The following is a 57,671-nucleotide window of genomic DNA, read 5'->3' as shown; positions in this document are numbered from 1 at the left end:
GAAAGAACTCCGAGCGCCGCAGCCAGTGGCTTTATAATAAGCCCTGAAACATCAAGACCGGCCTTGTCGACACAGTTCAGCACATTCTGAATGGTAGCAGTAGGGACTATAACGGACTGTAGCTGTATATCAAGTCTCATCGCCGTCATGCCGAGAGGATCATCTATCCCGACATTACCATCAAGTGAATATTCGACCGGTATCGTATGCAGAATGCTTTGATTAGCAGGGACAGCCACATCTGCCTGAGCAGCTTCAATCACACGTTCAATGTCAAGCTGCATTACCGGCCGCGGGCTGCGCCCAAGAGAAACCATGCCCTTAGAGCGTATACTTGTCACTTCTCCCCCCCCGAAAGCGACAGTTACCTCCGTTATGTCCTGACCAACCATGTTTTGTGCATCGTTGACGGCCTGCTTAACCGAACGAACGGCCTGATCAAGGTTCACAATGAGACCTTTTCTTATCCCGTTTGAGGGAGCCTGACCGACTCCGATAATCTGAGCTTCGTCGCTGCCCTGCTCACGCTCTGCAACCACAACTGTGACTTTGCTCGTACCAAGATCGAGGCCCGCAAGCAGTTCTGGTTCTTTTTCTGCCAAATAACCTGAGGCTTTCTTAAACAAGCAAATAGCCCCCTCTTCTAATAAGATTTAATAATATGGTGTCTATTCTACCTTATTTTTGACTAAAATCTTATCCTTGTATGTCGTATCTATGGATATTCCTGGCGGGATCTTCTTTGGATCCTGATATATTTTTTTTACGGCAAGGGCTGACGCATGCCATTCCGCAGGGTCATCAGTAAAAAGCATGTCTACGCCGCTTTCTCCGACCTGATTATAAAATATAAGCCGCACAACGGGCTGGCCCTCCTTGACTCCTGCCTGGATAAATTTAACACTGTGACTCCATCCGATGGAGTTGAGATTTTCATACCATTTCAATATTCGCGGGATCGGAAGGCTCGAAGACAATACGTTGCCATGATCCGCAGTCAGATCGATCGGAGTTATTCTGTCACTGCCCCAGGAAAGGATCGGGAGTGAGCGCACTGCTTCTTCGGGGACAAACTTATTTTCTACAAGAGAAGCCTGCCACACCTTGCCTCCTGTCGAGACATACCAGAATCTGCCGCCCCAGTACATCATAAAAGCAGGTTTCAGGGGAAAAACTTTCATTGTGACCCTGCCCCAGCCGGACAGAAATAATTTGATATCCACAGGATAATATTTTTCAATGAGTCCTTCATAGCTGCCTCTTAAAACCCAGAAAAAAGGCCAGCATCGTTCCTGTGCAGAAGAAAGAGTGCCCCAGATGGCATGCTGCGGCAGTATACCCTGCGGGGAGACTTCAATGTCCCGGAGCCTGAAGACGGCATACCTTGACTCTACAGCAATCAGAGACCCGGCCACAAGTGCAGCCAGGATCAGGCAGATTTTGATTTTATTCTTAGCTTTTCTCGAAATCCCCGAAAAAATGAATTTCATAATCAAGCCCTACCCCATATTGTGAATAAACACGTTCCCTGCATCGCTCACTGAGCGTAAAAATATCCCGGGCAGTTGCATCGCCCTTATTTACTATAAAATTAGCATGAATTTCAGATACAACTGCGCCGCCAATACTGATCCCTTTACATCCGGCGCCATCCAGCAACCGGCCGGCGCTGTCCCCTGGGGGGTTTTTAAAGACACAGCCGGCGGTTTTTTTGCCAAGCGGCTGCCCCTTTTTCATCTCGGCAAAATATTTCATACGTTCGAATATGACATTTTGCGATGCCTTGCTAAGTTTAAGAGTACATTTTGTAATGAAGAGCGTCTTTTCTCTGTCACATGGACATTCGCGATAATTCCAGTTCAAATCTTTTTCGGTCAGTATGCTTATGTTGCCGTCATAATCAACGGTGTCAAGTATTTTAACCAGAGGGGAAAACCCTTCGCCTTGGGCTCCTGCATTACCCCAAAGCGCCCCCCCGACGCTCCCCGGAATACCGGTCAGGAATTCCAGGCCTCCCCATCCATTCTTGATGGCAAGCTCCTGCAGTTTTCTGACAGAAAATCCGGACTCAACTTCAATCTGAACGATGCCATCTGAAGTTACTTCTTTTATATATATCCCATTGAGATATCCGGTATACAGAACCACTGCCTGTAAATGTCCGTCATTTACAAGAATATTAGAGCCTCCTCCAAGTATATAAAGCCTCTCTCCTCCGCGCAGAGCAGATAGGAGGATGTCATGTGCATCCTTAATTGAGCGGGGTGATGCAAAAAAAGAACAGCATCCCCCGACATTCCATGTATTGAGCTCGCGCAGCGGATAATTTTTAAGCAAGTTGATCTTTTTCTGCCGATGATCTCATTTCGGCCAGCGTCCTGCATATCTTCCTGCCAAGGGTCCCGACACTGCCGGCCCCTATCGTCAGGATAATATCGCCATCCCTTGCATTTATACAAACAGATTTCACCAGATCATCAAAATTTCCTGAGAGTTCATAATTGGCTCTGTTATTCTCGGAGACTGCGTCAAATATCATTTGTGAGGAGACTCCATCTATAGGGACCTCGTCAGATCCGTATATGGGCAAAATAAACGCACTGTCCGCAAGCGAGAGTACGTCGGCGAACTCCTTGTAGAGTGCCGCGGTCCGGCTGAAACGGTGAGGCTGGAATATGGTAACTAACCGCCTATCCGGAAATATCTTACGTATAGTGCTTAGAGTCGCGCATATCTCGTTGGGGTGATGACCATAGTCATCATATACTAAAATATCACCGACTTCACCCATCTTCTGCAGCCTGCGTTTCGCGCCCTTGAACGTGGCAAGTGCTTTTTTTACCTCTGATAAAAGAATACCCATCTCAGAAGAAGCTGCGCAGGCTGCAAGAGAGTTGAGCACATTATGCTCTCCAGAAACCACCAAGGATATCCTGTCCAGTTTTTTCCCGTTATAGTTAATGGCGTAAGAAACCCCCCCGCCAACGCTGTGCTGGACTTCAGTTGCACCCCAGTTCCAGCCTGAACCCCAGCCATAAGTGACGATGCCTTCCTTTAAGCGATATTCCCTGCATAGCTTGTTGACTCCCGCATCCTCCATGCAGAGTATGCTCTTTCCTCCGTCTTTTCTGTTGGATAGAAACTCGGCAAAAGCGTCAGTGACAGATTTAAATGTTATATAGTGATCCCTGTGATCCCAATCGATATTAGTGATTACCGCTATTTCCGGATGAAAACATACAAAAGAACGATCGCTCTCGTCAAGCTCCGCTACCATAAATTCACCGGTGCCAATTTTTGCGTTCGTCCCTATATCTGAAAGTTCTCCGCCGATAGCGACAGTTGGATCCATTCCAGCCATTTCCCCAATAAGAGATATCATCGAAGAAGTGGTAGTTTTGCCATGTGTTCCGGCTATGCCTACTCCGCGTCTTGCGTTGAAGATAAGGCTAAGGACTTCCGCCCTGCGGGCAACTGTAATGCCATGCTGCCACGCATTCAATATCTCTGGGTGGTCATTAGGGATGGCGCTCGAATAGACCAGTATGTCAGGCATAAAATCCTCAATATGCTTTGCCTCGTGTCCCATAGCTATAGGAATATTATGAAGATTCAAATTTTTAAAATAAGAGGTCTGTATCATATCACAACCCGAGACCTCCGCCCCGATCTGGTCAAGCAGGATAGCCAGACCGCTCATCCCCGCGCCGCCGATACCCATAAGGTGGATTTTTTTAGTTCTAAGATCAATATCTGCTTCCAGTGGCAAAACAAGCGCCCCTTTCAAAAATGGGAAGAAAGTGCCAGCCATAAATCCTCGCAAATTCGCCCCGCGTTATTATACCGTTTAAATGTCGAACTTTCCTGCTGTCCTTTAAAAATAGAATACAGCGACAGCAGTTTCTTGGAAAAATCTTCAGCAGAGCCATTTCCATCCCACATTATGGCTCTGTTTTCGGCAATAAATGCAACTGCATTGTGGTATTGGTGATCGTCAGCGGCACCGCGCCAAGGTATGACAACAGACGGGATATCCATAACACCGACTTCAGTCAGAGTTGAACCCCCTGCCCTTATTACAGCCATATCTGCGATGCTGTATAGGAGCCCTGCATTCCATGTCTTTGGCAGCAAATAGACATTGTCTGCCGCCATTTCATTTTTCTCCGCAACGGCAGGTATAACGAAGCTCCAATCCTTGAACATCTCCATACCTGCGACATCGCAAATCATCTTTTTTACCGGCTGGCTTCCAAGGGATCCGGTCAATACCATAACCTTCGGCCCATCCGGCATTTTTTCCGAAAGCATAAGCGTGCGCCAGGCAGTATCCTGATCAAGTCTCTCAAACTCTCTAACAGGCACACCGATTCTTGTGTATTCCCCGGTGCGCAAAGGAGGACACTCGCTCCAACCGGTAAATATATCGACATTCAGTTTTGACGCGATCCGGGTAACCTTCCCGGCATATGCATTCTGTTCGTGCATGACAACCGGTATTTTCAGCATACGGCAGACGAACAGCAACGGGAGTGAAACATACCCGCCAAATAACATACAGCAGTCCGGCGAAGAATTTTTTATTATTTTGCTTGCGTTGTACAGAGCCGGAAACAGAGAACCTGCACGTTTGGTTCTTTTCAGCAACCCGCTTCCAGAGAAAGGGGAGCCGTCCACAGGCAGCCTGTTTGGGATAATATTGGCAGATTTGTATATCTCGAGTTCCAGTGGGCGCATCCCGCAGACGTAATCAACATGGACATCCGGCTTGTGTTTGCCAAGCCACTGTCCGAATGAAATTGCCGGCCATATATGCCCCCCTGTGCCGCCTGCCGCAAGAAGAAGTTTCTTAACCATCTTCTTATATTTCCCCCAGATAACTTTCTTTTTCAAGCCTTAAAAGTATACCCAACCTTGACCACATAGTCAGCAGCGATGTACCGCCATAGCTTATAAACGGCAGAGGCATACCGGTCAGGGGCATGAGCTTCGTAACTCCTGCAACGTTTATAACAAGCGGGATAACCACGGTAAGCGTTATCCCCCATGTCAGAGATGATTTGAATCCATCTGAGGTCCTGTAATAGATACTACGAGCCTGTGAGATCCAGAACGCAAACAGAGCCAAGACTCCCAGTGTGCCGACAAGACCAAGTTCCTCCCCTATTGCGGCATAGATAAAATCTGTATACGCGGCAGGCAGATAATTAAGCTTCTGAAATCCATGACCAAGGCCTGCACCCCAGAAACCTCCGTTAGAAAATGCTATCAGCCCCTGTATGGCCTGAAACCCCTTATCAAGAGGGTCTGTCCACGGATCAAGAAATGCGGTTACCCTGCGCATACGATAAGGTTCAAAAAAAATAAGCACAGGAAAAACGATCCCTCCGAGAAGACCTCCTGCCATTATAGGCCACTTCCAGCCTATCCTCTCCACATACATACCCATTGACACAAGAAATATCAGTATAGTAGTACCCAGGTCCGGTTGGATCAACAGCGGGATCGATGCGGAAACAACCAGAACAATGGTCGATATGAACGTGTTTGCCGGATCCTTTTCTCCCCGGGATAAAATTTTTGCAAGATGAAACGCCATAGCCAGGCATAAAAGCTCCCCGGGCTGTATTGAAACAGAGACGCTCGGGATGTGTATCCACCTTCTTGCACCGCCAACCTCCACACCGATACCCGGAACAAGAGGGAGCCATGTAATTATCCACGTCATAATCAGTATTGGGCCGCTCAGTTTTTCCCAGATCCGAAGCGGTATGGTATACATCACCAACATTCCGCATATTGCAATCAGAAGCCACTGCATCTGTTTTATGCCCATCTGGAATGGAGTGCCTGTATAGATGAAAGAATTTGGGCTGGTAGTGGATGTGATCATGAGAATGCCTATTCCGCTCAATATGAGCGGAATAACCCAAAGCAGCGGATTTATGCGGAACAATTTAGCCCCGATCCGTGGTTCCTCCGTTTTTTGCATTGTATTAGGTTTCTCTTTCAATTATTGTTTTCACAATTCTACAGAAATGATCGCCGCGGTCACCGTAGTTCGGATACATATCCCAGCTGGTACACGCCGGAGAAAGAAGGACCATATCCCCGTCGGATGCATTTAGGTATGCAGATTCAACTGCTTCCTCCATAGTTGAAACGGTCGTATATGATATGTATCCTACGCTTTCAAGCGCAGAGGCGATCTTTTCTTTCTCCTCTCCCAGCAGCACGGCAAATCCAGCGTACTTTGTCACCGCTTCCGCAAGCGGCGAATAATCTTCGCCCTTGCCCTGACCGCCAAGGATAATTATTTTATTGCCGGGCAGAGAGTTCATTGCGGTTACAGTTGCCGCAACATTGGTACCTTTGGAATCATCTACGAATGTGACGCCCCTTACCTCGCCTACAAATGCGCACCTGTGCCTTGGCGGTTCATATGCGGAAAGTATTTCTGCCGATACGTTCCCTATATTGAACAAAGACAGCACTGCAGTGGCCATAGCCGTATTTTCAAGGTTATGGATACCAAGCAACTTTACATCAGAAAAATCAAACAATCTGCGCATAAGCGCATGACCGCCTCCGCTTAAAAATGCGCTGCGGGTATTGCTATCCATATATATTCCCGGCCTGTGTTCTATTGGCATCTCCCAGCTCAGTGGAAATGACAGGACAGGCCCCACATTGAGGACATCTGCATCCCTTTTCTGGAAAATAGCAGATCCTCCTTCATAAAGACTCTTTATAATTTTTGCCTTTGCTTCCACATATTTCTCATATGAACCATGCCAATTTATGTGATCGGGAGCGAGGTTTGTCACAACAGCAACATCACAGCGGAATTTTTCCGCCCAATAAAGCTGAAAGCTGCTCAGTTCAAGCACAATGAAATCATATTCTCCCTCTGCCGCTTTAGCTACAGGATTACCGATATTTCCCGCTGTGATAGCATTATAGCCCATCTTACCCAGCAGATAACCTATCATAGAGGTGGTAGTTGTCTTCCCGTTGCTTCCTGTGACGGCGATTATCATTCCTGAAAGATAAGGGTGAACAAAATCAAGCTCACCTACAAGCGGGATCCCCCGCAGGACAGCCTCTTTAAGTATTGGGATCTCAGGCGATATTCCGGAACTTATAACTATTTCGTCCGCATCAAGGAGCTTTTCTGTGTTGCCGCAAGCCTCCCATATTATGCCGGCCGCTTTAAAATCATTTTCTGTCTCCGCTGGGAGTTCCTTGGAATCAGACACAAAAACAGAGGCACCAAGTTTTTGGGCAAGTTCTGCGAGTGCTTTGCCGCTCACTCCGGCGCCTATTACCGATATTTTTTTATTATCAAGCTCATTTCCAACCATCATGCGGTTAAGCCCCCAAATAACGATCCGTCAAATGCAAACAGATATTTTATACCCAAAACACCAATAAAAAAAGGAGGACCATGCAGAGACACATGCCTGCAATATGTACTATCCAGAAACGTGTCACAATTTGTGTCTCTTTCCATCCAAGCATCTCAAAATGATGATGCACCGGACTCATTAAAAAAATTTTTTTCTTAAATTTGCGGATAGCTATTATCTGTATAGCAACAGAAATTATTTCGACCCCGAATATAAAGCCGAGAGGAATTATAAGAAGCAGAAATCCTGAATACACACAGAGTGAAAGCAAAAGCCCTGCAAAAAAATGCGCGCCCACATCGCCCATGAAGACACTTGCAGGATTTGCGTTATGCCATAGAAACCCCAGACAGATACCGCAGGCTGATGCTATTGTCATAGTTACGGCAGGCTCTCCTCCAAGGAAAACAAGGGCCCCTGCAAAGGATATGAAAGAGCAGCCTGCAGCAAGACCGTCCAGGCCATCTGTTACATTTACAGCGTTCTGAAGACCGATACCGGCAAAAGCAACAAGAACTACAGCAGCTATACGGTTAATTACAAACCCCGGCAACAGTTCAAGAGATCCTGGAACTGCCCAGACAGCCCATGGTATTGTGACAGCGGCCTGCAGCAGGAGTTTTTCCATGCTCTTCAAGCCATCACTTGAATGCCTGCTGTATTTGAGCCAATCGTCAAGAAATCCTACCGCAGCAGCAAGAACAGGATACGTGACGATCCTCACGGCAGCTTCAAAAGATATACTTTTATCAATATAGCCTGCGGCACAGAGAGACAGCACCAATACCGGGATAAAGACTATGCCGCCCATAGTAGGTGTGCCCATCTTTGTTTTCTCATGCCAGCTCGGACCATAAAGTTTGGTCACCTGTTCTATCTTTAAACCGTGCATCTTTGCCATCCAGATACTCTGAAGAAATATCTCGGTCAGCATAGACATGAGAAAGATCAAAACAAATTCAATAAACATCGGGTCCCTCCGTGAGCAGGGCAACCAACCTCTTGAGCCCATAAGAATTTGAGCCCTTTATAAGAATCACGCCATCTGAAATTCTGCATGCCGCGACCTTTTCCATTATCTCCTCAAACGTTCTGGATCGTTCGGTATTTGCAGGCAGCAGAAGCGATCCCGCATACCATTCATCCCCGAGGAGAAACACTTTTTCAAACCCGATAAGTTTGTCGAGCATCTTCTGATGCCAGAATGCTGAGTCCTCCCCCAGTTCCTTCATTCCGCCCAGCACTGCGTACATTTTGTATTTCTGCGCTCCCGCAATACCAAGCGCATTATCTATCGCGGCGCCCATGGAACTTGGATTGGCATTATACGATTCATCGATGACCCATGAATTATTTTTCAGCTTTTTACATATGCCTCTGCCGGCGATAGGCTTTGATCCGGCAAGCGATGCTCTTATATCTTCCTCCGAGATACCGAAATATTTCCCTGCCGCATAAGCGTAACCCATATTATAAGCATGATGCATGCCGAAAAGAGGCGCTTCTGCAGTGAAAAATCCGTCCTTGCTTGAAAAATCAGCGACAGTCCTTCCTCCGCTACTCCCCAGTGATACATTGACACCTATAATTCTAATATCCGCATTTTTCCTTTTTCCAACAGTGATTTTTAAAATATTATTAAAATTATAAGACATATATTCATTCAAGATGAAATTATCAGCATTATAAATAATACCTGTCAGTTTTGCGGAACTGCATATCTCAAGCTTTGCCCGCAATACTCCCTCTAAATTCCCAAAACCTTCAAGATGTGCGGGTGCGACCTCTGTGATTATTACAAAATCAGGCGGGAACAACGAAACCATCTCACTTATCTCCCCGAAATGGTTAGTGCCAAGTTCAAGTACCAGAATATCAGTATCCTCAGACATTGCCAGTATTGTCAGGCTGCACCCTATGACAGTATTGAAGCTTCTTATTGCGCTGTGGACCTTATACCTGCGTTTCAGCACAGATACTACCAGCTCTCTGGTTGTAGTCTTTCCCACACTGCCGGTGATGCCTATGACTTTTGGATCCTGCACCTCAAGATACATCTGTGCTATCCTTACAAGAGCAGAAGATGTGTCGGGAACCGCAACAACAGATACCCCACTGAAACCGGGACACTCATGGCTCAGCCTCTCCATCTCAGAGAGGTTCACAAGGAGAAGTCTTGCTCCTCTGTCTATGGCCTGACGGACAAACATATGCCCGTCAACATTGGCACCTTTCAAAGCAACGAAAGCGTCCCCCGGAGCGATATCCCTGCTGTCGCTCTTCCATACGCGGCATATCTGTGTATCAGGGCCATAGAGACTGCTCCCGCACCATCCGGCAGCCTCAGATGCCATTACCGCATGCTTCATTGCATCACCTCCCTGCTGTTCAAACGGCACCACTCAAGCATTATATTCTTATCCTGGAACGTAATGGGACCATCTTTTAATATCTGATAGCATTCAGGCCCCTTGCCCGCAAGAAGTAAAATATCGTCAGGCGTGATACAGTTCAACCCTTCATATATAGCAGATTCACGGTCCAATATCACTTTATAGTCAGTTGAATGTTTCTTGGCTCCTGCCTCTACCTCGGATGCGATAACAAATGGGTCTTCGCTTCTCGGGTTGTCAGAGGTTATTATTACTCCATCGGCAAGTCTCGCCGCTACTTCACCCATTAAAGGACGTTTTGACTTGTCGCTCTCACCGCTTGCCCCAAAAGCGACATAAAGTTTTCCCCTGCAAACAGAACGCAGTGCGGTAAGAATTTTTTCAAGCCCATCCGGGTTGTGCGCGAAATCTATCACGCATGTCCCCACTCCATTTATCATATAGTGTTCAAGTCTCCCTGGCACCCGCTTTATCTTAACTAAGCCATTAAGAGCCTCCTCTTCGCCGATGCCAAGGGTCCAGGCAAGGGAGATGGCCTGCAGCGCATTCATCACGTTATGCTCGCCCAGAAGCGGCAATCTGAATGTTTCGGCGATACCAGAATACGGCGTTTTGATTTCCACATCCATTCCTTCCGTAGAAGCCCCTTTTACAGCCGCAAAAAACATGGCATCCCTGTTCTTCATGCTATAGCCGACAGCTCTGCTGCCAAGCTCTTTAAAGAGCCTGGCCCCGTATATGTCGTCAATATTTACAGTAACGCGCCAGTTGCCACGCATATAGCTGTCAAGCAGTGTCTTCTTCGCCTTAAAATAGGATTCCATGTCACCGTGATAATTAAGATGATCCACTGTCAAGTTAGTAAAGCCTGCCATGTCGTAAAGCACCCCCTCCAGTCGCCCTTGCACTATCGAATGGGAGGATGCCTCCATAACACAAGCCCTGCAGTCATTGCGAACCATCCTGTAAAGCCAGTGCTGCAGGTCCGAGCCTTCCGGGGTCGTGTGCTCGGCATCTTCGGATAAATTACCGTCATTGCAACATACAGTGCCAAGCATTCCTGTCTTTATGCCTGCATTCTCGAGTATGGATCTGGTCATAAAGACAGACGTCGTCTTCCCGTTAGTGCCGGTGACTGCAATCATAATAAGTTTCGAAAGGGGGCTCTCATATAGCAGGGACGCGACCTTCCCCATGTTACGGCGTACATCGCGACAAATTATCTGTGGCACATCTATACCGAGAGGACGTTCGCAAAGAAGTGCCGATGCGCCGGAGACAACGGCACCTGCCGCGTAATCGTGGCCATCGCTGTGTTCTCCTGTTACGCATGCAAATAACGTACCCGGCTCCGACATCTTGCTGTCGGAAACTAATTTTACAATCTCAATTTTCTCTAATTCGATATCAGAGACCGTTGTGTAAATCTTCACATCCAGAGCGTTTTTTTCCAGTAGAGCCAGCAACTTGTTCAACTTCATGCGAAACACCCCTCTGGCGATACATCGGCCTTGTTTTTAGCTTCAAAATTAAACAACATTACACATAAAACCTGCTGTATATATAAATGGTTTTCTTCCCCGCACTTTCGGCCTTTTATGGCCTGGTGACAACCATTAGATGACCTGTTTATTATTAAGGCGGCACCAGTCCAGCATTATATTTTTATCAAGAAACGGTATAGGACCGTCTTTTAATATCTGATAGCGTTCCGGTCCTTTCCCTGCAATGAGCAGTACATCATCCGGCTTCAGGCTGTTCAGACCTTCATATATTGCAGTCCTGCGGTCCACTATGACCTTATATTCCGTCGAATGTCTTTTCGCGCCAGATTCTATCTCAGACGCAATAATATCAGGATCTTCGCTTCTAGGATTGTCAGAAGTTATTATTACGCTGTCGGCAAGCCTTGTCGCTATCTCTCCCATCAGCGGACGTTTCGTTTTATCCCTGTCGCCGCCCGCACCAAATACGACATACAGTTTCCCCCTGCATACGGGACGCAGGGCTGTCAGGACTTTCTCGAGCCCGTCAGGGCTGTGTGCGAAATCTATCACACATGAGCCTGATCCATTTATAAGGTAACGCTCCAATCTACCTGGTATCTGCCCCATTTTAAGCAACCCATCAAGCGCCGTCTCTTTGCTTACACCGAGGGTCCACGCAAGGGAAAGAGCCTGAAGCGCGTTCAGGATATTGTACTCACCAAGAAGCGGCAGCCTGATAAATTCCATGGCATCAGAATCAGGTATCTTGATTTTTACATCCATACCTTCTATTGATGTACCTGTTACTGCTGCAAAAAAATGTGCACTGCTGTCTTTTATGCTGAACCCAACAGCACGGTTGCCAAGCTCTTTGAAAAGCCTCGCTCCATACGCGTCGTCTATATTCACTGCGGCACGCCAGTTATTGCGCATATAACAGTCGAACAGGGTTTTTTTGGCAAGAAAATAGGACTCCATATCTCCGTGATAATCAAGATGGTCGACACTCAGATTAGTGAAACCCGCCCTGTCATATAAAGCCCCTTCAATGCGCCCCTGTACGATCGCATGCGAGGAGGTCTCCATAACGCAGGCATCGCAGCCATTGTTGACCATCCTGTAAAGCCAGTACTGGAGATCTGAACCCTCAGGCGTTGTATGCTCCGCATCCTCAAGGACATCTCCGTCGTCGTAGTATACGGTGCCAAGCAACCCTGTTTTTATTCCTGCATTTTCAAGTATTGATTTTGTCATAAAGGTTGAGGTCGTTTTCCCGTTGGTGCCGGTTATCGCGATCATAGTCAGCTTCGAAAGCGGGGCCCCATATAAAATGGACGCTACGACCCCCATGCTGCGCCGCACGTCGGCGCAGATTATCTGGGGCACAGGAATGTCAAGCTGACGCTGGCATAGAAGCGCAGATGCCCCATCCTCTACGGCTTTTGCAGCGTAATGATGCCCATCTATGTGTTCTCCCTCCACACACGCAAAAAGTGAATCATTTACAATCTTTCTGCTATCGGAAACAACCTTTGTTATCTCAGGATCAAAGGCACACATTCCCTCCGGGGTATATACCCTGATGTCCAGCGAACTGTTCTGAAGTAAGGCTATTAATCTGTTGAACTTCACCTGCGGGCACCTCCAAGCTAATTTTGTATTTCTCCGGGAGCGATGTCGATTATATCTTCAACTATGGATTTGAACAAAGGTGCGGACAGCTGCCCCCCATAATATTTTGCTCCTTTTGGTTCTCCTATGCTTATCAGCATTACATATCTTGGCTTTTCTGCCGGCCAGAATCCGACAAAGGAGGCAACATAATGTCCTTTGGAATATTCGCCGCCTGAGGATATCTGTGCGGTGCCGGTCTTTCCTGCGATAGATGTCTTCTGCGAAAAAGCGCCCTTACCACCGCCATCGCTTACAACCATCTTCATTGCGCTTCTGATAAAGCTCGCTGTCTGTTTTGAAATTGGCTGATATCTGACCCTCCTGCAGCCTTTGTGTATCAACTTACCATTACTGTCCCGCACTTCGTCGATAATATATGGTTTAAGCAGAAATCCGCCGTTGGCGATGCTGGCAATCGCCATTACCTCCTGCAGCGGAGTGACCGCTATCCCCTGCCCGATAAAGACATTCGCTGGAACTATGCCCAACCATTCTTCCGGGGATTTTATCAGGCCCAATTCCTCACCGGATATCTCCACTTCTGTTTTTTCACCGAAACCAAACTGCTTCAGCATTCCATATGCCTGATGTTTCGGAACACCCATAGACATCATCGACATCGCGATGTTGCATGAATTCATAAGGACATGTGTCAGGTCCTGTATTCCATGTGCTTTCCTATTTACGTCGCTTATAGTTTTATCCGCAATATGTATAGTCCCTGTACAATTGAAGCGGCTGCTGCCCGATACGGATCCCGTCTCCATGGCAATGGCCATCGTTACAGGTTTGAATATCGACCCTGGCTCAAATACCCGCCCCACTACATTATTTCTTAACGCTTCCTTGTTTCTTAAATTTTTTCTGTTGTTAGGGTCAACAGCTGGATAACTTGCAAGGGCAACGATGGCCCCCGTCGAAGGATCTACGCATACACCGGCAGCCCATCCTGCTCCGGCTGCCTTGGCTCCTTCTATAAGCCGCCACTCTATGATCTGCTGAATCCGCGAATCTAATGTAAGCTTTATAGAACCGGAGGTATTCTTAACTATGCCGGATCTGCCTCCCATAATATCCAAAGTGGCCCCCTTTGAATCCCTGGTAAGGAACCTTGTCCTGGGAGGGGAAAAAAGTATGTGATTCCAAGCCAGCTCCACTCCTGCCAGCCCATAGTCATCTATGTCACAGAAGCCGAGAATATGAAACGCTAACTGCCCGTGCGGATAAACCCTTATTTTCTCACTTAAAGTATATAGACCTGGAATCTTTTTAGCCGCCAGTAAATCCGCCTTCTCTTTTGTGATATTTCTCGCTACCCAATAGAAGCGGCCGGGAAGTTGTTTAGAGAACCTCTTGGCAACTTTATCCCCAAAAAATGGTCTGAGGTCATCGGCGTTATTTGGATCCCAATACTTAGGGTCTATAAAAAAACTAGTGGCAGGGACAGAAACTGCGAGGGGTATCCCATTCCGGTCTTCTATATCTCCCCTTGAAGCACTGACTGCCACATTTGCCCAATACTGTTTCTGAGATTGCCTTACGATCCTGCCGTCCGGCTTTAGCTGTATATATGCCGTACCAAATGCAAGGACCGCGAGGATCAGATATACGGCATACCATACTGACTTGGAACGCCGGCATTCTTCCGGCTCATATTTTCTAATTCTTGGCATGTGCCACCCTTACAAAAGGATTAAAGTAATCCAGAAAGCCAGTCTTTTCTTCAACTCCGGCAGGCGTCATCAACGCCTTGGCTGTTAAGACTGCCTTGCCGTCCAGATAAATTGTCTGCACATTTTGCGCATTGACCATGCCGAGTTTTTCACGTGCATAGCTGTATATTCTTGCCGGGGATAGCAGTTCGGAATAATGCCGGGACATAACAAGGTTCTTTTCCCTGCAGATCTCAATACGACCGGTAGTCTCCGAGATCCTATGTTCAAGATAAAGGCCATAAAGTCTGAGAGAACCAAGGGCGGCCGCACAAAGAAACACACACAAAAAACTGATCACAAAAATAGAAGAATAAGTTTTTTCCGATTCGTGTCTGCATTCTTTATATCGCATTTGCTGCTGCCTCCTTTGTTGTATTAGCCTTAAAAATCCTTAGTTTGGCGCTCCTTGATTTATAATTTGCTTCCACTTCTCCATCAGAGGGGATAATCGCCTTTCTTGGCTTCGGCTCGCCCATCCCGGACTCCTGCCACTTGCGAAAACGCTGTTTTACCATTCTGTCCTCAAGGGAGTGGTAAGATATGACAATCACCCTTCCGCCCGGTGCAAGTATTTTTGCCGACCCGTCAAGAGCCTCGTTTAGCGCATTAATTTCGTCATTTACTGCTATTCTGAGTGCCTGAAAAATTTTCCTCGCAGGATGACCGCCCATCTTTCTCTGCACAGGAGCCGGTAATATCTTCCTTATAAGTTCAACAAGCTCTCCTGTTGTATGTACGCTTCCTCCCTGTTCCCTGTTTCTGACTATCCCTCTGGCTATCTGATAGGCAAAGGGATCTTCTCCAAAATCCCTGAATATCCGAGTCAGGTCTCTGATGGACCATTGAGCCAGCATGTCTTCTGCCGTAAGTTCACTGTTACAGTGTTCAGCCCCATCCATTCTCATATCAAGAGGACCGTCTTCTTGAAATGAGAAACCCCGTTCTGAATCCGTAAGCTGGAGATTGGAGACGCCAAGGTCAAAAAAGACTGCAGATGCACCCTGCCATTCATCGCGTTCCGCCAGTTTTTCAATATGCCTGAAATTATCTGCCACTATCTCAATGCGCCCATTAAATTCTGCAAGATTCTCCGCTGCAATTGTCCTGGCATATGGATCCTGATCAAAACCGATAACATTTGCATTCACGCAGTTTTTAAGGATGTGCCCAGCGTGTCCGCCAAGCCCAAGTGTTGCATCTACGACTGTTATGACCGAATCCCACGGCTGCAGTGCCTCAAGGACCTCATTTACCATTACCGAAACATGTTCTTTCATATATCCTCCAGATCCTCTGCGAGGTCGCTGAAGTCAGAGAGAACTTCGTTACGGTGTTCTTCCCACTTCTTCGTATCCCAGATCTCGATATGATCCTCTGCTCCAATCAGGGTGATCTCCTGCTCTACACACGCATATTCCCTGAGTATACCGGGAAGAAGGATACGTCCGGCCCCGTCTATTTCCTGTTCTGTTGCCATAGATAGAAGGACCCTGCGGAAATCACGCGTCTTTTTCTTGAATGAAGAAAGATCCTTAAGCTTTAAAAGCAGCTCTTCCCAGCGTGAGATCGGATAAAGGGCTATACAGCGGTCGATGCCGATGGTCGCAACGACAGAGTCTCCCAGTTCACCCCTGAAGCGTGCGGGTAAAACAGTTCTGCCTTTACCATCCAGCTTATGGTTGTAACTTCCCACCAGCATCAATAATTCACCCACTTTCATACACTTTCTACCACTTTGCCCCACCTTATACGCAAGAACCATTTGTTGCAATACTTTCAAATATATTGCAATGAACATAATTGATTATTTAGGCTCATTATTCTGTTTTTTATTGATTGTGACTGGTTTTTGTAGGCGAAATAGAGACTGGAAATTATAAGGCAGACTTCATGTATGCATACAATGAAATTAACAATAACAACAAAAATTAAAGTAATAACCGTCAAAAGATAAAAAAATAGTGGCGACAGGTTTTTATTGAAACCTGTCGCCACTATTTAAGCGGGAGCACTCGATAAGCCGGGTTTTGTAAGAGATATTGATCTCTTCCAGCCATTTATCTAACCCCGCCCTTACGGACGGGAATGAGCGGTCGTACCCGGGAGTCAGCGGGCAGCCTCATCCTCCCCTATTCGACCTTGCTCCGGATGGGGTTTGCCAGGCCCGAAGGTCGCCCTTGCGGCCGGTGGGCTCTTACCCCGCCTTTTCACCCTTGCCCGCCGAAACGGGCGGTATACTTTCTGCGGCACTTTCCCTGAGTTTGCACTCGCAGGAATTTCTCCTGCACCCTGCCCTGTGAAGCCCGGACTTTCCTCCCGCGCTTACGCGCCGGCGGCTGGACTAAGTACTCCCGAATAAAGTATAGCAGATAAGAAATAAAAAAGGATCTCCTTTTCGAGGCTGCCTTTATATAAAACAACAGCCATATAACTGTTACTCATGGATGGTCAAAGGTTAAACCCCTGCCTGGCCAACTGTCTTTTTATTGGTTACCCACCCAATGACAGCAATTACAATAAATAGCAATATTGATGCAATTATTCCGCGCTCTTTAGTGAGCACATATATGCCTCCTGCTGTCAGTAACATCAATGAACCGTATATCATAATCGCGGATAAGCGCCCCTCAGACAGCTTCTCCCCGCTTTTAGAGATGTTATAGAGGACGTAAGATAAAACATAAAATACAACCCCAACCGCAAGCCATGTAAATAATGTTTCAATAATTTTTTCCATTTATTTTCCCTCCCTTAAAAATCTATAACCTATTTAACGTTGTTACATTATAACACTTTAACTTGATAAATCTTTAAAATTATAAAAATTAAGCAAATTTACCGAAAAAAATACAAAGAAGAAATGTCGCCGCAAAAGTCTGGTATATAATACATATCAGTATATATCAGTAAAAATTGGGAGGGATCCTTCATGGATGCAATTCAAGCAATGATCTCAAGAAGAAGCGTGCGCAGCTACTCAATAAAGCCTGTTGAACAGGAGAAGATCGATGTGCTTCTCAAAGCAGCCAATAATGCCCCTAAAACAGGGGATCTCCACATCACAGTTATAGAAAATCGCGATCTGCTCAGCGATATCAACAATAAGACGCTGATTGCAATGAAAAACTCAGGCAATGACTTTCTCGTAGGCAGAGCGAACCTGCCGGGATACCAGCCCCTCTACGGGGCCCCGTTGCTTCTGCTTTTCTCTGTCAGGGACAAGAATCCCTTTGGTCAGGCAGCAACAGCATCCTGTGCGGCAACAAACGCTGCAAACGCAGCCACAGCCCTTGGTCTGGGGTCATGCTACGTAGTGTCTCCTATATCCACAATATGCAATGACAAGACGATCAAAGACCGCCTTAATATACCCGAGGCCTTTATTCCTACCTGCGGCCTTATCACAGGGTATAAGGAAGGCGATGATAATAAATTCTCACAACCCAGACAGCAGCAAGTCGATAATATCAACTACTGCAGATAATCAAACCATGCAGTAATATATCCCGGACAAAACCGCATCAAATAAGCCCGGTCGGAAGACGCTTTGATATTGCGTCTGCGATCGGGCTTCAAATGTTAATTAGAAAAATGTTAGTTTTACTTCTTCCAATCAGTGGGAGCGGACAATTTCCTTTATAACCATCAGACGGGAGAGAGTCGAACGTTCCATCTCCTCAAGCTTCATAGAAATAGAGCGTATTGCCTCGGTAAATGACGGAACCATAACATGCTCAAGCGCGTTGACACGACGTCTTGTCCTTTCGATTTCAAGGGCCATTGACTTCAGTGCCTTTTCTTCGGCTGCAAGCCTCACCAGCCTTGGCATAAGCTTAAGGAACTGTTCCAGCGCTACATCAAGACTTCCGGGAGAGGTAGCGAGCCCGTAGCTAAGCTCTGCCGGCTGCTCCGGAAGTGTAAAAGACGGAACATTGACACTCATTATATTGATGAATTTCACATTTACTCTCATGTTTCCGCCTGCGTTCATAAGCGACTGCTCGAGCATCTGAGGCAGTGTCTGAGCGCGGGCAAGTGAAAATCCGGCATAACATGCACTTATTTCACTTTCTATTTCCTTCCGGAGATCCCATACCGCCCTGGCCCTCGCAAGAAATTCCTTGACAAGCGCATCCTGCTTATCTTTGAGAAGCTTGTGCCCCCTCTTGGCAACGACAAGCTGTCTTTTGAGCTTCGAAAGCTCCATGCGGTTAGGGTTGACATTTAGCGCCTTCGCCATGCGAGGTCACCCCTTCCTATACGTCAAGCATCTCTAAAGTCTGATCCTCATGCGCTTCTAAGAGCGGTTTCAGATACTTCTCGATGTATTCATCCCTGACACGTTTAAGCTCCCTTACCGGAACAATGGTAAGGAGCTCCCACCCCAGCAGGAGCGTATCTTCTATTGCCCTGTTTTCGTATTCACCCTGGCGAACATACCTATCTTCAAAGAGGTCGGCAAACTTTGCGAAAGCCTTATCTTCTTCTGAAAGTGCGCTCTCGCCAAGAATGACGGCAAGTTCTTTAGCTTCCTTCCCGCGCGAGTAGGCCGCAAAGAGCTGGTTCATGAGGTCGGCGTGGTCTTCTCTTGTCTTGCCTTTGCCTATTCCCTTGTCCTTGAGTCTCGAAAGTGATGGCATTACGTCCACAGGAGGATAGATCCCTTTACGGTGAAGACCGCGCGCAAGGATGATCTGCCCTTCAGTTATATAACCGGTAAGGTCAGGGATAGGGTGAGTTTTATCATCCTCAGGCATGGTAAGGATAGGCAGCTGAGTGATCGATCCCTTTTTGCCGCGTAATCTCCCTGCCCTCTCATACATAGTCGCAAGGTCCGTGTAAAGATAACCCGGATATCCGCGGCGCCCAGGGACTTCCTTGCGTGCTGCGGATATTTCACGAAGAGCTTCGCAATAGTTAGTCAGGTCGGTCAGGATGACAAGTACGTGCATGTCTTTTTCAAATGCGAGGTATTCAGCACATGTAAGTGCAAGACGCGGAGTTGAAATACGCTCAATTGCAGGGTCGTCCGCAAGGTTGACAAACATTACCGTCCGTTCGAGTGCGCCTGTCTTTCGGAAGTCCTCCATGAAGAATGACGCTTCCTCAAATGTAATTCCCATGGCTGCGAAGACAACGGCAAAGTCGGCATGTCCGCTTATGACAGCTGCCTGGCGTGCAATCTGTGCTGCCATCTGGTTATGCGGCATACCGCTTCCGGAGAATATAGGGAGTTTTTGACCGCGGACAAGAGGATTCATACCATCGATGGTTGATATTCCAGTCTGGATAAATTCCGACGGGAAGTCCCTTGAGTACGGGTTGATCGGGTTTCCGTTCACATCAAGGTATGCATCCGCGATTATCTGTGCTCCGCCGTCAATAGGATCGCCGCGCCCGTTGAATATGCGACCCAGCATATCTTTTGAGACGGGAAGTTTAAGAACATCTCCGAGAAAACGGACCTGTGTCGTCTCAACATCAATACCGGTGCTTCCTTCGTAAACCTGCACCAGCGCTTTGTCCTCAGCAATTTCAAGAACTCTGCCGCGCCTGCGTTCGCCATTTGCAAGGCGGATCTCAGCAAGCTCGTCATAACTTACATCTTCAACTTTTTCAACCATCATGAGCGGGCCGGCAAGGTTGGAGATGGTTCTATATTCCTTAGGCAACATCATCGATCTCACCTCCGGCTGCACTAAGTTTACCAAGATCAGATTTTATAGTATCTTCAAGCTTGTCGAGGCTTTCAATTTCTTCCTCTTCCACATAACGCATACGCGCTATCTCATCACGTACAGGAAGATCCAGCACTGAGCGGAGCATCCCTCCGTGCGTGAGCACCTGCATACCAAGGTGGTGGAAGGTCAGGATATTCCTCAGCATCTTAAACTGTTTATCCATAGACGCATAAGTATCTACTTCGTGGAAGGAATTCTGATGCAGAAAGTCTTCACGTATGGATTTAGAAGTCTCAAGCACCATGCGCTCCTCCTTGGAAAGAGCATCCACACCGACAAGACGGACGATCTCCTTGAGCTTATCTTCGTCTTCAAGAAGTCCCATAGCTTCTGTCCTGTAGACACTCCACTCTCCATCATAGAAACCGTCCCAGTATTCTCCGAGGATCTGTGTATAGAGAGAATAACTTGACAGCCAGTTGATAGCAGGGAAGTGACGCTGGTATGCCAGCTGTGAGTCCAAACCCCAGAAAACCTTCGTAACACGCAGGGTATTCTGTGTTACAGGCTCTGAAAGATCTCCTCCAGGAGGCGAAACTGCCCCGATGACTGAAATAGCTCCTTCTCTGCCGTCCTTGCCAAAACAGATCGCACGTCCGGCTCTTTCATAGAAGGACGCAAGCCGTGTTCCGAGGTATGCTGGATAACCTTCTTCACCTGGCATTTCTTCAAGCCTGCCTGACATCTCCCGCAGTGCTTCCGCCCAGCGTGAAGTCGAGTCGGCCATAAGCGCCACGGAATACCCCATGTCGCGGAAGTATTCGGCAATAGTGATACCGGTATATACTGAGGCCTCACGCGCAGCAACAGGCATGTTGGAGGTGTTCGCTATAAGCAGAGTCCTCTTCATAAGCGGCTGGCCGGAACGCGGGTCTTCAAGTTCTGGGAATTCCAGGAGAACGTCCGTCATCTCATTTCCACGTTCACCGCAGCCGATGTAAACGACTATTTCGGCATCAGCCCACTTGGCCAGCTGGTGCTGGATAACCGTCTTACCGGAACCGAAAGGCCCGGGTACACACGCAGTACCACCGCGTGCTATAGGAAAGAAAGTGTCAATAACACGTTGTCCTGTAGTAAGCGGAACTTCCGGTGCAAGGCGCTTGACGACTGGGCGCGGCTTACGCACCGGCCACCTCTGGAGCAGTTTGATCTCATGGTCTGTATCCTTCGCATCCGTTATAACTGCAATAGTTTCTTCAACAGTGAACTTCCCGCTTTTGATATCTTTAATTTTACCTTTTACTCCATGCGGGACCATAACTTTATGGTCGACCAGTACCGTCTCCTGTACAGACCCCAGAAAGTCGCCCGTTCCCACTTCCATACCTGCTTCGACACATGGGATAAACTCCCATTTCTTTGTCCGGCTGACTGCCGGAACGTTTATACCGCGAAGGATATATGGACTCTCCGCCATCTCTTCGATACTTTTGAGCGGACGCTGGATCCCGTCAAAAAATTCCTCAATAAGTCCGGGAGCGAGCTCAACGCTTAAAGGCTCCCCTGTGCTTATCACAGGTTCACCCGGAGCTAGACCGGACGTTTCCTCATAAACCTGAACAGAAGCAGTATCATTCTTAAGTTCTATTATTTCACCGACAAGACCTGCATTGCCGACCCTGACAACATCGAACATACAGGCTCCAGCCATGCCTTTTGCGATAACAAGCGGGCCGGAAATTTTTGCGATGAATCCTGCTATGGCATTGGGATTAGCCACTCACATCGCCTCCATTTTCATCATTTGACACCAAAGATATCCATACCTACGGCACGCTCAACGTTGTGTCTTATTGAGCTGAGACCGACACCCATGGAACCGCTCTGGTTTGGTACGGGGATTATACTCATATCAGTGGATTCGCCTATTTCATCAACGTCTTTCTGATATTCGGCGAACAGCGATTCTTCTAAAAAAAGCGCTGCATATCCTGAGCGTGCAAATTTATTCATTATTTGCGCGAGTGAATCATGGTTCTCTTCTGTGATAACAACAACGTCAAGACCTATAGCCTTAAACGGCAGTATGCTGTCATAGCTTCCTACCGCAGCCATAGGAGAGTCATGATCATACATAGCCATGACGCAGAAGCCCCCTCAGTATGTCCCTGTCGCCTTTATTTGCCTTAGAGACTAAGATTACACGGATGTTCTTTACTTCCATTTCTTTCGCCCACAGATACACCGGTATGTTTTCCGGTGCAGACGAGCTGTATCTGCTTATAGCAATCTTTTCAAGATAAAAATCATCCAGAGCTTTTTCCAGAGATAATATCAGCTCTGAGAATCCTCCCGTTGCATCTATAGAACCGAGGACCTTCCCGAATTCTGAGAATTCAAGTGTTCTTCCCCAGCCCTCAAATGGCTCTGCTATAAGTGATGACAGCAGGTCAAGATCGAGCTCTCCCCCTGCGTGAAGGAAGGGACGCGCTCCGGCACAGTCAAAGTTGAACCGTTTAAGTCTTACAAGAGTGCGGATGTTCTCTCCGTCTATTCTTGTACAAACCCAACTTTTCATCCCCGGCATATCAAGCTCTGATGCCTCTTGGAGCATGACCTCATAAAGCCTGTCGTCAATCATGCGTTCAACTTCAAGGACATCCTTCGTCTGGTCCCAAACTGATATGCACCTAGGAATAAGGGAATCCAGACCAAAAGGAAGTAGCCGGTAGTCCTCAGACTCTATGTTTTCGATCATGTTATCTAAGGAATAGGAGCCAAGTGATGTAAGGAGATCCCACCTTTTCTTGCCGCCGCTCCGCACGTTGAAGATGCTCTTCAGCAAAACTTTCACATTGTGGAAGTCATAATGCAGACACATAATATCAACAAGAACCTTATCGGGCACAAAGGACCGAACTTCATCGTAAGTCACTTGAAGATCAGACTCAAGGATTTTGTCAAAGTTCAACGGTCCTGTCTGGGACGTCAGCGCTGAAGCATAAGATGTCTCCCCAAGTATCTTGAGTACTGATGCGGGATCTTCAGCATCAATCATTCTCTGCAGAGCACCGGCATCAAGAAGGCGATGCTCCATCGCACGGATCCGTGCAACAGCGTAACCATATGCCTCCTGACGGGACATCAGACCACCCCTCTCATTCCGCTGCGGATGGGAACAAACGCTTTACAACGTCAGATTCCTGTTTTTCCTGAGTTACCTGAATAAGCATATCCCATGAGCAGTTTGTACGGATCCTTCCCCTTGCAAGAATGCCCCCCCCTGCGATGTCTGCATTGAGCTCATGAAAGACAAGCTTTGCGCCGTGCTTTGCATTGTAAGCATCAAGCCATTCCTGATCCAGATATTTCTCATCAGGGCCGACCTGTATTTCTTCTTCTCCTGTTGAGACTGCACAGTCAATAAGAGCTTCACAGAGGCCGACATAATCGGCCTTGTCCATGTTTTTCATCATTTCGAGGGTCATTCCGTATACATCCTGAATAAGGTCCCGCCTTGACTGCAGCATCATCTTCCGGACATCCAGGTTTGCTACTATCTCGCGGCGGTGGAATATCTCAGGACGCTCAACTTCAAAGCGATGAGCAAAACCGGATTTGATGGTATCTATTTCCTCTGCCGCTCTCTGCGCTATAAGCTCACACTGAGCTTTAGCCTTCGAAAGAATCTCATCGGCATCGTGCCGTGCGTCGCTTTTGATTTTTTCTGTAATTTGGGCCAAAGACATTGTCTTCTCCCCGTTTCTATATTAAAGTTTGATTCCGTTGAGCATCAGAATACTTACCAGAAGCCCAAAAACTGCGTATGTCTCACACATGGCCGGAAGGATGACGGCCTTACCGATCTGTTCCGGACGTTTGGCAATCATAAGTATGGATGCCGCCGATGACTTCCCCTGCCATATTGCTGAATAGAAACCTGATATCGCAATGGGAAGACATGCAAAACATATACCAAGACCCTGCCATACCGAAAGAGCAGCACCGCCTGCTCCGAGAAGACCTGCCTTCTGCAGTGCAAGTACGGCGACAAGAAGGCCGTATATGCCCTGTGTTCCCGGCAGTGCAAGAAGAACCAGCGCGTATCCGAATTTCTTTGGATCCTCAGTCATGATTCCTGCCGCCGCTTCATTGGCAATTCCAATACCCCATGCAGAACCTGAACCTGCAAATCCAACTGCCAGTGCTGCGCCAAGTATGACAAGCATGGGACCAAGTTGTTCGGAAATTGTTGCGAGCATTGTTTCCATAGTAAACTAAAACCTCCTCAGTTAATGTATATCTTGAAATCTATATTTACTGAAAATTCCTTACAGATACTAATGTACTGCCGGATCTTCGGTAAGCCGTGCGAACTGTGTGGCATTGCACAGCGGGGTAAAATCTTTGCCATTAGCGTCATAGAATTTCCCAAAGAACTCCACATACTGAAGCCTCAATGAGTGGATAAACGCCCCAAGCAGGTTAACAGCTATGCTGAATGTATGCCCTGCAACAAAAATCAGCACTGCAAGAAGTATACCAATATAAGGAGTGCCGACAACAAGTTTTGCGAGCAGATTGATGACCATCCCAATGGCAGCAGAGCTTAGCCCGAGGGCCAAAAGCCTGCTGTAGCTTAGCACATCTCCGAGATATCCGGTAACGTTGTAAAGGCTCAAGACTCCAGAGAATAATTTCCCGACAATACCTGTCTTTCCCCTCCCCTGAGTCATTACCAGGATCAGTGCTCCCAGTATCGCTATATACTTGGATATTCCGGCAAGGACACCGTTTATTACTCCAGACATGCCGAGCCCGGTAAGAAGCAGACCAAAGAGAAACACGATCCACCCTCCCTGATCAGCAAGTGCTGCAAAGCGTTCCCCCTGACTCCAATTACTTTTAAATGCAATAAGCAGCCCGAATATTACCTGTGTGAATCCCAGCCCCAATGAAATCATAAGCATAGTCATAGGATCATTCATTGGATCAAGCAGCTGCACCGCATCCTTAAGTGGGACCAGAGAGCTTAAAAACGGATATGCCGTAATGCTGTCTCCAAACCAGGAACCGGTAAGAGCCCCTATTATTACAGAGCAGCCCATTCCTATCGCGAGCATTATAAAAAACTTGCGGAGCGTAGGAGAGAGCCGATGCTTAACAAGGAAATATCCAAATATGCCGCTGAGCAACAGACCATAGCCGGCATCACCGAAGCACATGCCCAAAAACAGGAAGAAAAACGGTGCCATGAGAGATGTGGGGTCAACTCCGCCGTATGTTGGAGTTCCATACATAAGCGTAAGCGGCTCTATAGACGATGACCACGCTGGGTTTTTCAGTAAAGTTGGTATGCTTTCGCCTTCATCCGCCTCTGTCAATGTAAACTCTATCAGTGATTCATATTGCCGGATCGTATATTCGACTAATTTTAAGTATTCTTTCGGCATCCAGAACGACCAGATAAAAACCTCTTCCGTAGGCATTCCTGAGATCATAGAACTAAGCCGATCGTGAATTATGGTCCAATAATCACCATAGTATCGGGCCATATCAAGCCCTTCATCGGCATATGAAGCGATCTCAGTGCAAAGAGCAGTTTCTTCTTTCTCCGCCATTTCCAGCGAAACAGTCAGCCTTATCTTCTCTTCCTCTGCCGTAAGCTCAAAATCCTTTGGTATATCAACCCTGCTTGCAGAAAGACCAGAGAATATATTCTGGACCTTATCCTGGTCCTCTTTGCGGAACAGTATTGCGAATATCACGCTCATATCCCGCTCTCCTCCTGGGAGCTCCTGATACTCGATAAAATCGCCAAGCTCCTCGGCTAGATGCAACGGGACTTCGGAAGCTGTATTATTCGGCACACTGTATACTGCCCCACCGATGACATCAGTCCCTGTAGTGAAAAATTCCAGCGGATATTTTATGGATTCGAGAAGGGTTATCTGGGCAAGCAAAGCCTTGATGCGCGAGATATCAGCGCGCCGCTCGGTCATTTTTCGCTCTTTTTCCCTCAGTTTGACCACAAAAGCTTTGAATTTTTCTTCATCTACTTTAGCTGCAAGCTCAGAAAAAGTGATAACAGGGATATCTCCCAACATTCTGGACAGAGAGTTTTCCTTATTTTTTTCAAATGGTTCCAAAAGACGAAGCAAAAATCTTGTATCTGTAAGCAGTTCTTCAATGTGACGCTGCTTCGAGCGCAACGAATTTAAAGCTCCGCTGTCCAGAGGAGTTCCCGGCTGCTCTATAAATTCACAGCAACCAAGCGCCTGCAGTTTTCCGACAAGCTCATCTGCAACAGATTTATGGACAGCAATCCTTCCCTTACACATCTCGGCAAGAGCCATAAGTCTTCATCACCTCTTTTAACAGCCAATCTGCAACTTCCTTCACAGATTCTTTTCTGCTCTCATAAAATTTTTTAGCTTCGTCTTCACCTTTAAGCAGTATATCTTTAGCTTTAACTTCGGCTTCTTTCTCAGCATTGGCTATTGACTCACGCCACTGCCTGTGGCACTGCTGTTTTGTAGTCTTTACAGCCTGTTCTGCCTCAGCCTGTGCAGCTGATATCATCTTCGCGGCCTCTGCCTTGGCATCAGCGATCATACTCTTCGCCATGGCTTCCTGTTCCCGTATTTCCTGAGCCAGATTCTCTGCCAATAAGCACACCTCCCCCCGTAACTCCGTAAAAATTTTTCCGTTGATACAAACACCAAATGATTTTACTCTTTTCTTTAAATTGCGTCAATTTTCACACATTCGCATAAATTGGGCACACATAAGCACTGAACTTAATGAAATCCATTTTTGATACTTTCATAATTTAATTATGCTATGTCAAAATATACTATTTTCCGCAATACGCCCTCCATGGGCAAGTACCGCAGTGTTCGTTATTTTTTATAAACTTCCCGGACAGCGCGGCCTCTGCAGCTTTATGTATTCTGGAACCCTCCTCGTTAAACCTGTCTGTAGTTAGAAAAATCGGCTCCTTTTTTGAACCGGACGGACGTAGGTAGTTTATTGCAGCCTCAATTGAAGCAGTTTCAATTTTACCTTTCTGTCTGAATTTCCATATCGCATAACAATAAAATAGAAGCTGCCGCACATAATATTCGCTTGGGGCAATCTCTTCCGATGTCGTCTTCCAGTCTCTCACGTGGATACCATTTATATCTTCCCAAAATATGTCTGTAGCGCCTACAAGTAGCAGATCGCCATCCTGAACACGGAAGGGAGTCTCCCTCATTATCAGTTTTGATCCCGGACCAACCATGAGCCCTGCAAGACTTGTCCCCTCTGTGCTTAAAGCATATTCGCCAAGTATCGCTCCGAGTTCTCTTCTTGTTTTGTTCGACTTAAATTCATGTCTCAGATCAAAAGGGACCTTTCTTAGTGCCGATTCAAAATATGGACTGTCTGATTGCGGAAGCCAAAGAGGGATAGTTTCTTCCTTAAAATCCCAGCGCGAGAGTATCCAGTGGGCAAGACTGCCAAATTCTGCACCACTGCTGCCCTCGCCTCCCTTGAGCGTCCATTGCATATCTCTTCCCTGCCTGTAGGCAATCCTATATGCTGTAGGGCACCATGAGAGCATCGCATAGGCAGAGGCTGATATGCGCGCAAGTTTTGCGGGCGAGACTGTTTTTAGCTTAAGGAGTATATTCCCCTCCTCTCTAACTTTTGCTTTTTTATAGGGAAAAGTGCTTTCCTCTCCTCGCTCAAAATACACAATATCACACATTTTTCGCTCTGATCCGTTGGCAGCAGTGACCTGTCCAAGGAAGCTTGTCTCATCAGGAGGTAAAATATCACAGGTCCTGCCGTCTCTGTATGCTGTCCCGCAAAGCAACAGACGATCCCTTGCCCTTGTAACCGCCACATACCATAGCCGTTCCTTCTCTGCAAGTGCGGACTTTTTCTCTTTTTCCGCGTACCATGTACCCGAAACCGTCCTCACTTCTTTTTCTTCCGCTTCCATCATAAAATCGGGCAGTTTTGAAGTAACAACTCCATACCTCACAGAAATATTAATTCCCGCGGACAGACGGACTGCATCCTCAATTCCGGCGACTGCTACAATAGGGTATTCGAGCCCCTTTGAGGAATGTATGGTAAGAATGTTAACTGCATCCTGATCCTCGTCGGTGACATCGGGCTCCTCTTTCTGCCGGGCCTCGCTGACTGCGAACTGTAAATATTCGGCACAGCCCAAAAGAGTGCTTCCCTGCGACATCTCATACTCTGCGGCAAGATCGGCGAGACTTGACAGATTGGCGTTGACACGCCTGCGCTGTTCGGGATCAAAAGCCTTCAGATAGGCCGGTGTTTTTTGTATTTCAAGTATCGCATCTCCGACACCGCGAAGTTCCGCGAACTTCTTAAGCCGCATGATCCCTTCCCACACGGCAGGAGCTTCGGCTCTCAGCACATCCGCAAGAGAAATTGGTTCCATCGTTCTTCTGATCCGGTCTGCCGAAAGGATATATTTCTGCACGTCATCAGGTTCTACGCCACTGAACGGTGACGCGAGCCAACCCGCAAGGTACAAAGGGTTTTCCGGCTCGGCCAGCAGCGAGATAAGATTGATAATGTCCGCCACTTCTCCACGGGAAAAATAATCCTTGCTCGTGCAAAGAACGTACGGGACCCCTGAAGACTCAAATGCACGCTCCAGAACGGGGTAAAGCGTCCTGGTCGGCACAAGGACGGCTATGTCTTTCCAACGCACCGATCTGAACTTATATTCCTCTTTGATCGTCTTATCCCATACCTTTACGCCGTTTTCGTGCATTTCTGTAATTTTAGCAGCCAGTTCCTTAAACAGCCTGATTCTGATGTCCGCTTTTTTCTCAACTGACGCCCATTTATTATTCTTACGGGACGGATCAAATTCCCTTGTCTCGATAGATAAAAGGACCTCCATCACAGGCTCGATGACCTCTTCGTTTCTGCGCTCCCACCAGGGGACGGAGACTGGTCCGGCAAGAGGCTCATATATCATTGAAGTGCCTTCTTCAAGACCTCTCTTCCATATCTCACCAAATATCGAGTTGAACCTTTCAATAAGCGCATTTCTTGTCCTGAAGCTTTTGTCAAGGGTTATATATTTGTAATATTTGTCTTCAGACTGCTTTGCCATGTCGATATATCTCTGGAATATACTTAAATCAGCATGTCTGAATCGATATATGGACTGCTTGAGATCGCCTACGACAAAGAGTGTATTTACACCTTCCCTCCACAGAGCGCGTATCAGGTTGTCCTGAAGTCCGTCCGTATCCTGGAATTCGTCTATTAGTATGTGCCTGAATTTTGTTCCGTACTCAGGAGTTTTTAAAAGCACATCTCCGGCATATCGTATAAGGTCATTATGCGAGAGTATCCCATCCCTGTGCCGCAGCGATTCCCAGCACTGCCAGCCTATTGAGCATGTGCGGTTCAGCAGGGAGAGAAGGACATTCTCCCTCTCTGAAGGTATGGTAGCCATAAGTACATCCTTCGCGGTATCGTCGCGCCAGGACTTCAGCTTGGACTGCAGTGCATCCTCGATCGCAGCCTTTTGTTTCGAATTGCCGGGCAGTTTTGCAAGACCCTCAAAGAGCAAAAGCCTCGCAAATTCCTCTATATTTTCATTGGTAGGCTCTTTGCCGCTGAATTCTATGGCAATATCCCTGAGCTTCTCGAAGCTCTTGTCCGGTTTACTGTACAAAAATTCTCTCACGGCGGGAAAGACATTTTCCTGCCACAAATCCCATATTCCTCTGAATATTCCCTGTTTTTCTGCAACGTCCTGAAGTAGGAGCTCCATAGACTGATCCCACAGGTCTTCAGGATTTCTACCGCAGCTCCCCAGTGTTTCCGCAGCATCCTTTGCGGCCTCGGCAAGTTTTGCCGGGCTATATGAGTTCACAAAATCACTGAAATTCTCATCGGCAAACAACTCTTCCGCCCTGGCTTTCCATTCGTCGGAAAGCAGGCTTAAAAGCTGAACTTCTGAGACAGAACCAAGAGCTGATGAAAAATCGTTCCACCAGACTTCCTCCTTCGGAGCCGGTACAATTACCGCCTCCGGGTCAAGATTAAGCACAAGGCCCGATTCACGGATTATCTTCATCGCAAAGGAATGAATAGTCGAAATATAGGCGTCCTCAATGAAACGGATACTCACGCTGAGGTGGGAAAGTTCCTCGGGATAACACCTGTGCCAGTCTATTATCGTTTCCCTTATACGTGACTGCATCTCCCTTGCCGCCTTCTCGGTAAACGTTAGGACAAGTATCTGATCCACCCTGCACTCAGGATCATTGGCAAGAAGCCACGCGAAACGCTGAGAGAGAGTCTGAGTCTTGCCAGTCCCCGCCCCCGCGCTGACAACGGTCAGAGAAGCAGTACTTGTTATAGCGTCCATCTGCTCCGGCAGGCCTGTTATCGCATCACACCAGCTTGATCCGCGGACTTTATCATCAGTCATCCATGTCGCCTCCCTGCTCTGCAGAATCATAATCCGATCCATAGTAAGGATCTTCCCGCTTCCTGCAGAGAGGATAAAATTCACATATCCTGCATTTGTCTGAATCATAAAGTGCCGGAAATTCCCCTGACCTTACCGCAGCAGACATCATATCCATAGCCGTTCCGGCTTCGGCAATGAATTTGCCAAGGTTCTTTTCATTGGGCCTGCCAGACCTTGGGGCGTGATATGTTTCGCGGATCAAGTCATCGGCAAAATATCCCTTCAACAAACCGTCTCTGTGCCCCAGCCATCCATAGCCTAAGGGCTCAAGGGCGCACTTTTCCCGGAGAATAACAGAATAGGCTGCAAGCTGAAGTTCATTCAGGTGCTGGGATGCTTTGTTTGACTTGTAATCAAGGACTACGGCCCCATCTTTGTAAAAGTCTATCCTGTCGCTGCGCCCTCTGAATATGACACCGTCAACTTTATAATCGGGCAGCGTAAATTCAAGTTCGACTTTTATTCTTCCCGTTATCGCATCTTCTATATCATTCTGAAGCTCTGCCAGTGAGAGTACCTGTTTTTTCAGCCGTTCCTGATGTCTTTTGAGCCTCGGGTCATCGGCAAGTTCAGGATATTCTTTTTTCAGTGCCTCCTGCCAATGCGCCTCAATAAGTATTATGAAACTGCGGCGTTTTCCAAGATAATCCTCCCATGCCATCTTCCATAGCGAATGAAGAAAAATCCCAGCTTTTGCAGTGTCAAAAATATCCCTCAACGGCATAGAGAGCCGCAGGATGTTCCCGCACCAATAGCGATACGGGCAGGCTATCCAGTCATCAAGTGAGCTCAGGGATACAATTGGATCAGCATCGGCTTCCTGCGCGAGGACACCCTTTCGCGGCAGATCTCCTCTGTTTATTTTACCCTCTATGATACTGACCTCAGCGTCCGGGAAACAGTAGTCTCCGTTACCCGGCAACGAGCGAGAGAGGGGGTATGCAACAACCGGTTCAAGCCTGACCCATTTCCTATTTTTGGATTTCTGATCAAAGAGAGCCGCCATAAACTGTGATTCGCCCACCGGCCTGTCGCTTGAGTCCGTCAGAGATCGGGTGATGACCGTACCTTTGATGCCAGTCGCGATCAGTCTCCTGAAAAGAGCCTCTTTCTGTTCCCTCTCATCGTGTATATCCGGTATGTGCAGGGCTGGTCCCTCATGCTCCCTGCACCTGTTTTCTGCGTCAGAGTTGATTTTCTGTTTGTATTCATTGCGAAGAAGCGGTGATTCGCGCAGCTTTCCCGGCCATGTGTTGTAATCCACGTCGGTCATTATCCAGTAGCGATGAAAAGTCAAAACAGGAGGTGATCCTGCATAGATCGTTACAGAGCGGCTCTGAGGGAGGGATATGGGCAAAGTAGCCGTGCGGCTCCAGTCAAGCAGGTAGGAGACGGCCTCGCCGCCTTGCATAGGTATTTTGGCGGCTTCTCCTATGTCTCTTTTTATATCTTCCAGTATCTCGATTTTTTTATCCAATTCCGTGAGGCTGGACGACAAATCTTTGACAACATTGTCAAGCGATATCTCCTCGCCGATCAATTCTGCCGTATGATCAGCTATTTCAAGTTTAGAAAGAAAATCCCTCCAAAGCCTGAGGATGTCTGCGGGGTAACCGCCATCAGAAAGACCCGAGCAAAGAATACTCATGGACTCAAATATCTCGCGCGGCCTGCCGTTTAAGAATTTAGCCCATGCATCATAGCCCTCCGGGAAGGATCTCCTGCTTCCGGCAGCGTCAAAATCGTCACCGCAGATCAACGGGTTTGAAAGTAAAAATGAGGTATTATTAGTGTTCCAGCCCGATTTATATGCATCCCATATCATCTTTGGAAGCCCTCCGAGCTGCGTTTCACCGACAGAACCGCGGACCTGGGTGTTAAAGGGGATTTTATAACGCGCGAGAGAATTTTCGATATTACGGAGGTGGCGGGGTGCAATCATAATGCCGACATCTCCGTAGTCCCCCAGCTCTCCAAGCTTATCGAATCCCCCCGCTCCATGCGCCCAAAGGGCAAGTTCACGTGCAATCGCGTCAAACTGCAGGTGTGAATTATTGGCATACATCTCTACGATGTTAGTCGTCCATATCGGCCTCTCTTTATATTCACATCCCGACTGTTTTATCGCATCATGAAAATTATCAAGCCCGGTTTCCGGCAAAATCAGAATACATTCTGTAATATCGCCAAGGTCCCTTATAAGCTTGATCTGTGCTCCGGTGAAAGAAAGAAAGCCAACCGGTATAAATACATGGTTCCGGACAAATACAGAAACATTCTCTCCGCTTAAAGATTCTTTAATAAGCGTAGGCATCTGTGCATTATCTGCGATCGTATTGGCAAGAAGGTACTCTATATAATCCGAATACAGGCGATGAAGTATAGCCTCAGGCGCCGAAGGATCTTCCTCTTCCGCAAACAGGGCTGCGCTCAGATGTTCCGGCGAAACTTCCTCAGCCAGCAGGTCTTTTATGTTATCTCCAAGAACAGATACAAACCCTCTATGGGTGACACCTGCAGGAAGGCTGACCCCCTTATCCCTCATCTCTTTGAGGTAAATGCCAAGGATATATCGGATGATGAGGTTATGGTCCGGGGGATCGATAACTCTCCTGGTCTTTTTATTGTCAAGAGGCGAGGTTTCACGGTAAAATTCGCCCCATGTCCATATGGAAGGACGCCTGCCGAAGAATGAGCCGCGGTCGGAGATCATCTGCAGCAGAGGCTCTTTGTCCAGACCTGAAGGGACAAGAAAAACTGCCCGTTCACTAAGATTATTGTAAAGCTGCACAAGGCGAAACTGTTTCTCGGAGATGTTGTAATAAGATTCAACCTCTAAAGACATCTCGCACCTCCCTGTTTTTGTCAGACATCAGAATTTTCTGTTCAGATTCCCAAGATACCCATCGACGCTCTGCCGTAAGAAGAAAGAGTCCCTCTCCCTCTCTTCCGCAGACAGCCTCTCGTTGTTTTTCAACATCGGATCTGAGTTCAACAGTACTTTAACAATGTCATCAGCTTTCTTGTCCTTCGGCAGTGCGGAAATTATATCCTTCCACAATGCCATCTGTGTCTCGGCTGATATGAGCAGGTTTTTCCAGTCACGGCTGCAGCCGAAATGCGGATAGCATATCAGGTCTATGTCCTGGAGCGCAATCAGTTTGTCAAGTGACGCAATTGCAGTCTCATAGTAAAATTTATGCGGCGTGGCCGGATGCATGAAAACAGAGCCGTCGGGCAGTTCAAAATAACAGCCGCCAGCTTCTCCGGCAAATAGGACATTAGTCCCGCCAATATCATATACATAAGAACTGTGATGTGGAGAATGCCCCGGTGTGTCAATTATCATCAGCCCGTCAAGCTCAAAATTAAGCGGCGCAAGAGCATCTGCAGGAAGAGGTTCCGGCATTTTGTAAATATCGCAGAGGTCTCCCAGGTTCTCCCTGCTGCCCTGTATCAGCTTTTCGGGATCCACGAGATGTATGCGGCCTTTAGGCGGCACGATAAATTTTGTGTCAGGGAAAATTCTGTGAAACTGCCCAGCCCCGCCGGCATGGTCAAGATGGATGTGTGTATAGAGCAGATAATCTATCTTATCTATGCCAAGCGCTTTGATATCCTCCGCAAGCTGTGGAACAGAGACAGCCGGACCTGTTTCAACGAGTACATTACGCCCCCTTTTTTCGTCCTTTATGAGCCATGCATTGATGAAAGACTCAAATCCAACACCGGGAAGATATAATACTATCTGAGTCAGACCGGGAATAATCTCCCTTGTATCCATATAACATCCACCTTTCAATCATTATCTGATGATTAAAATACAACATATTTTGGCAGACACTGTCACCAGCCGGTATCGCCTATCGCATCCAAAACCTTATCAATTAGCCCTTGGAATTCCGTACTGCCGCGCACTCTTGGATATCCCATGGGTACCGGCACAGATGAGTCGATTTTCCCGTTCTTGAGCACAAGGACTCTGGTTGCAAGCCGCAGAGCCTCTCCCACATCATGGGTCACCATAAGGAAGGTTTTACCGCCCTCCATATAAATCCTCGCAAGCTCACGCTGCAAAGCCCTCCTCGTAAAATAATCAAGCGCACCCAGAGGCTCATCCAATAGGATGATCTCCGGATCACACGAAAGCGCCCGACCAAGTGCCACCCGTTGTGCCATACCGCCGGAAAGCTGTGCGGGCATTGCGTTCTCATACCCCTCAAGCCCAAGCATCTTAAGAATATCCAGCATCTTCTGATGAAGCATTGAGATATTGCCATTGGGCAGATACGGGAAAAGAATATTACGTTCAACAGAAAGCCAGGGTAAAAGACGTGCCTCCTGAAAGACCATGCCGACATGAAGTGTATTCTCAGTGTCACAGATTTTGTCCTTAAAAATTATTTTACCTTCAGTCTGTTCCTCAAGCCCCGCTAGTATACGAAGCAGTGTCGTCTTTCCTGAGCCGCTCCTCCCAACGATGACAATAAATTCACCCTCTTCTATATCAAGGTCGATCCCAGCCAGGGCTTGGACCTTCATATCTTCCAGATCATAAGTTTTTTTGAGATTCTCTATCCTGAGCCAGCTCAAGCCTCTATGCCCCTTTTCAAATAACGCTTCATAACCCATAGGAATCCATAGTCAAGCAGCGCGCCAAGAACCCCTATAACCAGTATGCCCATCATTACAACATCGGAACGCGAAAGCTGCTCGGCATCAAGTATCATATAACCAAGCCCGGATGAAGCTGCGACAAGTTCGGCAGCTACAAGTGAGCGCCAGCTGTATCCAAGTCCCAGCCTCAGCCCTGTCAGAATAGACGGGATAGCGGAGGGTATAATCACGAACTTGAACTGATGCCAGCGAGTGTAGCCGAAGACCTTTGCAACTTCAATCATTTTAGGATCACAATCCCTTATGCCCTGAAGTGCATTCATGAAGACAGGGAAAAACGTAGCTAGGATTATAAGAATTATTTTAGGAGTCTCACCTATGCCAAACCATAGTATGAGCATTGGTATGGCAGACATTGGCGGGATATGACGCAAGAACTCAAGCGTAGGTTCAAGTTGCGACAGCAAGGCAGGAAACCATGCACATATAAGAGCAAGGGTCAGTGCAAAAACCGCCGACAGGCCAAAGCCCTTTATAATACGGTCCAGACTGGCCCATACATGTTTCTGTAGCTCTCCGCCCTCTATCGAAACGATGAATGAATGCATAATCTGCCCCGGTGAAGGAAGCAGGAATGGGTTCCACCAGCCGGCCTTTGAACCAAACCACCACAAAAAAACAAATATGAACGGAACTATCAGACCATCATGTAGAAAACTGTCTTTAGTTAATTTCATTCATCCAACACTCCCAGTATATTGTACAGTGATTATTCAAAGTCTGCACTTTAAATCAAACCTGATTCGTGGTAATCTTATACGATAGACAAATTGAAGGAGGGTCGATATATGGGCAAGGTCACATGGAAACCTGGAACAATGTTATATCCCCTTCCGCCTGTTATGGTGTCGTGCGGAACTATGGAAAAACCGAATGTCATAACCGTCGCATGGACTGGCATTGTATGTTCAGACCCGGCAATGACATATATATCGATCAGGCCGGAACGTTACTCTTATGGCCTCATAAAAGAGACAGGCGATTTTGTGATCAACTTGACTACAGAATCTCTTTTATGGACCGCTGATTACTGCGGTGTAAAATCGGGCCGCGATATAAACAAATTTGACTTGCCGTCTATAACCGCAGAGCCTGCGTCTCAGGCAGCCGCCCCTATGATAAAAGAGAGTCCGCTAAGCATAGAATGCAGAGTTGAAAGGATAATCCCCCTTGGGACCCATGACATGTTCCTCTCGAAGATCCTCGCCGTTAATGCGGATGAAATGCTTTTAGACACAAAGAGCGTGCTGCATCTTGAGAAAGCTGGACTAATCGCTGCCAGTCACGGGAAATACTTTTCCCTTGGAAGACAGCTAGGCACTTTTGGCTATTCTGTTAAGAAAAGAGGCCGGTAGGAAACAATCTATTTTCTGAATTTGCTTATAGCCCTTGCATTAAACAAAGTTCCGGCCTGAGTGCCCACACTGTGTTTAGTGTTTTGGAACTGTATTTTTGCACTTGTTGCTATGCTGTATTTGTGCAAAAGAAATTAAGAAGGTGTATAGCTTTGTATATGGATTTTATAGACGAGACAATAAAAGAAAAAATACTTTTCATGAAAAAGTTTGTCAATAACCCCAGAAGAATTGGAAGCATAGCTCCCAGCTCTTCATTCCTGACGGAATCGATACTGGCTAATGTTGAGTGGAGTTCTGTCGGATCTGTAGCCGAACTTGGCGCAGGCACCGGAGTATTTACAAAAAATATAATTCAGAGGATGGGTAATAATTCCAACATATTTATATTTGAGATAGAACCGGAACTCAGAAGTCGGCTGGAAACACAAACAAAACTCAAGATATACTCCGACGCAGTAAAACTTCCGCAAATCCTTGAGTCAAGGGGTATTTTACACGTTGACCTGATAATCTCGAGCCTTCCTTACGCAGTCTTGCCAAAGGAGGAAACTGACAGCATTCTTAAGAGTATAATAAAATCGTTGGGACCTGAAGGGGTTTTCCTTGCCTTTCAGTACTCACTGCATATGAGGGAACCTTTTGAAAAAATATTCAGCAGTGTCAGGACAAGATTTGTCCCTCTTAATATTCCTCCTGCGTTCGTCTATGAATGTACCGGGTTGCTGAAACAACAATATGACTGAAATATATTGGATAGGTGTGATTTTAATGCTTAGCTGTGCATTGTGCGGAAGAGCGCTCCATGAATGCTGCGATCTGTTCCATGAAGCGGTGACCGAAGACGGAGAGTCAGTAATTGTCTGCAATGACTGCGCTGTTGCGAACGATCTGCAATTCGAATCTGAAGATTAGCCCCTGATACGGACCGATAAATCATAGCATAAATGACTGCCCGATTCTTGGAATTAACTTGATTTACCGGCTTTAACGTAAAAAATTATTTTATAAATTCCTCAAAATCCATCGCCCTATACTGTTCTGCCGGTTTCCCTGGAACAATAATAGCATGAACAGGACAGAAACCGACACAGCGCTGGCATGACTGGCAGAGTTCAGGACGTATAAATAGTGATCCGGAGTTCCTGTAGATGGCTCCGATTGGGCAATTATCAATACATCGCATACATCTGATGCATTTATCGTTGTTTATTTCGATCGGGAATGTCCGGTAGAAAAAACGAAGCGCCCTGCCACTGCGGACAAACCACTGAGATACAGAAGGGATGACCGGCACACCGCTATTCCATTTTGCTGTTCCATTATTCAGGCTGTCGCCGAATAAGCGTGCTTTTTCCATTGCAACATCAATAAGTTTTTTGTTCTTCTCGCTCTTCTCGGCAGGCATCGTTTTGTTATTATAGTTTCCCGGCATAAGAAAAAGCTCTGCACCAAAAGGTGTATAACCTCTGGCTACAATCATCTTACGAATTTTTCCCTCGACGCCCATCCCCATACCGCCCATTGTTGCGGACATAAATATCCTGCATCCGTTGCCCTCGGGCAAGGAATCGATGAAATCCAGAACAAGCGGATAGGAAGAGAAAAATGCTATAGGAAACGCCAGTCCAATAACACTATCTTCTTCAGGAATAAAAGCCCGCTGCCGCTCCATCATATAATAATTGACGGTATTCCCTTTCTTGACAAGCTCACTGCCTATCCCACGCGCTATCATTAGGGTATTCCCAGTTCCGGAGAAGACAAAGTATTCTATATTCATATCCCGTTACCTCTCTTTCTATTTTCGCACAGATATTTTGCTGTCCGTCTGCCTACCCTATTGTAAAGCAAAAATCATTCGGAGTCGCTTGCATATATTTGCAAAGGCACGCCAAACCACTAAAGATAAGGTAAAATATACATAGCTTGGAAGACACAGTGCTAATGTGGGGAATATCCAGTAGAAGCCAAAAGGGAGGTTCAAAAAATGAGCAGAGATTCTGTCTATATGATAGGGGCCGGAGACCATGCAAAAGTCGTCATGACCACTCTGGAGGCCTGCAAAATTAGATGTGCCGGCATTTATGATGATGATGAGAACCTTTGGGGCAAGGAACTATGGTGTGTTCCTATCCTTGGCCCTACTTCAGATATGCCTGACGAACCAGGTAACATGGCGGTGATAGCTATCGGGTCGAACCGTGTGAGACGAGAGATCAGTAAAAAGTTTTCCAATATCTGCTGGCCTGTCATAGTTCACCCTTTAACTGATGTACACAGCTCCGTACGTCTTGGATATGGAACTATTGTATTTGCCGGCACTATAATTCAGGCGGACACAACGGTAGGCAATCATTCTATAGTAAACGCATCTGTTCTGATAGACCACGATTGTACGATAGGGGACTACTGTCACATCTTGCCCCGTGCCTGCATAGCAGATGGCGTATCTGTCGGAGATGGTTCTTTCATCGGAATGGGGGCCGTAGTTATTCCGCATACGCATATTTCAACAAACGTCACAGTCGGAGCGGGCTCGACAGTCATCAGGGATCTGGATCCAGACGGCACATTTGTAGGAACTCCGGCAAGAAGGATACTAAGGTCCGTGATCAGTGAGGGAGAATGGAGATCGTGATAGTTTCCGTGTCTTTTGTCACTTATTGAATCACACTGACCATTTCTTCCGGCTGTTCGGTATGGATCTCTGCAAATAGGCAACTATCGTTATAACTTATAAAAGCAGGCTTCGGGGAGTTATACCCCCTCAGTCTGCTTTTTGCAGATTGCATTACAGATGATTTTCCCAGCGACCGCCCTACTTTTTTATATCCATTTCGTATGCGAGAATGGACTGGTCGGAACGGGGCGTAAATTTCACTGTGTCCTTTATGCCGTATATATCCTGCTGAAAGTATAGCGGAACGATTCCGCAGTCTTCAACAATAAGCTTCGCTGCTTTTTCAAGGATAACAGCACGCTTTTTAGGGCTGGCTGTGGCGTCTGCCTCGTCGATGAGCTTGTCAAATTCAGGATTTGCATAGTGACAGCGGTTTGAACCGCCCTTTGCTGGATTTTTATCCCTTGTATAGAAAAGGACATTTGACATTTCCCCTACGTCTATTGGCTCTGACCAACCTGACATTACAAGGCTGGACTTGTCACCGGGACGCACAAAATCGAAGAAAATCGACTTCGGATGCAGGCGGAGCTCAACTTGAATGCCGACCTTGGTAAGCTGGCTTGCCAGTGCCTGGGCAACCTGCGCGTCATTTATATAACGGCCGTTCGGAGCATCAAGATAAACCTTGAACCCGTTGGGATAACCGGCATCTGCTATAAGTTTCTTCGCTTCTGCAGGATTGTACACAGGAGCTGGAATCTTTTTATTATAGCCACGTCTGCCTTCAAGGACCATCTGGTTTGTAGCGTAGGCATTGCCATTCATGATCACCTTTACAATCGCATCCCTGTCTATAGCCATTGAAAGAGCCTTGCGGACACGGATATCGTTGAAGGGGTTCTTGTCAAGGCCTATGATCCCAGGCCCTTTCGGCCTGTTCGCATCAACGTGTAGGAAGATAAGGCGTTCACTCGGGCGGTCGACAACCGTAAAGCCCTTTGTACTTTTTACTTTGGCTATGTCGCGGACAGGCACATCTTCGATAATGTCAACTTCTCCGGTAAGAAGAGCCGCCGTCCTGGTTGCTGCATTGCTGATGGGACGCAAAGTAACCTTCTTGATCTTCGGAGCGCCACCCCAGTAAGCATCATTGGCTTTCATTGAGATGTGGTCTTCCTTGACCCACTCCTGGAATATGTACGGACCTGTGCCGACCGGTGCCTGATTGAATTTTGTCTCTCCGACCTTTGTCCTGTATGCCTTGGGAAGGATACGCAGAGGCGCAAGCGACTCCAGCAGAACGGCAGTAGGTACGTTTGTGATGATTTTGATTTTGTAAGGGTCAACGACCTGCACATCCTTAATTGAGGCAGTGAAATCCTTAAGCAGTGAAGTACGACAGACGTCTATGGTGTAAACTACATCATCTGCTGTGAAACTGCTGCCGTCATGAAACTTTACACCTTTGCGTAGGTTGAAGGTCCACGTAAGGTTATCTTTGCCTATCGACCATGACGTTGCAAGGGCCGGAACAGGAACGCCAGCCGCGTTGTTGTTGAGAAGTCCATCAAACATATAACGTCCCATTGTGTTGGTAATCGTCTCATCCTGCTGTGACGGATCCAAAAAAAGCGCATCTGACCCAATTCCGATGACAATGCTCTTCTCTGCTGCCACCGCTGATGCAGCCACCATCAGCGAAAGTAAAAGTATAACCAGTATTGCTGCCAATTTTCTGCGCATGATGCATTCCCCCTCTTATTTTCTATGGTAACGACTACAGCCATAACAGCTGATAGTTCCTAATAAAGATGACACGCTATGGACCGTCCCTCAAGGTTACGAAGCACGGGACGGGCTGTTTTGCATATTTCCATCCTCTGAGGGCAGCGGTTTACAAACGGACAACCCTCAGGCAGGTCAATAGGGCTTGGCACATCCCCCTGTAATGGTTCGACTGCCTTCTCCCTGTCAAGCGTAGGTGCAGCGGCCAGCAAAGCTCTTGTGTATGGATGCATTGGTTTTTCAAAGATCAAATCGCGTTCCCCCTGTTCTACTATGAACCCAAGATACATTATACCCAGCCTCTCAGTCACATGGCGGACAACAGAGAGATCATGCGCTATAAAAAGATATGACAGGTTAAATTCATCCTTTAGATCCATCATCAGGTTAAGCACCTGAGCTTGTATGGATACATCAAGAGCTGAAACAGGTTCATCTGCTACTATAAAGGACGGATTGGTAGATATGGCCCTTGCTATGCCTATTCTCTGCCTCTGACCTCCAGAGAACTGATGAGGATAACGATCCGCCTGTTCAGGCCTGAAACCGACTATGTCAAGAAGCCTGTACATTCTCTCTATTGCCTCATCTTTACACGACACAACTTTATGAAATAGCATCGGCTCCATTATAATGTTTTTAATCTTCTGCCTGGGATTCAAAGAGGCATAAGGATCCTGAAAAATCATCTGCATTTTTTTGCGGACAGACATCATTTTCCTTGCACTGAACTTTGAAATATCTTCTCCGTCAAAGACCACTCTTCCTGCCTTTGGCTCAAGCAGCCTGACTATGGTCCTCGCAGTTGTCGATTTCCCGCAGCCGGATTCGCCGACAAGGCTGAATACCTCACCGCGCTTTAAATTAAACGATACGCCGTTTACCGCATGGACAACCTTTTTAGTTCTTCCTGTCAATCTGTCCAGGATCCCATGAGGCTGATCAAAACTTTGCACAAGGTCGCAGACTTCAAGAATGTATTCTGAATTATTAGGATCCTGATTACTATACATTCCCTTACCCTCCGTTATTCTTACATACAGGATTGTAACATGCAACCCTGCGCTCAGAGGAGACCTGTTTCATCTGAGGAATTTCATTCCGGCAGCGCTCTGTTGCTCTGCTGCAGCGCGGAGCAAAATAACAGCCGTTCGGCAGATCGAACAGACTTGGCACCATTCCCAATATCTGAGGTAAATGCCGTGTTCTTTCTCCCGACATCTTAGGGATTGAATCCATTAAGCCCTTGGTATACGGGTGATATGGATCCTTGATCAATTCCTTGGTCGGAGCCTCTTCGACTATCTTCCCACAGTACATTACAGCTACCCTGTGAGTCATTTCCGATACAACAGCAAGGTCATGCGTTATAAGAATAAGGGCCGATCCGAACTTCTTCACCAAGTTATCCATAAGGGTCAGTATCTGTGCCTGCACTGTCACATCAAGTGCCGTCGTGGGTTCATCGGCTATGATTATCCTTGGATTAGCCGCAAGTGCAATTGCTATGACAACACGCTGCCTCATTCCGCCAGAAAATTGATGAGGGTAACTCCTCAGACGCTCCTCAGGGTTTGATATGCCGACTTCATTCAGCAGATCAAGCATCCTCTTCTTACGTTGGGAAGAAGACAGACTGGTATGCAGACAAAGCATTTCATCTATCTGCCGGCCTATAGTCTGGAGCGGATTAAGAGATGTCATGGGATCCTGAAAAATCATCGATATTTCCTTCCCTCTGATATGGCGCATCTCATCTTCACTCTTTTTAACCAGGTCTTCTCCATTAAAAAGAACTTCGCCTTCGGCGATTCTTCCAGGGTAATCTATCAGGCGAAGAATAGAGAACCCCGTAACGGACTTTCCGCCGCCTGATTCTCCGACAATGCCAAGTATCTCACCGGTCTTTAACGTAAAATCAACGCCGTCAACAGATTTAACTGTACCGCGAAAGATATCGAAGTAGGTTCTTAAATTTTTTACTTCCAGTAAAAATTCTGACATTTACTTCACCTACTTCAAACGCGGATTGAATTCATCACGGAGAAAATCTCCGAGGAGATTGATCCCGAATACAAGAAACATAATAAACATTCCCGGTAGGACAGAGGACCACCAAAGCCCGCTGAAGAGCACATCATAGCCGTTTTTGACAAGCAGGCCGAGGGATGGCTCAGTAACTGGGACCCCGACGCCAAGGTAACTCAGCGTTGCCTCCGTCAGTATCACTGATCCGACCTGTATTGTGGCTATGACAATAAGCGGTGTCAGTATATTGGGAAGTATATGGCGAAGTATTACCGAGAATGGAGAGAGTCCGATAAGTTTCGCCGCATCTACATATTCTTTTTTCTTTTCCCCCAGCACAGAACCCCGGACAGTACGAGCATAAAGCACCCATCCAACTATTGTAAGCGCCAATACAAGCTTGCCTAGCCCCCTTCCAAAGGCCGCCATAATAAACAGAGCCACCAGCATTGCCGGAAAGGAGAGCTGTACATCCACAACGCGCATGAGAAAACTGTCCAGCCGCCCGCCGAAATAACCTGCAATCAACCCTAACGCGGTTCCTATGGTACAGGAAAGAGCCACTACAATTATTCCGATAAAGAGGGAAATCCTGCTTCCGTAAACTATGGCACTCAGCATGTCACGGCCCTGCTCGTCAGTACCGAAGAAAAACGCGGGGTCTCCTCCGCTCATCCATGACGGCGGTTTATATGCATCCATAAGGTCCAGCCCCGCGATGTCATATGGATTCTGCGGGGTGAACATCGGGCCTATCGTTACCATCAACAGGAAGAAAACAACTATGATCAAACCCGCTACTGCACCCGGACTTCTTACAAAATTATGAAAAAACTCGCTGTTAAAAAAATCCTTTATTTTCTTACTCACATTCATCACCTCAGGTCAATGCGCGGGTCTATCAGAGTGTAAATAATATCCACCATAAAGTTAATAAATACAAACATAGCCGCAACTATTATCAAATATGCCACAATAACAGGCCTGTCGGCGGTGTTGATCGAATCTACAAGAAGCTTTCCCATCCCTGGCCATGCAAATATTGTCTCGGTCACAGTCGCAAAAGCAATGAGGCCGCCAACTTCCATTCCGAATACAGTTACCACAGGCACAAGTGCATTTTTCAGAGCATGGGAAAAGAGCAGATTTTTCCATGAGACACCTTTTGCTCTTGCAAACTTGATAAAATCCTGGCGCATGACCTCCATGATCTGAGCCCTTATGAGACGTATCATCATAGCAAGGGTGCCAAGTGCCAGTGAGACTGCCGGCAGGATTATGTGCCTGAAACCATCCCAAGTCATAAAAGCAAATGGGATGCCAAAAAGAGTATCGGTAACACCGCGTCCTGAAGACGGCAGAAAACCCTTCTCAACCGCGAAGTAAAATATAAGCAGTATGCCGACCCAAAACGACGGAAGCGATATACCAAAAAGAGAACCGGCCATTATTACGCGGCTGAACGTGTTATTCGGCCATGCACCGGCAAATACACCGCACGGCAGGGCTATAAGCAGGGAGATTATCACCGAAAGACACACAAGTTCGAGAGTTGCAGGCATGCGCTCAATAATCAGAGTAAGGGCAGGACGTTTGAATATATATGACACACCCATATCTCCATGCAGTAGATTAACAAGGAAGACCTTGTACTGCACCCACAGTGGCTGGTCCAGCCCAAGGGCAGTTCTTGCCTCTTCTATTTGTGCATCTGTCGCCGTCGGAGGTACTATCATAAGGACAGGGTCGCCTGTAAAGCTCATAACACAAAATACAATGACAGAGACCACAAAGAGGACCGCAAACATCTGAATAATTCTCTTGAGCATATATTTAAGCATCTAATCTCTCTCCATTTCACCTGTTATAATCAGCACTGGTTCGGACGTACTTTTTCATCGAATTCCTTCCACATCCGGGCGCGAAGCTTTTCATCCGTCAAGATATCTGCGGCAGTCATAGCCAGTCCTTTTGCAGCGAGAAGAACTACTTCGTCGGCTCTGGGGCTGACGGCAGCATTACAGAATGATTCATGGTGGGCTGTGACGCTTCCTGGTCCGGCAATTGAAAGATATTCGTGAATGGCGGGCACCACCAGTGAAACATTGCCAATATCGGAAGAACCTACCTGTGCGGTGTAGTCTGGATAGTTCATTATTTCTCCGAGGGTTTCCATATTTGCTTTAAAAGCCTCTCCCAGCGCCATACTCGGATAGCGTTCAGCATAAATATCTGCGCCATTGACCTTAAAGCCTGCCCCGGTAAGAAGTGCTGCTGATTTTGCTATGCGCTCTATATCGCCGAACATATTTACCAGCGTCTTTTTCTTCCCTGCGCGCACAGTGAATGAGGCCGATGTATAGTCTGGAATAATGTTTGATGCAGTTCCTCCCTGAGTAATTATGCCGTTTATCTTGCTCTCGTTGCTCCATGTATGGCTGAAAGAGTCGATTCCATTAAAGAAGGCGATCATGGATGCAAGTGCATTGACACCATCCGCCGGACTCGATGAGTGAGCCGCCTTACCGAAGAATTCAACATCAACGGACTGAGCGGCAAGTCCATGGCGTGCGATTATGTTCTCCGTAGCCGGGTGTATCATAAGCGCGCAAGTAAAACCATCAAAAACTCCGTTATCGGCCATCGGGATCTTTCCTCCACGCGTCTCTTCCGCCGGTGTTCCGAAAACCACAACTTCTCCGGAAATATTATTTTCATCCATCGTCTTTGACAGTGATATGGCAGCTCCGACGGCACTTGCAGCAATAATATTATGGCCGCATCCGTGCCCTATCCCGTCAAGCGCGTCATATTCCGCAAGAAATGCAATCTTGACGCCGTTGGGATTATTCGTCGGGCATGTTGCCTTAAATGCTGTTTCCATACCGCAAAACGGGGTCTCTACAATAAAGCCGTGCTTCTCAAGCAGTTCTTTCTGCCACTTTACCGCATTATACTCACGTAGCCCCAGCTCCGGATTATCGTGTATGTCATGACTGAGTTTGAGCAGTTCCGCCCTAAGTTCTTCCACCGCAACAGCTATTTCTTCCTTGACCGACAGCACTCTGAAATCCCTCCCGATTTTTCAGTACATAGTTTATGTATACATATTTTACATAGCTGTACATCATTATACATGGGCACAAAGAATACACAATACAGCTTATGTAAAATCAAGCAAATGATAATCAAACCTTAGGGCGGCCGATGATGAACCTGCTTGAGAACAATTGTTAATATGTGTAAGCATTATCCGGCGCCGGTTCTGATAATTCTAAAAAATATGATATAATTTAATAATGGGTCAAACTAAGATAAAAGAGTGAAATTACTGTCAGCATATGAGGTGATTAAATATATTTGAAGTGCGGGCGTTCATATAAAAATGGAGGATAAAAATGTATAAAGGAATTATTGAAGGGATTAACGAATTAATGCCTGCTCCGAATTTTATCTGGGGTGCAGTGTTTATGGTTTCTGTTGTCATTTTCATCGTTGTCTTTTTGCTTTTTTGCCACCGGTTTATTAATGCCAGGAGAAGAGCCCTTCTACCTGTAGAAACAACAGATACCGAAAAGATACTCGGATCAAGTGATTTGGAGCAACAGATGCTTAATCTGTCCTATGCTCACAGGAACGTCAAATGGAAGAAATACAATTTTGTAATAAGAGATAGAAATGACATTGCCTACAAAAAATTGAACAAAATTCGTGACACCTTATCTGGGGTATCCCCGGAAATTATTGCGCTGGTACCAGCCGCGCGCTGGCTATTTGACAACTTCCAGATTATGTACAGAGAGCTCAAGAAAATCAAGGCCGCGGAGACAAGCGATAAAATCCTTCCTATATTACAGGAAGGGGAATTCAAAGGATATCCGAGAATTTATGTTCTTGCCAGAAAAATCGTAAAGCTGTCAGGCGGTTATTTGAACGAGGACAAAATCTCTCTTATGGTAAAGGCATACCAAAAAGAGCTCTCATTAACAGACACGGAACTTTGGGCCCTCCCCGAAATAATAAGCTTCTGTCTCTTAGAAAGCATAACATCTGTGGCTGAGGATATTATAAATATCACAGAGACAAAATTTAAAGCTGACCTTTTTGTTAAGAACAGCCTGAGGGAGCAAGGAAACACGATCAGTATCGATCCCCTTCTTAAGGGGGTGGAAGAAAAGTACAGCAAAAATATTTCATTCCATTCTTATGTTATATACCTGCTGAAAAATATGGCTTTTGACGATTCCTCCATCCAAAGATATGTAGAATGCTATTTCAATGAAACAAAATACTCAAAACCTTCAGATATATTTCTGGATGAGGGCAAACTGGAATCGTACCTTGAGTCCAACATCCGGATCTTTTTAGCCAGTTTATGGGAAGCATCTGAAATAGACGGTGTGATTTTTTTTGAGGACCTTTCAACCATTGAGCACATCCTGCTTAAAGACCCGGCAGAAGTATATCCTGCTATGGATCAAAAGAGCCGCAGCAATTACAGGGCTGTAATAGAAAAACTATCGCTGAAACATAAAATGGAAGAAAAAACAATAGCAGAGTTTTGCCTGGAACTTGCCGTCAAAGGCAGAGATGATCTGAAATGTGCTAATCATGTCGGCTCTTACCTTATCGGTCATGGATATCCCCTCCTGGTGGCAAAAATTTTAAATAAACCGGGCCCCATGAATCTTCAGCCCAAGCATAATTTCAAAGGACTCTTATATTTTATCTCTTTATACGTGACAATTTTTATAGCTTACTGTATTTTAATATACATTCTGCGGCGTTCTAAAGTAACATGCGGGATATATGGTGAATTATTTTTCCTCGCCGCTGCATTGTGTATTGTTATCGGGATAGCCACTGATATAACAAATAATATATTTGCCAGGCTTATCAAGGTGAGGGAGTTGCCTGCTCTTGATTATCTAAAAGGCATCCCCGACAGGGCCCGGACATTTCTGGTAATGCCCGTGATCATTTCATCCAAAAAACAAGCGCTTGAGTATGTAAGTAAACTGCAAAGACATTATTTGACCAATAGGCAGTCAAATCTTTTCTTTGCCCTGCTGGTCGACTTTAAGGATTCTCCTGCAAAAGAGTTGCCGGAAGATAAAGAGCTTGAAAATGTTTTAATTGAAGAGATCAACAGGCTGAATACTCTTTATCCATCAGAATACAATCGTTTTTCGCTTTTCGTAAGATTCCGGAAATGGAATGAATCTGAAAAATGTTATATGTGTTGGGAACGTAAACGGGGAAAGCTTGAGGAATTTAACGCCCTTCTGTCAGGGGAGAAGGATACAAGCTATTCGATCATATTGTGTGATGAAAACCTGCTTCATACCTTCAAATATGTGATCACATTGGATTCCGATTCTGTCCTTTTAAAGGATAACGCATCAATGCTTGTCGGTATAATAGATCACCCCCTAAACCAACCGGTTATAGATTACGAGAAGAGAAGGGTTAAAGACGGCTATGCAATAATTCAACCTTCTATAACAAATAATATCCAATACAAAAAAAACAACCTTTTTTACAAAGTCTTTGCCGGCAAACAGGGATTAGACCACTACTCAACAGTCATATCGGATATTTATCATGACATATTTGACGAGGGCGTTTTTGCCGGCAAAGGGATATACGATATAAAAGCCTTTCATGCCATTATGAACAAGAACATACCGGAGAACAGCGTACTGAGCCATGACCTGCTAGAAAGCTGTTATGTCAAAACCGCTTTTTCCGGCGCTGTAAAAATAATGGAAGACTATCCCGGCAACGTCATCTCCTATGCACTAAGGGAGCATAGATGGATAAGGGGAGATTGGCAGCTATTGCCGTGGCTGTTTAAGAAAAAAACACTTGCCGGGTTATCCAAATGGAAAATATTCGACAATCTCAGGCTAAGTCTTGTGCCGCTGTGCAAAGTCCTTATAATAATTCTAAATCTTGCACTGATGCCGGAGATTTATTACCTCTGGCTGCCTTTGGTGTTTTTCGCTGATATTGTCAGTCTCTTTTTTATTCTTTATGGGATTATTTCGCAGAAGATCCGCAGACCGAAACTTGTCATTGTATATAAAGATCTGCTGAAAGACATCTTGCAGATTATACAAAGGGCGCTCCTGGATATAGCCTTCGCGCCATACAGGGCCTATATTGCTGCGGATGCAATATTACGGACATTGTACAGGCTTATTAAGAGCAGGAGACACCTTCTTATGTGGAATACCGCCGAAACCACAGAGAAATACGCCCTGGGTACAAAAACAAACTATTTTCTTCATATGTGCAGTTCCCTGATACCTTCCGCTATAATAATCAAATTGTTATCCTCAGTTGAGATACCACTGACAGGAATGGTCCTTTACGGGACATTATCCGCCGCCTGGGGTCTATCGTATCTGATAGCTTACGGTATCAGCCTGCCGGAGGACAACAGTCAAAAGATCATATCGGATGAGAATGAGAAGATGCTGAGGGAGACAGCACGCAGAACGTGGCAGTTCTTTAAGGATTTCTCAACAGAGAGCAACAACTGGCTTTGCCCGGACAATTACCAGAGTGAACCCACGGAGAAAGTCACTGACAAAACTTCGCCAACCAATATTGGGCTTCAACTTTTATCAGTCCTTTCAGCAAGGGATTTAGGATTTGAAACCCTGAACAAAACATTGGAATATATCTGGAAGATATTCCAATCCATTGAGCGGCTGCCAAAATGGAGGGGACATCTTTACAACTGGTACAACATCAAAACTCTTGATGTGTTGAATCCCCCATATATATCTACTGTAGACAGCGGAAACTTTTATGCGTATATGATTACTCTTAAAAACGGGCTCCTTGAGCTTATTGATGCTCCGCTGCTCTCGCCTGATCTGGTCTTTGGCCTCAGAGATATTATAGGCTTATGCGGTTATGATATTGAACTAAAAAATAATTACGAGACAATAGAAGAATTTATAAACGAAATTACCAAGATAAAGGGAAATATTAATTCACAGGACCATGCCCACAGAGAAGGAGCCCGCTTTATCGGAGAGCTAAACTTCAGCATCGACTCCATCTTAAATGAAATCTCAGATTTCGAAATAAGCGGCAGCTTTGCTTCTGTGCCCACATTGAGGGAGCTTGTCTTAAAAGATAATTTACATGCAAAGGCTCTTATGGAAAAAATAGAGTCCATTACCAAAAATATAGACATTATGTTTAGTAATGTCGATTTTCGTTTTCTATATAATGAAAAACGCAAGTTGTTCCATATCGGCTACAATTTGTCATCACAAAAACTGGATTCAGGCTGCTATGATCTGGCTGCCTCCGAATTTTTACTGACCAGCTTTTTAACCGTGGCAAGAAACGATGTGCTGGTAGAACATTGGTATAAACTTGGAAGACCTCTTACTATCGTTGACGGGATACCATGCTTTGTATCATGGAGCGGAACTATGTTCGAATACCTTATGCCGAATCTGGTCATGAAGGAATACAAAGGTTCTGTCTTTGCCGAGACATCAAGAGCCGCAGTTATAAAACAGATAAAGTATGCTAAGCGGATAGGGATCCCATGCTGGGGCATATCCGAATCACAGCACTACCATTTTGACCAGGACTCCAATTATCAGTACAGGGCATTCGGCGTGCCGGAGCTGCGCCTTCAGCCTTCCCTGAGCCCGACATTGGTAGTTGCCCCCTATGCAACGATAATAGCCTTGGATTACGCCGATAAGCATTGCTTCTCAAATCTCAGGAAGCTGGCAGAGCTCGGATGTACCGGTTATTATGGATACTACGAAGCAATAGATTTCAACGGTCCCGACCCTGTAGCCATAACTCCATACTCTATAGTTAAATCTTTCATGGCCCACCATCAGGGCATGAGTCTGGTATCTATAAATAATTTCATTCATAACGGAGTAATGAAGAGAAGATTTCATGCCGAACCCATTATAAAGGCCACAGAAATGCTTCTCGAAGAAAAACTTGCCTCATATTTTATCCTGATTTCCAGGAAAGGGTATAATATCCAACTCAAGAAAATGGATATCCCTCAGGAAATCCCTCATAAAAGACATGTCAGCAAGGTCGCACCTGAAATGCCCATAGCACATTTACTGTCAAACGACAACTATTCTATAATGATAACTTCAGACGGAGATGGTTTTAGCTATTACAGGGACTTAATGCTTTACAGATGGAGATCCGATATTTATGCCTGTACGGGCAGTTATATATTTATAAAAGACATAAAAAGCGGTAGGCTTTGGAGCAGCACGTATAATCCTACTAAGACAGAACCGGACGAATATAAGGTCATATTCTCGCCCCATCAGATAGAGTTTAACAGAAGAGATGATGATGTATCCTCTCATACGGTTGTGAATCTGTCACCGAATCATAACCTAGAGGTCCGTAAAGTTACATTGACTAACCACAGCAACGAGAAAAAACTCATAGAACTGACAAGTTATATGGAGGTAGTTATGGATAGTTTTTCGGCGGAAATCGCTCACCCTGCGTTTAACAAACTTTTCATAGAAAGCCAGTTTATAGAAGGGCATGATATTTTTCTGTCTAAAAGACGGGATGGGAAAGACGGCAAATCCCCATACCTGATGCATATGGTCAAATCACAACTGAAACTTTCAAGAAGTATCGAATATGAGAACGACAGACTGAAATTCATCGGCAGAAATAATACAGTCCGAAACCCGGATACAGTCGTAGAAAGCCGCCCCATGTCGAATAACGCAGGTTTTTCAAATGATCCTATTATAAGCTTAAGGGTAAACATTGATTTGGAAGCAGAAAGCACAGCCAGTATTTATTTTATTACAGGAGTGTGTTCCGGAAAGGAAGAGGCAATAAGAATAGGCGAGGAACTAAACTATATCCCTCAGCTAGAGGATATAAATGTAAAGTTCAGGCTACAAAGTGCCCTTGAACTTAAATATCTGAATATCTCAAGTTCAGAGCTTAACGCATTTCAGAATTTAATCAGTCCGATATTTTATCCGTCAATTTATTACAGAGGTCCGGCAGAGAACATCCGACGGAACTGGGGGAACCAAAGCGATTTATGGAAATTCGGCATATCCGGAGATAACCCTATAATGTTACTGAGGGTCAACTCTACTGAGGATGTCGGGATAATAAAGGATGTAATCAAAGCTTATGAATATCTGAGAATAAATGAGGTAAATATAGATCTGGTGATACTCAGCGAAGCTCCATACGGTTACATGCAGAAGCTTGACGATATGCTGAATGAGATGACATCTTCTCTTAAGATATATGATGAAAAGAGGGAGCAACCCAGCCTCTTTATACTACATACATACCAGATGACACCGACTGAGGTGGATCTGCTCCTCACCGTTGCGAGAGTTGTTTTCACAGATAAGACAGGCATATACTTCAGGAATGTCAAGGAATCGTTTTGAGCAAAGATGCAACGTTATATGGAAAGGCGATGAAATCGTTGAATGAAGAAAATATATCCCCTATAGAGAACCAAAACTGTGAGTTCTTCAACGGCTTCGGTGGTTTCGTTGAAAATGGCAGAGAATATGAAATCATTCTAAGTGATTATAACAGACCTCCCGCACCATGGGTCAACGTAATAGCCAACCCTGATTTTGGCTTTTTGGTTACTGAATCAGGCGCTGGAATGACATGGGCAGTTAACAGCAGAGAGAATAAAATAACGCCGTGGTCCAATGATCCTGTATGCGATAGGGCTTCAGAGGCAATATATATCAAGGACGAGATAACCGGAAAGGTAATAACTACAACGTCCCTTGGAAGAATGGACAGAGGAACTTACAGGGTAAGGCATGGTTTTGGATATTCGGTTTTCTTTCATGACGAAAACAATATTAAGCAGGAGCTTAAGGTATTAACTCCACTTGACGAGCCTGTAAAACTTTGGAGCCTCAAGCTTGTCAACCTTTCCGACCAGGACAAGTATTTGAGCGTCACTTATTATGTGGAATGGGTCATGGGCGTGGATAAAGAACATGCAGAACCATACACAGTGTCCTCTTATAACAATGAAAACGAATACCTTACAGCAAAAAATACATATAATGGTCGTTTCCGGGAACAGAAAAGCTTTATATTCTCGAGCGAAATGATAACGGGCTATACGGGGAACCGGAGGGAATTTCTGGGCTTAAAAGGCTCCATAACAAACCCAGAAGGACTGAAGAAAAAATTATCATGCAATACCGGTGTGGGATACGATCCATGCGGAGTTATACAGGTATCGATAGCAATAAAGCCTGGTGAAAGCAAAACTGTCGTTTTTGGCCTGGGACAGAGTGCAGATTATAATAAAATAAAAACATTAAGATACAAGTATAAAGATGCTTCCATGATCGACATTGAACTGGAAAAAATAAAGGCCTATTGGGACGGCATTCTGGGCACCATCAAGGTGAAGACCGAAGATAGAGCTATTGATATACTTCTGAACGGCTGGCTTCTATATCAGACTGTTTCCAGCAGGATCAATGCAAGGTCTGCCTTCTATCAGTCGGGGGGGGCTTATGGGTTCAGAGACCAGCTTCAGGATGTGCTTGCCCTTCTATATACCGATCCAGGGGTAGCAAGAAAACAGATTATGCTCGCCTGCAGCAGACAGTTTGAAGAAGGTGATGTCCAGCACTGGTGGCATCCTCCTACCGGGGTTGGGGTACGGACGAGAATTAGCGACGACTTGCTCTGGCTTCCCTATGTCACTGCCATTTATGTCAGATGCACAGGCGACTATTCCATACTGAAGGAAAGGGTCCCTTATATTAAGGGTCCGCTGTTGGACAAGGATAAACATGAGGCTATGTTTACTCCTGAAGTATCGGATATGGATGGTACTGTTTATGAACATTGCAAGAAAACCATAATTTATACACGGTTTGGAGTACATGGCCTGCCATTGATGGGAGGCGGCGATTGGAACGACGGTATGGATCAAGTCGGCATTGAGGGCAAGGGAGAGAGCATCTGGCTGGGATGGTTCCTTTATGGACTGCTTGGGGAATTTATCCCCCTTTGCAGCCATGAAAAAGACAATGACTTTGCCAAAGAACAGGAAAGCAGCAGAAAAACACTTTTATGCAACATAGAGGAACATGCATGGGATGGCGAATGGTATATAAGGGCTTTTTATGACGATTACGAAAAAATAGGCTCAAGGGAAAACGACGAATGTAAAATTGATTCCATCAGCCAGTCTTGGAGCGTTATTTCAGGCGGAGCAGAAAGAGATAGGGCGTTAAAAGCTATCCACTCTGCCAAACAATATTTGGTCAATGAGAAAGACGGACTCTCTTTACTCCTTTATCCTCCCTTCGACAAAACCAACAAAAATCCAGGATACATTAAAAATTACTATCCTGGAGTAAGGGAAAACGGCGGTCAATATTCTCACGCGTCAGTATGGCTGGCTATCGCCGCTTCTATGATTGGCGATCACAGTCTAGCACATACACTCTTCACAATGCTGAACCCCATTCACATAACTTCCGCCAGGAAGGATGCGCTCCGGTATGAAAAGGAGCCTTACGTTATGACGGCGGATATATCATCCGTGGGCGGATCGGATACAGGCAGGGGCGGCTGGAGTTGGTATACTGGGTCGGCAGGATGGATGTATCAGGGACTGATCAAAAATTTTCTCGGAATCATAAAAGAAAATACCGGACTGATAATAGCTCCTTCAACTCCGGCAAGCTTCGGGGATTATACAGTTTGGTACAGGTACGGAAATACAACGTACGAAATAAGGGTTATAAATAAAAGTGATGAAAATACAGGTATAACCGAGTTAACCGTTGACGGGGCCAGACTTTCCGGCAACATGCTACAGATGGCAGACGACGGCGCACATCATCTGGTTATAGCAGAGCGGAAAACGCCAGGGAATTTGAACGCGTAGGAAGAGCCAGTAAAGGCTGGCGGATGGGCGGATGGCTGGCTCTTCCATATTGATTTCTCATTATTGGGCTGCCGTGCACATCAAGAGTGAAAAATGATCCCATTATCGTTTTGCCGGAATCAGCAAAACAGACGACAGTGATTGACGTGCGATATTATGGCTTACGCTTCCCAAGAAAAATTCTTTTACGAAACCACGGCCCTGGCTGCCCATGACAACAAGCTGTACATTACGTTCTTTGACTAATTGCAGGATCTTGACCGAGGGGGACCCAAATTTCAAAACTATATCCACCTCGGCATGTCCCTTCTCCTTAAGGATCCTTTGCATGTTTTCAAGGCGTTCGGTGTCGATCTTATCAAACTCCTCTATGCGATCATCAAGATAGGGACTGATGCGATATTGATCCTGCACATGAACTAATGTAATTTTCTTTATTTTATCAGCCGCTGCCATTTCTACTAAGCAGTCAAACGCCTGTTCTGCATTTTTAGAGAAATCAGTTGGGAATAAAACATGATTTGTTATTTTGCCACCTGCTGCTTTTGTGCAGGATATTCCTGGTCCTTCTCCATCTAAATCCAATTTAACAATCAGGATAGGTTTTTCTACATTATGGATCAACTCATTGGCCATAGGACTGAAAATGTCCTTATCTGTACCGACTACAACGGCTGAATAATTTTCTTCATCAGCAATTTTGTTTATCTCACTTGTTGAAAATCCTGATAATAACCTTGCCTCTACCTCATATCCTTGTTTTTCAAGTATTTCTTTCTGGTTTTGAAGGTTTTTTTTAAAATCAATAAGCGCTGTAGGGCTGTAAAAATTATTGATCCCCAGAATTTCCAGCATATCCCAAAACTGCAGCAGCAGACACTTCTCAATGCCATAAACATTTAAAGCCCCAAAACAGCTCACAAGAGCCTGAGAATCCCTTGATAGATCCAATGCAACGATCACCCTTCTAAACATAACGATTCCTCCTTCTTGATAAAATTTGGAAAAGTTAATATTGCTCTACATCGATTTGTTTTATACCATAATTGTCCTATAAAAACAACGGTTAGCATGTACATCAACCAAATAGCAAAGTGACATTTTCATCTTATTTTGCTGGCATATTCTTGCGTAAATAGGCTTTTATACGCGCATTTACATTTTCAACCAGATTGCAATAAAAAAATGTGTAATCATATTGGTGATAAAAACCTGGTGGCGACGTCTGTAATAAATCAGCGTTTGACGGCCGAGGGATAATAAGTGCACCGTCTATTATCTGAGCTCCTGTATAATATGGAATATATTGTACGTTGTCCTCTGTGAAGAACATAGCACCAAGATTTTTTTCCGCAGGGACAAAATCTTTTGTTAATGTCATTGTCAATGGATTTACTGCAACCGTACCTTTTATGACAATGGAAACAGGCGAGTCAGCTTCCTGTGTGTTATAACTGATTATGCATCCAGTCTCATCAGGAGTTTCACTCATTTTAAGGTGCGGATATTTTTCCAGATCTTCTTGCGTAACAGGCCAGCCGATAACATACGCAGCTACAAGCTGTTTCTGCAGTGTTTTATCATTAAAACGACGTTTAAGCAACATAAATAAAAGGTTTGAACCCTGACTATGACCGGATAATATGAAAGGTCGCCCTTTATTCCAATTTTTCATATAGTAGTCAAATGCATGTTCAACATCATCATATGCAATATCCATTGCATGATGGTTATTGCTGTTGAGCGGCGCATTTAAAACATATATCGTAGCCTGTCTATAATATGGCACATAAAGATTAGCGGAACCATTGAAAATCCCTGCCTGACTTTTGATCCATTGTGGGATTTTTTTGTCTATTGCCGCCTCTTTTATTGACTGATTCCAGTTCTTATCATCAAAGTAAGTTGTAGGATAAAAAAACAGTACATCTACCGGATATCTGGCAGTATCTTTAGGAGTTACAGCCCATGAAGATATATCAGAATATACAGGGGCAGCGGGAGCAGAAGAAAAACTGAAAGGATCAGCAGGACCTGAAGATGCGCTGCATAAAATTGGATCCCATGATAAAAGAAGCAAAGATAGGAGAGACAGTACGGTATAACGGTAAATACGCGATGACAAAACAGACAACCCCTTTCTGAACAGCTTTACAAGTATATAGAATACTCTAATAATATGATACTTTAAAAGTATACCATTCATATAATTCTGTGTAAACGGGTCGCATTGCGTCATTAAAAAAGTACTCAAAAACACATCGTTGCGTCAAAACAAAAATGTACTTGAAAATATCCCTAGCAGAAGCACGAAAAGAGGGATATGGATGACGCTGACGATGAAGGAAAAGAAATCTGTTGGAATT

Annotated in this window: 46 protein-coding genes and 1 other RNA gene (1 of these 47 running past the window's edge); 7 read left to right on the top strand and 40 right to left on the bottom strand. The window is 45.9% G+C overall.

The window, feature by feature from the left end:
• The 17 genes from ftsA to LLF78_08380 form a co-directional block, all read right to left on the bottom strand.
• A protein-coding gene (gene ftsA, locus LLF78_08460) for a cell division protein FtsA (GenBank protein ID MCE5202525.1) crosses the window boundary here: on the bottom strand, nt 1-626 show its start. 727 nt of this gene lie to the left of the window's left edge; the window shows 626 of its 1,353 coding nt (coding positions 1-626); it begins with the start codon at nt 624-626; the stop codon falls past the left edge of the window.
• A 42-nt stretch (nt 627-668) separates the two neighbouring features.
• On the bottom strand, nt 669-1,490 hold the full coding sequence (locus LLF78_08455; protein ID MCE5202524.1) for a hypothetical protein: 822 nt from the start codon (nt 1,488-1,490) through the stop codon (nt 669-671).
• Nucleotides 1,453-2,337, bottom strand: a complete 885-nt coding sequence (gene murB, locus LLF78_08450) for a UDP-N-acetylmuramate dehydrogenase (protein MCE5202523.1) — start codon at nt 2,335-2,337, stop codon at nt 1,453-1,455. Before murB ends, LLF78_08455 begins: the two co-directional genes overlap by 38 nt.
• Complete coding sequence (gene murC / locus LLF78_08445; GenBank protein ID MCE5202522.1) at nt 2,330-3,769, bottom strand: UDP-N-acetylmuramate--L-alanine ligase; 1,440 nt, start codon at nt 3,767-3,769, stop codon at nt 2,330-2,332. Before murC ends, murB begins: the two co-directional genes overlap by 8 nt.
• A 14-nt stretch (nt 3,770-3,783) precedes the next feature.
• Nucleotides 3,784-4,857: a UDP-N-acetylglucosamine--N-acetylmuramyl-(pentapeptide) pyrophosphoryl-undecaprenol N-acetylglucosamine transferase gene (locus LLF78_08440; GenBank protein ID MCE5202521.1), complete on the bottom strand. Its 1,074-nt coding sequence runs from the start codon at nt 4,855-4,857 to the stop codon at nt 3,784-3,786.
• 4 nt (nt 4,858-4,861) lie between these two features.
• Nucleotides 4,862-5,992 (bottom strand): putative lipid II flippase FtsW, encoded by a 1,131-nt coding sequence (locus LLF78_08435; protein ID MCE5202520.1) that lies wholly within the window; start codon nt 5,990-5,992, stop codon nt 4,862-4,864.
• A 4-nt stretch (nt 5,993-5,996) separates the two neighbouring features.
• Nucleotides 5,997-7,367 (bottom strand): UDP-N-acetylmuramoyl-L-alanine--D-glutamate ligase, encoded by a 1,371-nt coding sequence (gene murD, locus LLF78_08430; protein ID MCE5202519.1) that lies wholly within the window; start codon nt 7,365-7,367, stop codon nt 5,997-5,999.
• Nucleotides 7,368-7,413: 46 nt separating this feature from the next.
• Nucleotides 7,414-8,379, bottom strand: a complete 966-nt coding sequence (locus tag LLF78_08425) for a phospho-N-acetylmuramoyl-pentapeptide-transferase (protein MCE5202518.1) — start codon at nt 8,377-8,379, stop codon at nt 7,414-7,416.
• Nucleotides 8,369-9,778, bottom strand: coding sequence for a UDP-N-acetylmuramoyl-tripeptide--D-alanyl-D-alanine ligase (locus tag LLF78_08420; GenBank protein MCE5202517.1), 1,410 nt, complete (start codon nt 9,776-9,778; stop codon nt 8,369-8,371). The genes LLF78_08425 and LLF78_08420 overlap by 11 nt, the downstream gene beginning before the upstream one ends.
• The gene (locus LLF78_08415) at nt 9,775-11,283 is read right to left on the bottom strand and encodes a UDP-N-acetylmuramoyl-L-alanyl-D-glutamate--2,6-diaminopimelate ligase (GenBank protein MCE5202516.1); all 1,509 of its coding nucleotides are present in this window, start codon (nt 11,281-11,283) and stop codon (nt 9,775-9,777) included. Before LLF78_08415 ends, LLF78_08420 begins: the two co-directional genes overlap by 4 nt.
• Nucleotides 11,284-11,418: 135 nt before the next feature.
• Nucleotides 11,419-12,921, bottom strand: coding sequence for a UDP-N-acetylmuramoyl-L-alanyl-D-glutamate--2,6-diaminopimelate ligase (locus LLF78_08410; GenBank protein ID MCE5202515.1), 1,503 nt, complete (start codon nt 12,919-12,921; stop codon nt 11,419-11,421).
• 17 nt (nt 12,922-12,938) lie between these two features.
• Complete coding sequence (locus LLF78_08405) at nt 12,939-14,636, bottom strand: penicillin-binding protein 2 (protein MCE5202514.1); 1,698 nt, start codon at nt 14,634-14,636, stop codon at nt 12,939-12,941.
• Nucleotides 14,623-15,030: a hypothetical protein gene (locus tag LLF78_08400; GenBank protein ID MCE5202513.1), complete on the bottom strand. Its 408-nt coding sequence runs from the start codon at nt 15,028-15,030 to the stop codon at nt 14,623-14,625. Before LLF78_08400 ends, LLF78_08405 begins: the two co-directional genes overlap by 14 nt.
• A complete protein-coding gene (gene rsmH / locus LLF78_08395) occupies nt 15,020-15,955 on the bottom strand; it encodes a 16S rRNA (cytosine(1402)-N(4))-methyltransferase RsmH (protein ID MCE5202512.1) in 936 nt (311 codons plus the stop codon). The genes LLF78_08400 and rsmH overlap by 11 nt, the downstream gene beginning before the upstream one ends.
• The gene (gene mraZ, locus LLF78_08390; GenBank protein MCE5202511.1) at nt 15,952-16,377 is read right to left on the bottom strand and encodes a division/cell wall cluster transcriptional repressor MraZ; all 426 of its coding nucleotides are present in this window, start codon (nt 16,375-16,377) and stop codon (nt 15,952-15,954) included. Before mraZ ends, rsmH begins: the two co-directional genes overlap by 4 nt.
• Nucleotides 16,378-16,678: 301 nt before the next feature.
• An RNA gene (gene rnpB, locus LLF78_08385) (RNase P RNA component class A) lies at nt 16,679-17,031 on the bottom strand.
• Between the two features lie 102 nt (nt 17,032-17,133).
• Nucleotides 17,134-17,415 (bottom strand): hypothetical protein, encoded by a 282-nt coding sequence (locus LLF78_08380; protein ID MCE5202510.1) that lies wholly within the window; start codon nt 17,413-17,415, stop codon nt 17,134-17,136.
• Nucleotides 17,416-17,607: 192 nt separating this feature from the next.
• On the opposite strand from LLF78_08380, the gene LLF78_08375 reads away from it, so the two are divergent.
• Complete coding sequence (locus LLF78_08375) at nt 17,608-18,162, top strand: nitroreductase family protein (protein MCE5202509.1); 555 nt, start codon at nt 17,608-17,610, stop codon at nt 18,160-18,162.
• 129 nt (nt 18,163-18,291) lie between these two features.
• Here LLF78_08375 and LLF78_08370 read toward each other — a convergent pair whose 3' ends face one another.
• From LLF78_08370 to LLF78_08305, 14 genes are all read right to left on the bottom strand, one after another.
• Nucleotides 18,292-18,918 carry a V-type ATP synthase subunit D gene (locus LLF78_08370; protein MCE5202508.1) on the bottom strand — a complete coding sequence of 209 codons (627 nt, stop codon included), beginning with the start codon at nt 18,916-18,918 and terminating at the stop codon, nt 18,292-18,294.
• 16 nt (nt 18,919-18,934) lie between these two features.
• The gene (locus LLF78_08365; protein MCE5202507.1) at nt 18,935-20,353 is read right to left on the bottom strand and encodes a V-type ATP synthase subunit B; all 1,419 of its coding nucleotides are present in this window, start codon (nt 20,351-20,353) and stop codon (nt 18,935-18,937) included.
• On the bottom strand, nt 20,343-22,142 hold the full coding sequence (locus LLF78_08360) for a V-type ATP synthase subunit A (GenBank protein ID MCE5202506.1): 1,800 nt from the start codon (nt 22,140-22,142) through the stop codon (nt 20,343-20,345). The genes LLF78_08365 and LLF78_08360 overlap by 11 nt, the downstream gene beginning before the upstream one ends.
• A 20-nt stretch (nt 22,143-22,162) precedes the next feature.
• The gene (locus LLF78_08355) at nt 22,163-22,504 is read right to left on the bottom strand and encodes a V-type ATP synthase subunit F (protein ID MCE5202505.1); all 342 of its coding nucleotides are present in this window, start codon (nt 22,502-22,504) and stop codon (nt 22,163-22,165) included.
• Entirely contained in the window at nt 22,491-23,507 is a 1,017-nt protein-coding gene (locus tag LLF78_08350; protein MCE5202504.1) for a V-type ATPase subunit, read from the bottom strand. The genes LLF78_08355 and LLF78_08350 overlap by 14 nt, the downstream gene beginning before the upstream one ends.
• A gap of 13 nt (nt 23,508-23,520) precedes the next feature.
• Nucleotides 23,521-24,105 carry a hypothetical protein gene (locus LLF78_08345; GenBank protein MCE5202503.1) on the bottom strand — a complete coding sequence of 195 codons (585 nt, stop codon included), beginning with the start codon at nt 24,103-24,105 and terminating at the stop codon, nt 23,521-23,523.
• A 27-nt stretch (nt 24,106-24,132) separates the two neighbouring features.
• Nucleotides 24,133-24,633 (bottom strand): V-type ATP synthase subunit K, encoded by a 501-nt coding sequence (locus LLF78_08340; protein ID MCE5202502.1) that lies wholly within the window; start codon nt 24,631-24,633, stop codon nt 24,133-24,135.
• Nucleotides 24,634-24,702: 69 nt separating this feature from the next.
• A complete protein-coding gene (locus tag LLF78_08335; protein MCE5202501.1) occupies nt 24,703-26,718 on the bottom strand; it encodes a V-type ATP synthase subunit I in 2,016 nt (671 codons plus the stop codon).
• Nucleotides 26,696-27,031 carry a hypothetical protein gene (locus tag LLF78_08330; protein MCE5202500.1) on the bottom strand — a complete coding sequence of 112 codons (336 nt, stop codon included), beginning with the start codon at nt 27,029-27,031 and terminating at the stop codon, nt 26,696-26,698. The genes LLF78_08335 and LLF78_08330 overlap by 23 nt, the downstream gene beginning before the upstream one ends.
• Nucleotides 27,032-27,218: 187 nt before the next feature.
• Entirely contained in the window at nt 27,219-30,845 is a 3,627-nt protein-coding gene (locus LLF78_08325; GenBank protein ID MCE5202499.1) for a UvrD-helicase domain-containing protein, read from the bottom strand.
• Complete coding sequence (locus tag LLF78_08320) at nt 30,838-33,732, bottom strand: PD-(D/E)XK nuclease family protein (GenBank protein MCE5202498.1); 2,895 nt, start codon at nt 33,730-33,732, stop codon at nt 30,838-30,840. Before LLF78_08320 ends, LLF78_08325 begins: the two co-directional genes overlap by 8 nt.
• A gap of 27 nt (nt 33,733-33,759) precedes the next feature.
• The gene (locus LLF78_08315; GenBank protein MCE5202497.1) at nt 33,760-34,671 is read right to left on the bottom strand and encodes an MBL fold metallo-hydrolase; all 912 of its coding nucleotides are present in this window, start codon (nt 34,669-34,671) and stop codon (nt 33,760-33,762) included.
• A gap of 62 nt (nt 34,672-34,733) precedes the next feature.
• The gene (locus LLF78_08310) at nt 34,734-35,480 is read right to left on the bottom strand and encodes an ATP-binding cassette domain-containing protein (GenBank protein MCE5202496.1); all 747 of its coding nucleotides are present in this window, start codon (nt 35,478-35,480) and stop codon (nt 34,734-34,736) included.
• Complete coding sequence (locus LLF78_08305) at nt 35,477-36,241, bottom strand: ABC transporter permease (GenBank protein MCE5202495.1); 765 nt, start codon at nt 36,239-36,241, stop codon at nt 35,477-35,479. The genes LLF78_08310 and LLF78_08305 overlap by 4 nt, the downstream gene beginning before the upstream one ends.
• Nucleotides 36,242-36,352: 111 nt before the next feature.
• Between LLF78_08305 and LLF78_08300 the strand changes: the two genes are divergently transcribed.
• The 3 genes from LLF78_08300 to LLF78_08290 all read left to right on the top strand — a co-directional run bounded on the left by LLF78_08300 (nt 36,353) and on the right by LLF78_08290 (nt 37,834).
• Nucleotides 36,353-36,919 carry a flavin reductase family protein gene (locus LLF78_08300; GenBank protein ID MCE5202494.1) on the top strand — a complete coding sequence of 189 codons (567 nt, stop codon included), beginning with the start codon at nt 36,353-36,355 and terminating at the stop codon, nt 36,917-36,919.
• A 152-nt stretch (nt 36,920-37,071) separates the two neighbouring features.
• Entirely contained in the window at nt 37,072-37,665 is a 594-nt protein-coding gene (locus tag LLF78_08295; protein ID MCE5202493.1) for a methyltransferase type 11, read from the top strand.
• Nucleotides 37,666-37,690: 25 nt separating this feature from the next.
• On the top strand, nt 37,691-37,834 hold the full coding sequence (locus LLF78_08290) for a hypothetical protein (GenBank protein ID MCE5202492.1): 144 nt from the start codon (nt 37,691-37,693) through the stop codon (nt 37,832-37,834).
• Between the two features lie 85 nt (nt 37,835-37,919).
• Here the strand turns inward: LLF78_08290 and LLF78_08285 are convergent, their stop codons facing one another.
• A complete protein-coding gene (locus LLF78_08285; protein ID MCE5202491.1) occupies nt 37,920-38,702 on the bottom strand; it encodes an EFR1 family ferrodoxin in 783 nt (260 codons plus the stop codon).
• Nucleotides 38,703-38,909: 207 nt separating this feature from the next.
• On the opposite strand from LLF78_08285, the gene LLF78_08280 reads away from it, so the two are divergent.
• Nucleotides 38,910-39,560 (top strand): acetyltransferase, encoded by a 651-nt coding sequence (locus LLF78_08280; GenBank protein MCE5202490.1) that lies wholly within the window; start codon nt 38,910-38,912, stop codon nt 39,558-39,560.
• 180 nt (nt 39,561-39,740) lie between these two features.
• Here LLF78_08280 and LLF78_08275 read toward each other — a convergent pair whose 3' ends face one another.
• Genes LLF78_08275 through LLF78_08250 form a run of 6 tightly spaced genes read right to left on the bottom strand, consistent with a single transcriptional unit; the run spans nt 39,741 to nt 46,422 of the window.
• A complete protein-coding gene (locus tag LLF78_08275) occupies nt 39,741-41,288 on the bottom strand; it encodes an ABC transporter substrate-binding protein (GenBank protein MCE5202489.1) in 1,548 nt (515 codons plus the stop codon).
• Between the two features lie 59 nt (nt 41,289-41,347).
• Nucleotides 41,348-42,343, bottom strand: a complete 996-nt coding sequence (locus LLF78_08270) for an ATP-binding cassette domain-containing protein (protein MCE5202488.1) — start codon at nt 42,341-42,343, stop codon at nt 41,348-41,350.
• A 4-nt stretch (nt 42,344-42,347) separates the two neighbouring features.
• Nucleotides 42,348-43,334 carry an ABC transporter ATP-binding protein gene (locus LLF78_08265; GenBank protein MCE5202487.1) on the bottom strand — a complete coding sequence of 329 codons (987 nt, stop codon included), beginning with the start codon at nt 43,332-43,334 and terminating at the stop codon, nt 42,348-42,350.
• A 9-nt stretch (nt 43,335-43,343) separates the two neighbouring features.
• A complete protein-coding gene (locus LLF78_08260; GenBank protein ID MCE5202486.1) occupies nt 43,344-44,234 on the bottom strand; it encodes an ABC transporter permease in 891 nt (296 codons plus the stop codon).
• Complete coding sequence (locus tag LLF78_08255) at nt 44,234-45,199, bottom strand: ABC transporter permease (protein MCE5202485.1); 966 nt, start codon at nt 45,197-45,199, stop codon at nt 44,234-44,236. The genes LLF78_08260 and LLF78_08255 overlap by 1 nt, the downstream gene beginning before the upstream one ends.
• A 29-nt stretch (nt 45,200-45,228) precedes the next feature.
• Entirely contained in the window at nt 45,229-46,422 is a 1,194-nt protein-coding gene (locus tag LLF78_08250; protein MCE5202484.1) for an amidohydrolase, read from the bottom strand.
• Nucleotides 46,423-46,756: 334 nt separating this feature from the next.
• On the opposite strand from LLF78_08250, the gene LLF78_08245 reads away from it, so the two are divergent.
• Together LLF78_08245 and LLF78_08240 are read left to right on the top strand one after the other, a co-directional pair.
• Nucleotides 46,757-52,810, top strand: coding sequence for a hypothetical protein (locus LLF78_08245; protein MCE5202483.1), 6,054 nt, complete (start codon nt 46,757-46,759; stop codon nt 52,808-52,810).
• 38 nt (nt 52,811-52,848) lie between these two features.
• Nucleotides 52,849-55,305, top strand: coding sequence for a hypothetical protein (locus LLF78_08240; GenBank protein ID MCE5202482.1), 2,457 nt, complete (start codon nt 52,849-52,851; stop codon nt 55,303-55,305).
• 102 nt (nt 55,306-55,407) lie between these two features.
• Here LLF78_08240 and LLF78_08235 read toward each other — a convergent pair whose 3' ends face one another.
• Nucleotides 55,408-56,280 (bottom strand): universal stress protein, encoded by an 873-nt coding sequence (locus LLF78_08235; protein MCE5202481.1) that lies wholly within the window; start codon nt 56,278-56,280, stop codon nt 55,408-55,410.
• 133 nt (nt 56,281-56,413) lie between these two features.
• The gene (locus tag LLF78_08230; protein ID MCE5202480.1) at nt 56,414-57,430 is read right to left on the bottom strand and encodes a DUF3089 domain-containing protein; all 1,017 of its coding nucleotides are present in this window, start codon (nt 57,428-57,430) and stop codon (nt 56,414-56,416) included.
• Nucleotides 57,431-57,671 lie beyond the last annotated feature (241 nt).

It is taken from the genome of Synergistaceae bacterium (assembly GCA_021372895.1).
Taxonomy (GTDB): domain Bacteria; phylum Synergistota; class Synergistia; order Synergistales; family Synergistaceae; genus JAJFTP01.
Note: the sequence above shows the minus strand (reverse complement) of the source record. Positions and strands in the feature narration are given on the sequence as shown.

Coding starts and splice junctions, on each gene's coding strand:
- LLF78_08280 (MCE5202490.1), top strand. CDS start 38,910: ATGAGCAGAGATTCTGTCTATATGATAGGGGCCGGAGACCATGCAAAA.
- LLF78_08270 (MCE5202488.1), bottom strand. CDS start 42,343: ATGTATAGTAATCAGGATCCTAATAATTCAGAATACATTCTTGAAGTC.
- LLF78_08260 (MCE5202486.1), bottom strand. CDS start 44,234: ATGAATGTGAGTAAGAAAATAAAGGATTTTTTTAACAGCGAGTTTTTT.
- LLF78_08305 (MCE5202495.1), bottom strand. CDS start 36,241: ATGAAATTAACTAAAGACAGTTTTCTACATGATGGTCTGATAGTTCCG.
- LLF78_08315 (MCE5202497.1), bottom strand. CDS start 34,671: ATGGATACAAGGGAGATTATTCCCGGTCTGACTCAGATAGTATTATAT.
- LLF78_08355 (MCE5202505.1), bottom strand. CDS start 22,504: ATGGCTATGTATGATCATGACTCTCCTATGGCTGCGGTAGGAAGCTAT.
- LLF78_08420 (MCE5202517.1), bottom strand. CDS start 9,778: ATGAAGCATGCGGTAATGGCATCTGAGGCTGCCGGATGGTGCGGGAGC.
- LLF78_08325 (MCE5202499.1), bottom strand. CDS start 30,845: ATGACTGATGATAAAGTCCGCGGATCAAGCTGGTGTGATGCGATAACA.
- mraZ (MCE5202511.1), bottom strand. CDS start 16,377: ATGCTGGTGGGAAGTTACAACCATAAGCTGGATGGTAAAGGCAGAACT.
- LLF78_08340 (MCE5202502.1), bottom strand. CDS start 24,633: ATGGAAACAATGCTCGCAACAATTTCCGAACAACTTGGTCCCATGCTT.
- LLF78_08415 (MCE5202516.1), bottom strand. CDS start 11,283: ATGAAGTTGAACAAGTTGCTGGCTCTACTGGAAAAAAACGCTCTGGAT.
- rsmH (MCE5202512.1), bottom strand. CDS start 15,955: ATGAAAGAACATGTTTCGGTAATGGTAAATGAGGTCCTTGAGGCACTG.
- LLF78_08400 (MCE5202513.1), bottom strand. CDS start 15,030: ATGCGATATAAAGAATGCAGACACGAATCGGAAAAAACTTATTCTTCT.
- LLF78_08335 (MCE5202501.1), bottom strand. CDS start 26,718: ATGGCTCTTGCCGAGATGTGTAAGGGAAGGATTGCTGTCCATAAATCT.
- LLF78_08245 (MCE5202483.1), top strand. CDS start 46,757: ATGTATAAAGGAATTATTGAAGGGATTAACGAATTAATGCCTGCTCCG.
- LLF78_08375 (MCE5202509.1), top strand. CDS start 17,608: ATGGATGCAATTCAAGCAATGATCTCAAGAAGAAGCGTGCGCAGCTAC.
- murD (MCE5202519.1), bottom strand. CDS start 7,367: ATGATGGTTGGAAATGAGCTTGATAATAAAAAAATATCGGTAATAGGC.
- LLF78_08235 (MCE5202481.1), bottom strand. CDS start 56,280: ATGTTTAGAAGGGTGATCGTTGCATTGGATCTATCAAGGGATTCTCAG.
- LLF78_08350 (MCE5202504.1), bottom strand. CDS start 23,507: ATGTCCCGTCAGGAGGCATATGGTTACGCTGTTGCACGGATCCGTGCG.
- LLF78_08290 (MCE5202492.1), top strand. CDS start 37,691: ATGCTTAGCTGTGCATTGTGCGGAAGAGCGCTCCATGAATGCTGCGAT.
- LLF78_08300 (MCE5202494.1), top strand. CDS start 36,353: ATGGGCAAGGTCACATGGAAACCTGGAACAATGTTATATCCCCTTCCG.
- LLF78_08370 (MCE5202508.1), bottom strand. CDS start 18,918: ATGGCGAAGGCGCTAAATGTCAACCCTAACCGCATGGAGCTTTCGAAG.
- LLF78_08405 (MCE5202514.1), bottom strand. CDS start 14,636: ATGCCAAGAATTAGAAAATATGAGCCGGAAGAATGCCGGCGTTCCAAG.
- LLF78_08440 (MCE5202521.1), bottom strand. CDS start 4,857: ATGGTTAAGAAACTTCTTCTTGCGGCAGGCGGCACAGGGGGGCATATA.
- LLF78_08380 (MCE5202510.1), bottom strand. CDS start 17,415: ATGGAAAAAATTATTGAAACATTATTTACATGGCTTGCGGTTGGGGTT.
- LLF78_08265 (MCE5202487.1), bottom strand. CDS start 43,334: ATGTCAGAATTTTTACTGGAAGTAAAAAATTTAAGAACCTACTTCGAT.
- LLF78_08320 (MCE5202498.1), bottom strand. CDS start 33,732: ATGTCTTTAGAGGTTGAATCTTATTACAACATCTCCGAGAAACAGTTT.
- LLF78_08425 (MCE5202518.1), bottom strand. CDS start 8,379: ATGTTTATTGAATTTGTTTTGATCTTTCTCATGTCTATGCTGACCGAG.
- LLF78_08455 (MCE5202524.1), bottom strand. CDS start 1,490: ATGAAATTCATTTTTTCGGGGATTTCGAGAAAAGCTAAGAATAAAATC.
- LLF78_08435 (MCE5202520.1), bottom strand. CDS start 5,992: ATGCAAAAAACGGAGGAACCACGGATCGGGGCTAAATTGTTCCGCATA.
- LLF78_08285 (MCE5202491.1), bottom strand. CDS start 38,702: ATGAATATAGAATACTTTGTCTTCTCCGGAACTGGGAATACCCTAATG.
- LLF78_08255 (MCE5202485.1), bottom strand. CDS start 45,199: ATGCTTAAATATATGCTCAAGAGAATTATTCAGATGTTTGCGGTCCTC.
- LLF78_08275 (MCE5202489.1), bottom strand. CDS start 41,288: ATGCGCAGAAAATTGGCAGCAATACTGGTTATACTTTTACTTTCGCTG.
- LLF78_08365 (MCE5202507.1), bottom strand. CDS start 20,353: ATGTTGCCTAAGGAATATAGAACCATCTCCAACCTTGCCGGCCCGCTC.